Annotated in this window: 54 protein-coding genes and 1 tRNA gene; 32 read left to right on the top strand and 23 right to left on the bottom strand. The window is 42.1% G+C overall.

Going from position 1 to position 51,935, the window contains the following annotated elements; genetic code table 11:
* Window positions 1-150 precede the first annotated feature (150 nt).
* Window positions 151-1,416: a bifunctional diguanylate cyclase/phosphodiesterase gene (locus AN394_RS14810; RefSeq protein WP_055021891.1), complete on the top strand. Its 1,266-nt coding sequence runs from the start codon at window positions 151-153 to the stop codon at window positions 1,414-1,416.
* A 41-nt stretch (window positions 1,417-1,457) separates the two neighbouring features.
* Here AN394_RS14810 and AN394_RS14815 read toward each other — a convergent pair whose 3' ends face one another.
* From AN394_RS14815 to coaBC, 5 genes are all read right to left on the bottom strand, one after another.
* Window positions 1,458-3,155, bottom strand: coding sequence for a diguanylate cyclase (locus tag AN394_RS14815; protein WP_055021892.1), 1,698 nt, complete (start codon window positions 3,153-3,155; stop codon window positions 1,458-1,460).
* 136 nt (window positions 3,156-3,291) lie between these two features.
* Window positions 3,292-5,505: a catalase/peroxidase HPI gene (gene katG / locus AN394_RS14820; RefSeq protein ID WP_054563389.1), complete on the bottom strand. Its 2,214-nt coding sequence runs from the start codon at window positions 5,503-5,505 to the stop codon at window positions 3,292-3,294.
* A 189-nt stretch (window positions 5,506-5,694) separates the two neighbouring features.
* The gene (locus AN394_RS14825) at window positions 5,695-8,448 is read right to left on the bottom strand and encodes a prolyl oligopeptidase family serine peptidase (protein ID WP_055021893.1); all 2,754 of its coding nucleotides are present in this window, start codon (window positions 8,446-8,448) and stop codon (window positions 5,695-5,697) included.
* 264 nt (window positions 8,449-8,712) lie between these two features.
* Entirely contained in the window at window positions 8,713-9,300 is a 588-nt protein-coding gene (gene slmA / locus AN394_RS14830; protein ID WP_054554189.1) for a nucleoid occlusion factor SlmA, read from the bottom strand.
* 112 nt (window positions 9,301-9,412) lie between these two features.
* Window positions 9,413-10,606, bottom strand: coding sequence for a bifunctional phosphopantothenoylcysteine decarboxylase/phosphopantothenate--cysteine ligase CoaBC (coaBC, locus tag AN394_RS14835; protein WP_055021894.1), 1,194 nt, complete (start codon window positions 10,604-10,606; stop codon window positions 9,413-9,415).
* A gap of 144 nt (window positions 10,607-10,750) precedes the next feature.
* On the opposite strand from coaBC, the gene radC reads away from it, so the two are divergent.
* The 17 genes from radC (at window position 10,751) to alr (ending at window position 22,492) form a co-directional block, all read left to right on the top strand.
* Window positions 10,751-11,425, top strand: coding sequence for a DNA repair protein RadC (gene radC, locus AN394_RS14840; protein WP_054563392.1), 675 nt, complete (start codon window positions 10,751-10,753; stop codon window positions 11,423-11,425).
* A 273-nt stretch (window positions 11,426-11,698) separates the two neighbouring features.
* A complete protein-coding gene (gene rpmB / locus AN394_RS14845) occupies window positions 11,699-11,935 on the top strand; it encodes a 50S ribosomal protein L28 (protein ID WP_036973115.1) in 237 nt (78 codons plus the stop codon).
* Window positions 11,936-11,946: 11 nt separating this feature from the next.
* Window positions 11,947-12,102 carry a 50S ribosomal protein L33 gene (rpmG, locus tag AN394_RS14850; RefSeq protein WP_022946036.1) on the top strand — a complete coding sequence of 52 codons (156 nt, stop codon included), beginning with the start codon at window positions 11,947-11,949 and terminating at the stop codon, window positions 12,100-12,102.
* 228 nt (window positions 12,103-12,330) lie between these two features.
* Entirely contained in the window at window positions 12,331-12,672 is a 342-nt protein-coding gene (rpsF, locus tag AN394_RS14855; RefSeq protein WP_036973113.1) for a 30S ribosomal protein S6, read from the top strand.
* Between the two features lie 67 nt (window positions 12,673-12,739).
* Entirely contained in the window at window positions 12,740-13,042 is a 303-nt protein-coding gene (priB, locus tag AN394_RS14860; RefSeq protein ID WP_036973732.1) for a primosomal replication protein N, read from the top strand.
* A 12-nt stretch (window positions 13,043-13,054) separates the two neighbouring features.
* Complete coding sequence (gene rpsR / locus AN394_RS14865) at window positions 13,055-13,282, top strand: 30S ribosomal protein S18 (protein WP_002962753.1); 228 nt, start codon at window positions 13,055-13,057, stop codon at window positions 13,280-13,282.
* Between the two features lie 35 nt (window positions 13,283-13,317).
* Entirely contained in the window at window positions 13,318-13,770 is a 453-nt protein-coding gene (gene rplI, locus AN394_RS14870) for a 50S ribosomal protein L9 (protein ID WP_054554192.1), read from the top strand.
* Between the two features lie 302 nt (window positions 13,771-14,072).
* The gene (locus AN394_RS14875; RefSeq protein ID WP_327077777.1) at window positions 14,073-14,504 is read left to right on the top strand and encodes a type IV pilin protein; all 432 of its coding nucleotides are present in this window, start codon (window positions 14,073-14,075) and stop codon (window positions 14,502-14,504) included.
* A gap of 5 nt (window positions 14,505-14,509) precedes the next feature.
* Entirely contained in the window at window positions 14,510-14,962 is a 453-nt protein-coding gene (locus tag AN394_RS14880; RefSeq protein WP_054563394.1) for a GspH/FimT family pseudopilin, read from the top strand.
* Window positions 14,959-15,360: a prepilin-type N-terminal cleavage/methylation domain-containing protein gene (locus AN394_RS14885; protein ID WP_054563395.1), complete on the top strand. Its 402-nt coding sequence runs from the start codon at window positions 14,959-14,961 to the stop codon at window positions 15,358-15,360. Before AN394_RS14880 ends, AN394_RS14885 begins: the two co-directional genes overlap by 4 nt.
* Entirely contained in the window at window positions 15,357-15,881 is a 525-nt protein-coding gene (locus AN394_RS14890) for a prepilin-type N-terminal cleavage/methylation domain-containing protein (RefSeq protein ID WP_055021895.1), read from the top strand. Before AN394_RS14885 ends, AN394_RS14890 begins: the two co-directional genes overlap by 4 nt.
* Complete coding sequence (locus AN394_RS14895) at window positions 15,874-17,622, top strand: PilX N-terminal domain-containing pilus assembly protein (protein ID WP_235576271.1); 1,749 nt, start codon at window positions 15,874-15,876, stop codon at window positions 17,620-17,622. The genes AN394_RS14890 and AN394_RS14895 overlap by 8 nt, the downstream gene beginning before the upstream one ends.
* Before the next feature lie 142 nt (window positions 17,623-17,764).
* Complete coding sequence (locus tag AN394_RS14900) at window positions 17,765-18,316, top strand: RNA polymerase sigma factor (RefSeq protein ID WP_054554197.1); 552 nt, start codon at window positions 17,765-17,767, stop codon at window positions 18,314-18,316.
* The gene (locus AN394_RS14905; protein WP_082423003.1) at window positions 18,303-18,788 is read left to right on the top strand and encodes a hypothetical protein; all 486 of its coding nucleotides are present in this window, start codon (window positions 18,303-18,305) and stop codon (window positions 18,786-18,788) included. Before AN394_RS14900 ends, AN394_RS14905 begins: the two co-directional genes overlap by 14 nt.
* A gap of 11 nt (window positions 18,789-18,799) precedes the next feature.
* Window positions 18,800-19,741 carry a DUF4097 family beta strand repeat-containing protein gene (locus AN394_RS14910; protein ID WP_054563397.1) on the top strand — a complete coding sequence of 314 codons (942 nt, stop codon included), beginning with the start codon at window positions 18,800-18,802 and terminating at the stop codon, window positions 19,739-19,741.
* Window positions 19,742-20,033: 292 nt separating this feature from the next.
* On the top strand, window positions 20,034-21,413 hold the full coding sequence (gene dnaB, locus AN394_RS14915; RefSeq protein ID WP_054563398.1) for a replicative DNA helicase: 1,380 nt from the start codon (window positions 20,034-20,036) through the stop codon (window positions 21,411-21,413).
* Window positions 21,413-22,492 (top strand): alanine racemase, encoded by a 1,080-nt coding sequence (gene alr, locus AN394_RS14920; protein ID WP_054563399.1) that lies wholly within the window; start codon window positions 21,413-21,415, stop codon window positions 22,490-22,492. The genes dnaB and alr overlap by 1 nt, the downstream gene beginning before the upstream one ends.
* Window positions 22,493-22,497: 5 nt before the next feature.
* Here alr and AN394_RS14925 read toward each other — a convergent pair whose 3' ends face one another.
* Window positions 22,498-22,737: a DUF2960 domain-containing protein gene (locus AN394_RS14925; RefSeq protein WP_054554201.1), complete on the bottom strand. Its 240-nt coding sequence runs from the start codon at window positions 22,735-22,737 to the stop codon at window positions 22,498-22,500.
* A gap of 115 nt (window positions 22,738-22,852) precedes the next feature.
* Here AN394_RS14925 and AN394_RS14930 point away from each other — a divergent pair, with 115 nt between their 5' ends.
* Genes AN394_RS14930 through AN394_RS14940 form a run of 3 tightly spaced genes read left to right on the top strand, consistent with a single transcriptional unit; the run spans window position 22,853 to window position 24,561 of the window.
* Window positions 22,853-23,110, top strand: coding sequence for a YkoF family thiamine/hydroxymethylpyrimidine-binding protein (locus AN394_RS14930; protein WP_055021896.1), 258 nt, complete (start codon window positions 22,853-22,855; stop codon window positions 23,108-23,110).
* A gap of 20 nt (window positions 23,111-23,130) precedes the next feature.
* Window positions 23,131-23,754 carry a nicotinamide riboside transporter PnuC gene (pnuC, locus tag AN394_RS14935; protein WP_054563402.1) on the top strand — a complete coding sequence of 208 codons (624 nt, stop codon included), beginning with the start codon at window positions 23,131-23,133 and terminating at the stop codon, window positions 23,752-23,754.
* Window positions 23,755-24,561: a phosphotransferase family protein gene (locus AN394_RS14940; RefSeq protein ID WP_055021897.1), complete on the top strand. Its 807-nt coding sequence runs from the start codon at window positions 23,755-23,757 to the stop codon at window positions 24,559-24,561.
* Here AN394_RS14940 and AN394_RS14945 read toward each other — a convergent pair.
* On the bottom strand, window positions 24,558-24,740 hold the full coding sequence (locus AN394_RS14945; RefSeq protein ID WP_054563404.1) for a helix-turn-helix domain-containing protein: 183 nt from the start codon (window positions 24,738-24,740) through the stop codon (window positions 24,558-24,560). The two genes, AN394_RS14940 and AN394_RS14945, sit on opposite strands and share 4 nt — an antisense overlap.
* 219 nt (window positions 24,741-24,959) lie before the next feature.
* Here AN394_RS14945 and AN394_RS14950 point away from each other — a divergent pair.
* Together AN394_RS14950 and AN394_RS14955 are read left to right on the top strand one after the other, a co-directional pair.
* A tRNA-Arg gene (locus AN394_RS14950) sits at window positions 24,960-25,034 on the top strand.
* A gap of 62 nt (window positions 25,035-25,096) precedes the next feature.
* Window positions 25,097-25,318: a Rho-binding antiterminator gene (locus AN394_RS14955; protein WP_054563405.1), complete on the top strand. Its 222-nt coding sequence runs from the start codon at window positions 25,097-25,099 to the stop codon at window positions 25,316-25,318.
* Here AN394_RS14955 and zntB read toward each other — a convergent pair.
* Window positions 25,313-26,284, bottom strand: a complete 972-nt coding sequence (gene zntB, locus AN394_RS14960) for a zinc transporter ZntB (protein ID WP_054563406.1) — start codon at window positions 26,282-26,284, stop codon at window positions 25,313-25,315. The genes AN394_RS14955 and zntB overlap by 6 nt on opposite strands.
* 160 nt (window positions 26,285-26,444) lie before the next feature.
* On the opposite strand from zntB, the gene AN394_RS14965 reads away from it, so the two are divergent.
* From AN394_RS14965 to AN394_RS14975, 3 genes are read left to right on the top strand one after another with little or no spacing between them, the layout of a single operon-like run.
* The gene (locus AN394_RS14965) at window positions 26,445-26,867 is read left to right on the top strand and encodes an ATP-dependent zinc protease (protein WP_054554208.1); all 423 of its coding nucleotides are present in this window, start codon (window positions 26,445-26,447) and stop codon (window positions 26,865-26,867) included.
* A gap of 59 nt (window positions 26,868-26,926) precedes the next feature.
* On the top strand, window positions 26,927-27,832 hold the full coding sequence (gene rimK / locus AN394_RS14970; protein ID WP_054563407.1) for a 30S ribosomal protein S6--L-glutamate ligase: 906 nt from the start codon (window positions 26,927-26,929) through the stop codon (window positions 27,830-27,832).
* Window positions 27,833-27,878: 46 nt separating this feature from the next.
* Window positions 27,879-28,937, top strand: a complete 1,059-nt coding sequence (locus AN394_RS14975) for a succinylglutamate desuccinylase/aspartoacylase family protein (RefSeq protein ID WP_054563408.1) — start codon at window positions 27,879-27,881, stop codon at window positions 28,935-28,937.
* A 341-nt stretch (window positions 28,938-29,278) separates the two neighbouring features.
* On the opposite strand, the gene AN394_RS14980 is transcribed toward AN394_RS14975, so the two are convergent.
* From AN394_RS14980 to recQ, 4 genes are all read right to left on the bottom strand, one after another.
* Complete coding sequence (locus AN394_RS14980; protein ID WP_152966982.1) at window positions 29,279-29,839, bottom strand: mechanosensitive ion channel domain-containing protein; 561 nt, start codon at window positions 29,837-29,839, stop codon at window positions 29,279-29,281.
* Window positions 29,840-29,903: 64 nt separating this feature from the next.
* On the bottom strand, window positions 29,904-31,619 hold the full coding sequence (locus AN394_RS14985; protein ID WP_082423004.1) for a BamA/TamA family outer membrane protein: 1,716 nt from the start codon (window positions 31,617-31,619) through the stop codon (window positions 29,904-29,906).
* A gap of 67 nt (window positions 31,620-31,686) precedes the next feature.
* Window positions 31,687-31,983 carry a DUF3630 family protein gene (locus AN394_RS14990; protein ID WP_055021898.1) on the bottom strand — a complete coding sequence of 99 codons (297 nt, stop codon included), beginning with the start codon at window positions 31,981-31,983 and terminating at the stop codon, window positions 31,687-31,689.
* Between the two features lie 7 nt (window positions 31,984-31,990).
* A complete protein-coding gene (gene recQ, locus AN394_RS14995; RefSeq protein ID WP_055021899.1) occupies window positions 31,991-33,814 on the bottom strand; it encodes a DNA helicase RecQ in 1,824 nt (607 codons plus the stop codon).
* 225 nt (window positions 33,815-34,039) lie between these two features.
* Here recQ and rarD point away from each other — a divergent pair, with 225 nt between their 5' ends.
* Window positions 34,040-34,963: an EamA family transporter RarD gene (gene rarD, locus AN394_RS15000; RefSeq protein WP_055021905.1), complete on the top strand. Its 924-nt coding sequence runs from the start codon at window positions 34,040-34,042 to the stop codon at window positions 34,961-34,963.
* 2 nt (window positions 34,964-34,965) lie between these two features.
* On the opposite strand, the gene AN394_RS15005 is transcribed toward rarD, so the two are convergent.
* Both AN394_RS15005 and AN394_RS15010 read right to left on the bottom strand, forming a co-directional pair.
* On the bottom strand, window positions 34,966-36,201 hold the full coding sequence (locus AN394_RS15005) for a diguanylate cyclase (protein WP_055021900.1): 1,236 nt from the start codon (window positions 36,199-36,201) through the stop codon (window positions 34,966-34,968).
* A 78-nt stretch (window positions 36,202-36,279) separates the two neighbouring features.
* Window positions 36,280-36,654: a DUF413 domain-containing protein gene (locus AN394_RS15010; protein ID WP_054563414.1), complete on the bottom strand. Its 375-nt coding sequence runs from the start codon at window positions 36,652-36,654 to the stop codon at window positions 36,280-36,282.
* Window positions 36,655-36,744: 90 nt separating this feature from the next.
* Here AN394_RS15010 and AN394_RS15015 point away from each other — a divergent pair, with 90 nt between their 5' ends.
* Window positions 36,745-37,599 carry a LysR family transcriptional regulator gene (locus tag AN394_RS15015; protein ID WP_054563415.1) on the top strand — a complete coding sequence of 285 codons (855 nt, stop codon included), beginning with the start codon at window positions 36,745-36,747 and terminating at the stop codon, window positions 37,597-37,599.
* A gap of 196 nt (window positions 37,600-37,795) precedes the next feature.
* Window positions 37,796-38,728: a porin gene (locus AN394_RS15020; RefSeq protein WP_054563416.1), complete on the top strand. Its 933-nt coding sequence runs from the start codon at window positions 37,796-37,798 to the stop codon at window positions 38,726-38,728.
* 84 nt (window positions 38,729-38,812) lie between these two features.
* Here the strand turns inward: AN394_RS15020 and recG are convergent, their stop codons facing one another.
* The 3 genes from recG to asnC are packed head-to-tail and all read right to left on the bottom strand — an operon-like array spanning window position 38,813 to window position 42,153.
* Window positions 38,813-40,894 (bottom strand): ATP-dependent DNA helicase RecG, encoded by a 2,082-nt coding sequence (gene recG / locus AN394_RS15025; RefSeq protein ID WP_054563417.1) that lies wholly within the window; start codon window positions 40,892-40,894, stop codon window positions 38,813-38,815.
* A gap of 39 nt (window positions 40,895-40,933) precedes the next feature.
* Window positions 40,934-41,650, bottom strand: coding sequence for a tRNA (guanosine(18)-2'-O)-methyltransferase TrmH (gene trmH, locus AN394_RS15030; protein WP_054563418.1), 717 nt, complete (start codon window positions 41,648-41,650; stop codon window positions 40,934-40,936).
* 44 nt (window positions 41,651-41,694) lie between these two features.
* On the bottom strand, window positions 41,695-42,153 hold the full coding sequence (gene asnC, locus AN394_RS15035; RefSeq protein WP_054554220.1) for a transcriptional regulator AsnC: 459 nt from the start codon (window positions 42,151-42,153) through the stop codon (window positions 41,695-41,697).
* 197 nt (window positions 42,154-42,350) lie between these two features.
* Between asnC and asnA the strand changes: the two genes are divergently transcribed.
* On the top strand, window positions 42,351-43,346 hold the full coding sequence (asnA, locus tag AN394_RS15040) for an aspartate--ammonia ligase (RefSeq protein WP_054563419.1): 996 nt from the start codon (window positions 42,351-42,353) through the stop codon (window positions 43,344-43,346).
* Between the two features lie 45 nt (window positions 43,347-43,391).
* Here the strand turns inward: asnA and AN394_RS15045 are convergent, their stop codons facing one another.
* From AN394_RS15045 to AN394_RS15070, 6 genes are all read right to left on the bottom strand, one after another.
* Window positions 43,392-44,996 (bottom strand): DUF342 domain-containing protein, encoded by a 1,605-nt coding sequence (locus AN394_RS15045; protein WP_054563420.1) that lies wholly within the window; start codon window positions 44,994-44,996, stop codon window positions 43,392-43,394.
* A 153-nt stretch (window positions 44,997-45,149) separates the two neighbouring features.
* Entirely contained in the window at window positions 45,150-45,542 is a 393-nt protein-coding gene (locus tag AN394_RS15050; protein ID WP_054554223.1) for a RidA family protein, read from the bottom strand.
* Window positions 45,543-45,553: 11 nt separating this feature from the next.
* Window positions 45,554-47,659: a bifunctional GTP diphosphokinase/guanosine-3',5'-bis pyrophosphate 3'-pyrophosphohydrolase gene (gene spoT / locus AN394_RS15055; protein ID WP_055021901.1), complete on the bottom strand. Its 2,106-nt coding sequence runs from the start codon at window positions 47,657-47,659 to the stop codon at window positions 45,554-45,556.
* Window positions 47,660-47,789: 130 nt separating this feature from the next.
* Window positions 47,790-48,065: a DNA-directed RNA polymerase subunit omega gene (gene rpoZ, locus AN394_RS15060; RefSeq protein ID WP_054554225.1), complete on the bottom strand. Its 276-nt coding sequence runs from the start codon at window positions 48,063-48,065 to the stop codon at window positions 47,790-47,792.
* A 102-nt stretch (window positions 48,066-48,167) separates the two neighbouring features.
* Window positions 48,168-48,788: a guanylate kinase gene (gene gmk / locus AN394_RS15065; RefSeq protein WP_054563423.1), complete on the bottom strand. Its 621-nt coding sequence runs from the start codon at window positions 48,786-48,788 to the stop codon at window positions 48,168-48,170.
* Between the two features lie 170 nt (window positions 48,789-48,958).
* On the bottom strand, window positions 48,959-49,819 hold the full coding sequence (locus AN394_RS15070) for a YicC/YloC family endoribonuclease (RefSeq protein WP_054563424.1): 861 nt from the start codon (window positions 49,817-49,819) through the stop codon (window positions 48,959-48,961).
* Between the two features lie 181 nt (window positions 49,820-50,000).
* Between AN394_RS15070 and rph the strand changes: the two genes are divergently transcribed.
* Together rph and pyrE are read left to right on the top strand one after the other, a co-directional pair.
* Window positions 50,001-50,714 (top strand): ribonuclease PH, encoded by a 714-nt coding sequence (gene rph, locus AN394_RS15075; protein ID WP_054554228.1) that lies wholly within the window; start codon window positions 50,001-50,003, stop codon window positions 50,712-50,714.
* A 22-nt stretch (window positions 50,715-50,736) separates the two neighbouring features.
* Complete coding sequence (gene pyrE, locus AN394_RS15080) at window positions 50,737-51,381, top strand: orotate phosphoribosyltransferase (RefSeq protein WP_054554229.1); 645 nt, start codon at window positions 50,737-50,739, stop codon at window positions 51,379-51,381.
* The last annotated feature ends 554 nt before the right edge of the window (window positions 51,382-51,935 follow it).

The following is a 51,935-nucleotide window of genomic DNA, read 5'->3' on the forward strand; positions in this document are numbered from 1 at the left end:
TAGCTGATAGCTGATAGCTGATAGCTGATAGCTGATAGCTGATAGCTGATAGCTGATAGCTGATAGCTGATAGCTGATAGCTGATAGCTAATTTATAGTCTATTATTTCATTTTACTGAGTAGTAATAATGTATTGGACTCGAGTTGCCCATGAAACTTAATGACGTACAGATGTTTGTTAATCCTATTTATAGGTTAATAGAAATTACACCTATCCCTGTCATTGTTTCCTCGCCTAGCGGTAAACTCGAATATGCAAACCCGGCACTAAAACAACTATTAGGTTACGAAGGCGATGAAGTGTATGCCGATGATGTTGTTATAACTCATGCTGATGACAGAGAGTTAAATAAAACCATTCGTGCCAAGCTTAATCAGTTTCCTGAGCAGCCATTACAAATTGAAAAGCGTTACATGCATAAGTTGGGTCATGCTATTTATTGTCAGCTGAATATTGTTGCTGAGATGGATAATGACGGTAATGTTGTGCGTTATATTTCGCAAATTATTGACTTAACAACAGTCAATAAAGAGGCGGCCGCGGATATTTTGCTGACCCATTTGGTTGATAAATCGAATGATGCCATCTTTGTTGCAAACCCTCAGTTTGGTCAAATCCTTAACTGTAATCAATTTGCTTATAAGTGCTTAGGTTATGAAAAGGAAGAGTTATTAAAACTAACCATTCCAGACATAAACCCTGACTACGATACCAAGGCTAAATGGCAAGAAAGGGTGGCGCGCGTAAAAGCTCAAGAAACCACTATTTTTGAGTCGAGCTTAAAACAAAAGGATGGTCAGGTTTTTCCTACAGAAGTGAGTGTGTGTCATATCGACCATCAAGGGAAAAGCTATCTCCTTGCGATTGTCCGTGACATTTCAGCTCGGAAAAATAAAGAACAGGCTTTGATTGAGCTTGCGAACCTTGACCCGCTTACTCAATTACCGAACCGTCGTTATCTAGAGCAATTATTAAATGATGTATTTAGTGAAAATGGTGATGTGGCTGAGGGAATGGGCTTTATTTATATCGACTTAGATGATTTTAAACAAATCAACGATCAGAATGGTCACGCACTAGGCGATGAAGTTTTGGTATGGGTTGCAAAGCAACTTAAAGCAGCCGTCAGAAGTACCGATTATGTGATAAGAATGGGGGGAGATGAGTTTTTAGTGACTATTTCAGGCGTAACTAATACGACGATCTTGAATCGCTTAGCACATAAAATTGCGGAGCAATTTTCAGCCCCTTTTAGTTGTAAAGGTAAGTCAATTGAAGTCACTGCGAGTATTGGCGTGACAGCGCATTTTCTCGGCGATGGTGTGTATGCAGCAAACCAATTAATTGAAGAAGCGGATGCGGCTATGTACCAAGCTAAAAAGCAACCCGGAACAACCATCATTCACTTTAGCTAAGGTTTAGTTACTTTGAAACTTGAAACTTGAAACTTTTCCCCTCAAGCAGCCACTTCAACACAATTACGGCCGTTATTTTTTGCTTTATACAATGCTTTGTCGGCAATGGTGAGGGTTTCTTTCACGGTTGTTGAAGCATGGCCAACGCTATGTATACCAATACTCACGGTAAATTGCACGGTTTGTACTTCATCAATGGTGATGTAGGTTTCTTGGGCTTTTTGGCGAATTCGCTCGGCAACTTGCTTGGCATCAAGTAGGTTACAATTGAGTAGTAACACGAACTCTTCGCCGCCGTAACGGCAGGCTATATCAGCAAGGCCTTGCTCTGAGGTGAGTATGTTGGCAAATGCGATAATGACTTTATCGCCAACATCGTGACCATATGTGTCGTTAATGTTTTTGAAGTGGTCGAGATCAGCAATTAGGAGGGTTAACTCTTGCTGATTACTTGCCATAGCAGCAATGAGTTCTTCACTTTTTCTGTCAAAGTAACGGCGGTTGTAAAGGCCTGTCATAGGATCTGTATCGACTAGGCGGTTGAGCTCAGTTTGTTGTGCTTTTATTTTTTCGAGGCTCTTAATTCGATAAGAAAGAATAAACGCCATCATTAACGCTTCGAGCAAAATACCTATGCCTACACCGTGGCTATTAATCACGTTTGCGTCGCTGATCCCTTTGTAATAAAGCACCGCCAGCATATTAAAAATAACGAACATAGAGTGGCCGAGCAAAAAGTATTTTGCCAGCGTATTACCTTTGCGCCACAGCGAAATAGATACTCCAAATGTCACCGTCATCATTAAAGCAGCCAAGCTGCTAGCAGGTTTTAAGGCACCTACAATATCGAACAAGCTATAGATAAAATCAGCAACCAGTAAGAACAAAATAATCGACAGCGCGATATGCTCTTTAGGGTAATGCTTTTTGGTTTCGAAAATGAGCATTACAAAAATCACTAAAAAGCTTGGCATGCTCAGTAAGTTAGAATTGAGTTGTAGTAGCTCGGCACTAAAAATACCAAAGAAGTTAGCAGCAACGCCATAAGATAGCGCCACCCACACCGTGCCAGAGATAAGATACAGCGCGTAAACAATGTTCTCGATTTTACGTGCCGATAAATATAAGAAGAAGTTATAAATCATCAGCGCTAACATCATCCCGACAAGTAGCGCAATGTAATTACCATTCCCGACAAGGGCCCGCTTTGAATGCTCTTCATCAAAAATAGCTAATGCAAACCACTGATGTGAAAAGGTGACGCTTTTTATATAAATTGTTTTTTGCTGGTTAGGAGCAATATAAAACGAAAACACGGCACTGCCACCAAACATGTTGGCTTTAGGCCCTGTTTTATCAAGTTGAATAACCGATTGGTTTATCAGTTGTCCTGATTGTGTTTCGTAAAAGCTGACTTCTTCTAAATGATAGGCATCTGGGTTATGCACAAATAAGCGTAGGGTATCGCTGTAGCTATTTTTTATAACTATTTTTGACCACGTCGTTTTAGCGTTGGTGCCTAAAGTAAGCTCGTTTTGACTGTTGATAAAATTTTGCTGCTGAACTTGTGAAAGAGGCATAGTGCCTGTGCTATCAATAAAATAGCTCATAGCAAATTGAGTGATGTCAACGCTACGTTGATCGATATTAACAATCGGGGAGTTATCGGCACGGCTTTGGCTAGTTATGCTTAGGCATAATGAGTAGAAAACAAGAAGCAGTAAAAAGCGCGCAATCATCCCTAATGCCTGTGTCCAAATAAATATAATGATAAAGTTTTATTTTTAACGTAATCCGCTGCCTTGTCGAGTAAAATATCAACGAAAATAAAAAAAGCCGCTAATTTAGCGGCTTTGTTGGTTGCGAAAATAAGAATTAACGTAGGTCGAAACGATCTAGCGTCATCACTTTAGTCCATGCTGCTACGAAGTCATCAACGAACTTTTGTTTAGCATCGTCAGAGGCATACACTTCAGCAATTGAACGTAGCTCTGAGTTTGAACCGAAGATTAAATCTACTGGTGTTGCTGTCCACTTAAGTTTGCCTGACTTACGGTCACGGCCTTCGTAAACACCTTCCTCAGAAGACTTAGACCACTTCGTTGACATATCTAATAGGTTAACGAAGAAATCGTTGCTTAATGTGCCAGGTTTTTTCGTGAATACACCGTGTTTAGTTTGGTCAGTATTCGCGTTAAGGGCACGCATACCACCTAGTAGTGCTGTCATTTCAGGTACTGATAAGCTTAGTAAATCAGCGCGTTCAACTAACATTTCAGCCGGTGATTTCCATGCTGAGCTGTAGTAGTTACGGAACGCATCTGCCGTAGGCTCAAGTACTTCGAATGATTCAACGTCAGTCATTTCTAATGACGCGTCCATACGGCCAGGCTTGAATGGTACTGCGATAGAGAAACCCGCGTCGCTTGCTGCTTTTTCGATTGCAGCCGCACCACCAAGAACAATCATATCTGCTAGTGAAATTTCTTTACCGCCAGATGCTTTTTTGTTGAACTTAGTTTGGATTTTCTCAAGTTTGCTAAGTACTTTAGCCACTTCTTTAGGGTTGTTTACCGGCCAATCTTTTTGCGGAGCAAAGCGAATACGTGCACCGTTTGCACCACCACGCATATCTGTGTCGCGGTAGCTTGCTGCTGATGCCCAAGCAACACGCACTAGTTCAGATACAGATAAACCTGAATCTAAGATGCTAGCTTTAAGTGACGCGATATCTTTGCTATCAACTAGCTTGTGGTCAACCGCAGGGATGTAGTCTTGCCAAATTAATACTTCTTCTGGCACTAAGTCACCTAAGTAACGAGCACGTGGGCCCATATCACGGTGGTTTAGTTTGAACCATGCTTTAGCAAATGCCAGTTCGAACTCTTTCGGGTCGTTTAAGAAACGCTCTGAAATCTTACGGAACTCAGGATCTGCTTTTAACGCGATATCAGTTGTGAACATGATAGGCGCATGACGCTTACCTTTAATGTGCGCATCTGGCACTAGGTTAGACGCTTGACCATTTTCAGGGATCCACTGAGTCGCACCTGCAGGGCTCTTAGTTTTAACCCACTCAAAGCTGAATAAGTTTTGTAGGTAGTTGATTGACCAACGTGTTGGTGTCACTGTCCATGCACCTTCAAGACCTGACGTGATGGTATCTTCTGAGTGACCTTTACCACATTTGTTTTTCCAACCTAAGCCTTGCTCTTCGATACCTGCTGCTGCTGGCTCTTTGTCTAAACACGTCGCTTTTTTCGCACCGTGTGCTTTACCAAAGCTGTGACCACCGGCGATTAGCGCAACGATTTCTTCATCGTTCATTGCCATGCGGCCGAATGATAAACGAATGTCTTCTGCTGCTAGAAGTGGATCAGGGTTACCGTGAGGGCCTTCTGGGTTTACATAAATTAAGCCCATCTCAACTGCCGCTAATGGGCCTTTAAGTTTGCCTTTTTTGTCACGACGTTCGTCAGTTAACATTTTGCCTTCAGGGCCCCAGTATACGTAATCTGGTTCCCAATCGTCTTCACGACCACCTGCATAACCGAAGGTTTTGAAGCCCATTGATTCAAGTGCAACGTTACCTGTTAACGCCATTAAGTCAGCCCAAGAAATGCTGCGACCGTATTTTTGTTTAATAGGCCAAAGTAAACGACGCGCCTTATCAAGGTTCGCGTTATCAGGCCAGCTGTTTAATGGGTCGAAACGTTGTTGACCACCGCCTGCGCCACCACGACCATCAAAAGTACGGTACGTACCTGATGCGTGCCACGCCATACGGATGAAGAACGGACCATAGTGGCCGTAGTCAGCAGGCCACCAATCTTGAGAATCAGTCAATACTTTCTCAATATCAGCTTTCACTGCGTTTAGGTCTAACTTTAAGAATTCTTTTTTGTAATCAAAGTAAGGACCCATAGGATCAGACTCTGCGCCATGGGCACGAAGTTGGCTAAGATCTAATTGCTCTGGCCACCAGAATTGGTTTGATTTGATGTCGTTTGTAGCTTGTACGCCTGTTGCCACCAACAGTGATACCGCAACAGCTACTTTAGACAAAGCTGACGTTGATTTCTTAAACATTGTGTTGTCTCCAGTTAGAAGTTGGGTGAAATATAGATTTGTTCTGATTAACTTTCCACTTACAAACTGGGGTTTAAATCGATTGATAAAATCGAAAAAATAGATGGTGTGATTGATTTTATAGAACAAAGCCAGCAAAAATGCTGGCTCTGGGGGAGGTGTGCAGTAAGCTTAAATTTAGCTTATTGCTTATTCTTCAATAAAGGGTACACCGTTTTTGATCCACTCAGCGGCTGGTTTGCCTTTTAAGTAGTGATCAAAATATTCCATCATGCGTACTGAGAAATCCACTTGGTTAGGGAATTTCTTCAGGTGATGTGGTTCACCTTCGTATTGTAAGAAGGTGGCATCATTACCCGCACGACGAAGCGCGAGGTAGTATTGAACCCCTTCGTGCCACGGCACAGCATCATCTTTGTCGCCAAACATAATCAGAATTGGGGTATTCACTTTATCGGCGAAGAACACCGGTGAGTTTTCGATGTATAGCTCTGGGGCTTCGAATAACGTTTTACCAATGCGGCTTTGCCCTGTTTCGTATTGGAACTGACGCGCAAGGCCTGATTTTAAGCGAATACCGCTGTATGCACTGGTCATGTTAGATACTGGCGCACCCGATACAACCGCCTTAAACATATCTGTTTGAGTGATCATAAAGGCACTTTGGTAGCCTGCCCATGAGTGACCTTGTAAACCAATTTTATCTGGATCAGCAATGCCTAAATCAATCAACTTTTGAGTGGCGTTGATCATCGTTTGGGTTGATGATTTACCCGGATGGCCAATTTCAAAACGTATATCAGGTAAGAAAATCGCATAACCATTTGAGGTAAACATTGGGAAGTTAGGGCGATGATTTAACTCCATTTTCGGGAAGTCATACATGCGTTGGCTCATATAGCGGTAGAAGTACACAACCACCGGAACCTTATCGCCTTTTTTGTAGCCCGCAGGTTTGATCAATACGCCTTGTAAATCTTCCCCATCAAACCCTTTGTAGCTAATAAGCTCAGGTTTTTCACCCCATGCAAAGTTGCTAATTTGTGGGTTAAGGTTGGTAACACGTTGTGGCTTTTTGAAGCTAAAGTCAGTTTGGTAGTAATCAGGGAATTGCTGATATGTTTGCGCAGTAAATAGGTATTTGTCGGCATTTTTCGCCTTTTTCACCACATCATAGCGCTTTTTACCTGAAAGTACTTTGCTCACTTTATTGCTTGATAAGTCAAGTTTGGCAATTTCAGTTTGCTTATCTTGCAGGTTCTTTGCACTTAGTAATAATGTTTCGTCTTTGGCAAAGCCCACTTGGTCTTTATCAAGTTTAATAACACGATATTGGGTATTGGTTTCTTTACCTTGAGTTAAACGGGTTGCTTTTTTAGTTGCGACATCAAAAGCCCAAATATCAAATTTACTGTAAACCAGTACTTGGCTGCTGTCGTTTAACCAGCCTGCAAAACCATAACCCGGCTGAGGTGATGGGTAGTCATGTTTATCATCAGCAAAAATAGCGTTAATTGCTTTAGATAAGGTCGAAACCTTGTTGTTACCTAAATCTTTAAGCTGTACTTGGCTGTCTTGGAAAAATGCCGCAAATTGACCATTTGGCGCAAGGCTTGGTCTAAACGGGTAGTCGCTGACGATAGCGGTTTGTTTACCGGTTTTAACATCAACACTAAAGTAATCTGCGTAGAAACCGCCATACATAACACGCTCTAGGTATGGAAGATCTGAATAACCTAATAGCGCTTCGCGATGAGTATTAAGCGAAACCTCTGGCATGTTCGGCGTGCTTAACTGCACAACGTGCTGACCGTTTACATGATATACCGCTTGGTAGTGACGAAGCTTATTCGCTTTGTTCCATTGCTGCTCTTCGCGTGGCTTAATTTCAGCGTCTTTGTTATGCCAAACGTTAAGGCCTTTTTGGTCGCGAATGGTATCGAAATCATATAAAGAGGCTTCATCTTTGTATTCTTTTGCGATAACTTTTGCAGCGAGTTTAGGATGGTTTTCAAAGTATAAACGAGCACCATCTTCAGACCATTTTAGTGATGCTGTTTTGCCAATAGTCCAGCTTCTATCTGCAGAGTGAATGGTTGAAAGCGCCCCGTTTTGTAAAAGCTGTAAGCTGTGATCACGACGGCGTGTATCATCATTAACGTAATTACCAATTAATAGCGCTGCTTTATTGTTGTTTGGTTGCCAAGCTATTTTATTTGCAACAACACCTGGCTCATCAATCAATACACTCGTTGCAAAACCATTATTAAGCGCAACTAATACAACTTGGTTGTCGGCACCATCACTGTAGCTTTGGCTTGCTAATAATTGCTCACCGGTGCTGCTAATCGCATAGCTGAATACGTTGTTTAGAGTGTGAGTGGTTTTGTCTTGAAGGTTAACAAGCACTAAATCAAAGCTTTTATCTTTTTTGTCTGGCTTGATTTCGCTGCTGTTTTCGTCTTTTTCTTCGCTGTCTTTTTTATCAGCTTTCTTATCTAGTCGATAAGCAAGCCATACACCATCATCCGATAGTGCATAGTCTTTTACATCGTTAAAGTTTTGTTGCTCACCATTTTTAGTATTCACTAAAACAAGGTTGTTTTTTAGTTCATCTTTTTTCTTGGTGGTTTCTTTTTCAAGTAGGGTCGGTACCTGAGTAAAAGCTACCCAGTTTGCTGCTTTATTAATAGTTGGGCGAGTACCGCGCTCAACGCTAGTTAGCAGGGTGTTGTTGTTTAATGTATAAACCTGACCTTGTGCATTACCGCGATAAGGGTCGGCACTAAAGCTAAGAATTTGGCCATCTTCAGAAAGTTGGGTGCCTTTTGCGTATTTAAAATCAAACACGTCTTTAAATTGCAGAGCTTCTTTCGCACTAACCTGTGCACTACCAAGGCTTGTCACCAAGGCTAAGCTCAAAAGTGATAATTGCGCTTTCATTCATCTTTCTCGTTGTTTTTTAATTGATGCACCCAGTGTAGCGTTTTTAATAAACAATTCGAGTAGATACGATAAGTGGCGTGTTTGGGAAGGTGGAAGGGGAAAGTTACGAGGGGAAAGTTAGAAAGGGAAAGTTAGTAAGCAGCTTGCTAACTTTACTCTTTCCCCTAGAAGCTCGCTAACTGTTCGGAATTCAATCTGATAGCTGACGGCTGAAGGCTGAAGGCTGACAGCTCGAACTTTACTCTTTTCCCTAGCAACTCACTACAACCAAATCTTCTGTAGCTCTGGCCATTGTTTTTCAAATTGTGCACTTGGTTTTGCTTTAAAGTCGCTGCGCACGAATTGATTCATCTTACCTTCTACATAGGCGAGTAGGAAGTTGGCTAGGGTGCTTTCGTCTGACTGGAATGCTTTACCTTCGCGAAGTTTGCGTTCGCGTAGCACTTGCTTGAACTGAGTTTCTAGCTTTTCAAATAAGCCTTGTACACGCTCACGTAAACGCTCTTGCTCACCTTGTAAGGCATCACCGGTCAAAATGCGGGTAATGCCCGGGTTTTTCTCGGCGAAGGCTAACAATAACAGCAAAATATTGTACACACGTGTTTGGCTTTCTTTCTCATTTTCTAAAATGAGGTTAATGCGTGATAACAGGGTATCTTCAATAAACTCGATTAGGCCCTCAAACATCCGTGCTTTACTCGGAAAATGACGATATAACGCAGCTTCAGACACACCTACCTCAGCCGCGAGCTTTGCGGTGGTGATACGTTGACCTGGGCTGGTTTCTAACATTTGTGCGAGTGCTTGCAGAATCTGCTCTTTGCGATTACTTCTTTTTGTCGCAGGCATGACCATTCCTTTCTTATAATTTATTACTTGCGCTGTTGGGAGTCAGACAAGCCATTTTTTGTGCAAATGAGTGGCTTATGTTAATGTTTTATTCAGTTTCTTTCCAGCATTTTTACAAACGCTTGGCAAGCTCAGTCATTACGCTCATGGCTAAATCTTTTTTACTTCCCATTGCTAAATCTAGCTGCTCATTGTGCCAGAAGAGTGTTAAAGCATTATGATCAGAATTAAAGCCAAGGCCTTCTTTTGATACGTCATTTGCGCAGATCATATCGAGATTTTTGTTCTTTAACTTACCTTGCGCATAGCTTGCAACATCTTGAGTTTCTGCCGCAAAGCCAACGGTATAAGGGCGGTTTTCGCTAAGTGCTGCGACATTAGCGATAACATCTGGGTTCTTAACTAAAGTAAGGGTTAGTTCATCGCCTTGCTTTTTCATCTTTTGCTCATGAATTGCTGCTGCACGGTAATCAGCCACTGCTGCACAGCCGATAAAAGCATCCGATTGTGCGGCCAGTTCCATTGAGGCGGTAAGTAATTGCTCAGCACTTTCTATATTAGTAAGCAGGGCATTAGCAGGTGCTTTAATTGTTACGGGGCCTGAAATCAGATTTACCTTTGCACCTAGCGCAAGTGCAGCTTCTGCAAGGGCATAACCCATTTTGCCTGAGCTGTGGTTAGAGATATAACGAACTGGGTCAAGGGCTTCTCGGGTTGGTCCTGCAGTAATCGTGATGGTTTTGCCTGCAAGTAACGGCTCAACTTCAGGTTGTGTACAAAGTGCGACTAACTCATGAGGCTCTAACATACGGCCTGCGCCTACATCACCACAAGCTTGCTCGCCTTTACCTGGGCCCCAAATAGCCACGCCGCGCTCACTTAGTGTGGCAAGATTTGCTTGTGTAGCAGGGTGGGCATACATTTGTTGGTTCATTGCAGGCGCAACCGCTACCTTTGCAGGGGTAGCCAGTAGTAGGGTTGTTAGTAAGTCATCTGCAATACCCATGGCCATTTTGGCTAAAATATTACTGGTTGCAGGGGCGACTAAAATAAGGTCTGCCCATTTGGCAAATTCGATATGACCCATTGCGGCTTCTGCTGCGGGGTCGAGTAATGAATCAGAAACAATCTCACCGCTTACCGCTTGCATAGTTAAAGGAGTAATAAAGTGTTTGGCTGAGTCGGTCATGACGACTTTTACTTCACAGTCTTGATCTTTTAAACGGCGAACAAGTTCTGCACATTTATAGGCTGCAATACCACCACTCATACCTAGCAGGATTTTTTTATTAACTGATTTTGTCATTACGTGAAATTTAACCTTTGTCGATATGGGCTAACGATAGCAAATCTTTACCGATAGCATGAAGTTTTCTTTTTTACTGACAGGCAAAAATTGGATTTTATAGTACAGTTTAATAAGTGGAATAGTTGTTTTAAGGATGAAGCAATGCCATTAACCGATTTACCTTTATCAGCAAGGCCGCGGGAGAAGTTACTTGCCCAAGGCGCCAAAGCACTCTCAGATGCAGAGTTATTAGCAATCTTCTTACGTACCGGTGTACCGGGTATGAATGCCATTGAGCTGGCTGAGCACCTGCTCGATATAAACAGCACTTTGCACGACTTATTTAATGCATCTGAACAAGAGTTCTGTGCCCAAAAGGGTTTAGGAGCTGCTAAGTATGTGCAGCTTCAAGCGGTACTTGAGCTAAGCCGGCGCTATATGCTTGAGCAATGTAAGCGCGAGGCACTATTTAATTCGCCGCAAGCTGTGTATGACTATTTAACTATTCAATTACGTGGCTTACAGCAAGAAGTATTTATGGTGCTGTACTTAGATAGTCAAAACCAGCTAATTAAAGACGAAGTACTTTTTTACGGCACTATTAATGCCGCTTCTGTGTACCCACGCGAAGTTGTTAAAGCTGCACTGCGTAATAATGCGGCGGCTCTAATACTTGCTCATAACCACCCAAGTGGGGTTGCTGAACCTAGTCAGGCCGATAAATTAATCACCACAAAATTACAGCAAGCCTTAGCCTTAATTGACATAAATGTGCTGGATCACATCATAGTGGGTGGTGAAAATTGTGTTTCGTTTGCTGAAAGAGGGCTTATATAGAGCCAACTGTATTAGAGAGTGTGTTAAAAATGAGCAGTTTAGGGCGATTTTAGAAATTAGTTTAATTTAAATGCAGTTTTTACTTTCCCTAAGGGCATTCGATCTTTATAATTAGCCGCTATCAAATTTACACATGAGCTGATTGGATAAGATCTGTTACTTGATCTTTGCCTGTATAAGCTGTATAAAGAGCGCCCTTCGATTTATCCCGGGGCACAAATACTGGCCTAAGGGAAAATTAAGCTCGAGCGAAGTTATTGGAGATATATAGACATGTCTAAAGTATGTCAAGTTACAGGTAAGCGTCCAGCGGTTGGTAACCACCGTTCACACGCGAGAAACGCGACTAAACGTCGTTTCCTACCTAACCTACAAACTCACCGTTTTTGGGTTGAAAGTGAAAAACGTTTTGTAACACTACGCACTACTACTAAAGGTATGCGTATTATCGATAAAAAAGGCATCGACGCGGTTCTTACAGAAATCCGTGCTCGTGGCGAAAAAGTTTAAGGAACTGAATCATGCGCGATAAGATCCGTTTAGTTTCAACTGCTGGTACTGGTTTTTTCTACACTACCGACAAGAACAAGCGTAACATGCCTGAAAAAATGGAAATCAAAAAATACGATCCTAAAGCTCGTAAACACGTGATTTTCAAAGAAGCTAAAATCAAGTAATTTTAGTTTTCAGAATATCAAAAACCCAGCCTCGGCTGGGTTTTTTGTTTTTAGCGTTTAGAAAATCTTAATAGAGCACAATAATCTAGCTTGGCTTGCTGTTTTATCTTGCTTAATTATCAATCTAAGCGTAAAATGCGCGCTCATTTCGGCTTATTAAATTTAATTCCTTGCCTTAAACCGACTGGCCGAAACGGTAGAAGGCTCTATTAACCGTAAGGAATATCCATGCGTCATTACGAAATCGTATTCATGGTTCACCCTGATCAGAGTGAGCAAGTACCTGGTATGATCGAACGTTATACTGGTTCTATCACTGAAGCTGGTGGTACTATCCACCGTCTTGAAGACTGGGGCCGTCGTCAATTGGCTTACCCAATCGACAAGCTTCACAAAGCTCATTATGTTCTTATGAACGTTGAAGCACCTACTGAAGTAATCAGCGAGCTAGAAACTACTTTCCGCTACAACGATGCAGTGCTTCGTAACTTAGTTATGCGTACTAAAGACGCTGTAACTGAAGCATCTCCTCTTGCGAAAGAAGAGAAGAAAGAAGCACCAGCTGCTTAATCGTTTTGAGTTCAAGCATGGCGCTTGCAGTTGAGACAAAAAGATGAGCCAACCGCTTAATCCTTATATGAATCAGCTGACACTATCTGGGGTTGTTTGTAAAACACCTAAATATAGTCAAAGCCCTGCTGGTATACCGCATTGTATTTTTGTTCTTGAACATAAATCGATGCAAGTTGAAGCAGACCTTAACCGTAATAGTTATGTCAGGCTTCAAGTTGTTGCCAGCGGCACGCCAATGCAACAACAAACTCAACAATTGCACGTTGGGCAACAAGTGCAAGTGACGGGGTTTTTAAACCGTCACGAAGGCCGAAACGGCTTAAGCCAATTGGTCTTGCATGCTCAACATATAGAAAGAATTTTTTGAGGAATTTTACTCATGGCACGTTATTTCAGACGTCGTAAGTTCTGCCGCTTCAAAGCGGAAGGCGTACAACAAATCGATTATAAAGATCTAGCTACTCTTAGAAACTATGTTACAGAAAGTGGCAAAATCGTACCTAGCCGTATCACAGGTACTAGCGCTAAATATCAGCGTCAGCTAGCAACTGCTATCAAGCGTGCTCGCTACTTAGCCCTTCTTCCATACACTGACTTACATAAGTAAGCAGCGGATTAACAGTTTTTAAAAGGTGTAGAGACATGCAAGTTATTCTACTAGACAAGATCGCAAACCTAGGTGGCCTAGGTGACCAGGTTGTAGTTAAATCTGGCTTCGCACGTAACTTCCTTTTCCCACAAGGTAAGGCAGTTCCTGCAACTAAAGCTAACATCGAAACTTTCGAAGCACGTCGTGCTGATTTAGAAGCTAAGATCGCTGAAGATCTAGCTGCTGCTCAAGCTCGCGCTGACAAGTTAGAAGCATTAGCTGAAGTTACACTAGTTTCTAAAGCTGGTGACGAAGGCAAGTTATTCGGTTCTATCGGTACTCGCGACATCGCTGAAGCTATTTCAGCTGTTGGCGTTGAAGTTGCTAAATCAGAAGTTCGTTTACCTCTAGGTACTATCCGTGAGACTGGCGAATTTGACGTAGCAATCGCAGTACACTCAGACGTATCGGCTACTATCAAAGTAATCGTTATCGCTGAAGCTTAATAGCAATATTAAGTAAAAAAAGCCGCACTTAGGTGCGGCTTTTTTGTGCCTGAAATTTATAAATTGTAGCATTTTGTACCGCTATTGCTTCTTCGTTGATCATCCAATAGTATTGGTTTCTATATTTTAAACATATAAATGCCATCCTATAATCTTACCTATTTTACAAACATACGTTCTTTTTTCTTAATTTTATTGTTCTTATCAGTATAATCGAATGAGTAAAAGTAAATTGGTTAAAATTGACACTGACAACGCTGTCATTTATATTGTGCTGGTTAAAAAGTATTAAGGGGTTGAGGTTGAAAAGTGCATTAGTACCACATGGAATGGGTAAACAAACAGGCTTTACATTAGTAGAAATTCTTATCGTGATCGCTATTTTAGGGATTTTATATAGCGTAGCATTGCCTGCTTACACTGAGCACATGCAACGTAGTCGCCGTGCTGATATTCAACAAGAGTTACTGCAATACAGCGCCAGTCTCGAACGTATTTATTCACGAAATGGCGGCTATCCTAATGCATTCGTAACCCAAAATACCGACTATTACACCTTTACCTACACAGCGACAGATAAAGTATCAGGTGCTGTAAGCGATTTTAAAAATCGTGGCTACAGTTTAAAAGCAGCTCCTAAATCGGGTTCGGCGCAAGCAAGTGATCGCTGTGGTGAATTAACCGTTAAACATGATGGAAGTTATAGCGCTTCATTTAGTGATTGCTGGGAGTAACACAATTGCGTCGAATTGCAGGGTTTACCTTAATTGAGTTAATGGTTGTGCTGAGTGTTATTGGCATTATGGCAGCCCTTGCTTTTCCGTCTTTTAGCCAACAAATTTTGCAAGATCGCGTGGTAACTACTGCAAATCAATTAAATAGCGCCTATAAATTTGCACGCAGTGAAGCGGTCAAACGCGACAAACCTATTAACCTAGTTGTCAGTAATAATAGCTGGCAAGTGACCCTCAACGAGGGCGGGGTAGACACAGTTTTAAAAGAATTTTCGGTCACAAAAAGCGGAGTTACCGTCAACTTAGTCGCATTGGCCATTAGTGCCAGTGGCGAAGTTGATAAACAAGCTGAAATTATAGTGAAAGATGAGCACACAAATACCACAGATTACGTGATGTGTGTGCTTAAAAGTGGCCAAAACTGGTTAGTAGAAAATTCACAGCGAGGATGTGCATGAATAAGCAGGCAGGCTTTTCATTATTAGAAGTGATGATTTCAGTGGTGATCGCTGGCATCGCATTATTAGGCTTGGCGGCAGCGCAGCTAAAATCGCTGCAATATGCAACCAATAGCTTTAATTACACCGTGTCACTCATTCAAGGGCAAAACACCATTGAGCGTTTGTGGCCGCGTATTTGTGAAATTCAAAAAACCAATACCGCACTTTTTCAAGACGCGACATTTAGAGCTTCCCTCGCGCCACAAGTGAGTGATTATCAACTGACAATCCCAGCTACTTACAGTGATGATATGCAAGTTAATGTGGCTTGGGTTGATAAGCGCATGACAGACAATGCAGAAAATCAAATTAGTCTAAATGCCAGTTTCCCTGATTTAACGGCGGTTTGCTCATGAATAAACGCGTTCAGGGTTTTACCTTAGTAGAACTGATGGTGGCATTGGCAGCAGGTGCTTTTTTATTAGCTGGGGTGAGCTTGTCTTACTCGGCGATTAAAAGCACGATTGAGGTGAGTAAAGAGCTTGAAAACGCTCAAGAAGTAATTCGCTATACCAGTAAAGTATTCAATCGCAGCATAAAGCAAACACAACTAACACCCACCATCAGTGCAGATAAAAGCACGATTACTATTACTCAGCCAAGTGGTGTCATTGCTTGTAATGGCTCTGCGACAACAGCGCAGGTGGTTGAGGTCTATAGCTTAAATGGCAGTAACTTAATGTGTTCGCTCGATGGTGCTGACTCAGAGCGATTACTGACAGGAATCGAAGCTTTGTCATTTGATATCGCCGGGGAGCTTGTAACCGTTACTGTAAAGCCAAATGATTTACCTGCTCAGTTCGGTAATGGTATTAACATTGATATTGCGTTAACTAATGCAATATTAGTCAAAGCATACGGAGCTGGCAGTGTATAACAAGCAAAATGGTTTCACCTTAATTACAGTGTTGATCTTAACCAGTATGGCCAGCATCGTGGTGCTTAGCTCGCTACGTGAAAACGTTGTTCAAGAACGCTTAAGTGGTAACTTTCAAAAGAAATTAAACAGTCGTTTAATGGCTGAAAAAGGTGTGTTTGAACAAGCTAAGTTATTGCAACAAACCTTGAATGATGAAGGTGTATTAGCGGTTGAAGATTTGATCAGTAAAACCAGTAATGCATCGGGCTCTGGTGTTATCGCTGATGATGCCATTTTTAATGCCAGTTTAAGTCAAAATGCTGCCGGTGAGCTTGAAATTGCAAGCTTAGGGCAACGATTTGATGGTGACGCACAAAGTAGCTTAGTCGCCCGTTTTGCAGTACAAGGCGCGAAAGGCAGCTCTATTTTCACTAATGCGATGGTGGGCTGTAAAGGGGTTAACTTGTCGGGTAGTGGTAGTATCGACAGCTATGATTCGAGCAAAGGCACCTACGAAGAAACCAAGTCGAATGATGGTGATGTTTCAACGATTGCTGGTGATTCAGATGTGGTGCTATCGGGTCATTCACCGATAAAGGGCGATGTAAAAGCGACCGGGGTTATCTACTTAAATGGTTCATCACCAATTATTGGTAATATCCATTCAAATACCGGTGTTTATATTTCTCCTGGCAGTGGTTTACGTGTTGACGGTAATGTTTATACCCGAGGTTATTATACCCATCGTGGCGGAACTGTTTCGGGGGTTGTGCGAGCGAATGGTGATGCAAAAATGCAGTGGTCAACATTCATCACTAATAGCCAAGACGAAGCGCTGGATATTATGTATGGCGGCTCAGGCGATTTTAAAGACACCTACAATAATCAACAAGATGGTGTGCAATACAGTGATAGCAAGTTTAATGTAAACCCGCATGTTGAGCCGATAACTGTTGCTGACCCAACAGCCCCTGATTATGACCCAACTAATCCAGACACCAGCTGCGACCCGTTAATTTTGCCAGAGAAAATGACAGACATCACAGACCAAGTGAGCAGTTATAGTTCTGTTTCGATTGGTCCTACGCAACAATTTAAACTTAATACTGAAAAGGGCTTTTTTAGTAGCGGTGGTAGCCAAGTTATTTTGCCAAGCCTTGCCGATGTTTTCTTGTTTAACTCTAAAGCGCAAAACCAAGCTAATGGCAGTAACAGTAAAGAGTATATCTTTGCACTTGATAGGCTCAAAATGACCAGTGACGGCAAAATGGAAGTTTCTGGTGGTGATGTTATTTTACTGATTGATGGCGACTTTTCGATGGAAGGGGATACCAGCTTAACAATCAAAAAAGACAGTAGCTTAACAGTGTTATTAACCGGAAAAGTAAATATTGGTGCAGGCGCAAAAGTCATTACTGAGCAGGAAGGATTAACCACCAGTGGCCATCCGTCGTTATCATTTTATTCATCATTTAATGGTGTAAATGGCGTGCAATTTAGTGGTGCTGCGAATTTATATGCGGCTATTTATGCCCCTTTGACAACAGTGAAGCTATCGGGCAGTGGCGAGCTGTTTGGTAGTGTACGTGGCTCAACAATTACTGCATCAGGGGGCAGTGGCGCTCACTATGATGCAGGTTTATTACAAGTACAAAATGGCGGCACGCCTGCTTCTTCGGCACGCATCGTATTTTTAGGTTGGAGCTACAAAACCGCAGAAACAACTGAAGAAGAAAGGGAAGCACCCCCTGCCGAATAACGCAAAGCCCCAAATAAAATTGTGTAAGCTCAATTATTTGTAGCTTACACAAAAAAAATTAATTTCATTTAAACCTTTTGAATCCCTCCTTACGTCTAATACACTAAATTCACAACAATAATCATAAAGGACAACATCCAGGATGTTGATAGATGCAGAACAAGCGTTCGCCCAGCAAAGTGAGCATGCCTTGATAGAGCGCGTAAAAAGCGGTGATCAAGCTGCCTATGCAACACTTTATGAGTTGCATGTGAAGCGGGTTTATAGCCTTTGTTTGCGATTACTTGCAGACAAAGAGCACGCCGAAGATGCAACACAAGAAGTGTTTGTACAGTTGTGGCACAAAATCGCGAACTTTGATGGACGCTCACAATTTTCGACTTGGTTACATAGTGTTACCAGCAATATTGCGATTAGCTACATTCGCAAACATAAAAGCTGGTTTCAAAAAGTAGTGAGTTTTGAACAAAGCGGTATGGATGAGCAAAGCGCAGCAGATTGCGACGGCTTTAACGGCCTCGATAAATTGGTACTGAGACTACCTGAGCGAGCACGTATGGTGTTTGTACTCCATGCAATTGAAGGTTATCGCCATGAAGAGATAGCAAGCATGCTTGATATGGCGGTCGGTTCAAGTAAATCGCAATTTCACCGTGCAAGGCAGTTATTAAAAGAGTGGTATGAAAATGAGTAAGCCAGAATTTGAACAATTTTTAAATGACTCGCTTAACCATAAGCAAGATATTAGCCCAGACAAAGATCTCTGGCCCGGTGTTGAGCGAGCAATTGCAACAGGGCAATCAGAGCAAGCTGATAAGCCAACCCATGGCTGGAATAAACTCGCTGCAGTTGCTGCTTGTTGTATTGCCGCACTATTGACCGTACAGCTTTTTGTTGGCCAAGGTGAGCCAAATAGCATGATGGCAATGAGTGATTATTTTACCAAGCAAAAGCAAGGTTTGTTGGTGCAGTATCAAAATCAACCTGCATTAACCGATAACTGGCAGCAACAACTAAAAGAGTTAGAAGAAGCCGAAAGTGCCATTAAGCAAGCACTTGAGAATGAACCTGAAAACCCAGCTTTATTACAAATGCTGTCGCAGGTTTATCAGCAACAACTGGACTTAATTAACAAGGTGCATGCACCGAAGTGGCAAACGATTTAGGAGTGACAATTATGAAATTACTAGCCTTAACTTTAGGATTACTGCCACTGATGGCAATGGCAGGACAAACCATTAATGAACAAATTGATGTACCTGCCAATAAACGCATTTTTATTGAAAACCAACGTGGTGATGTACGCATTGAAGGGTGGGATAAACCACAACTTAAAATCGAAGGTGAGCTTGACGATAAAGCCCAAGGTTATCGTTTAGAGGTTGAAGGCAGCCGTGTTGAATTTATCGTAAAAATGCCGCGAAATTTAGGTGGCTGGAATAGCGGTGACGGCTCTCGTTTAACCATTTACATGCCAAAAAGCAGTGAGCTTGAATTTGCTGGGGTGAATGTCACAGTTAGTGCTAAAGAGCTTGAAGCAGGCGCAGAGATTGATACCGTCAATGGTGATATCACAGTGCAAGATATTCGCGGCAACATGAGCTTTGAAACGGTTAATGGTGATGTGAATGCTCATGATTTAAACGGTGATATTCGCTTTGAAACAGTTAATGGTGAAATTAACGATAAAAACTCGCAAGGTGCTTTACGCTTTACTGCAGTGAATGGCGACATTAAGTCAAAAACCAAAGCACAAGATGTGCGTCTTGAAAACGTAAACGGTGATATCGACTTTGCATTTGATGCAATTAAAAAGCTGCGCATCAATACCGTAAATGGTGAAGCAGAAGTTCACATCAACAAGTTACTAGCAGATGCCAATATTCGTTTTGAATCAGTCAGTGGTGATGCAGAGTTTTACTTCCCTGCAGATGTATCGGCAAAGTTTGAAATTGAAGCTCACGCTAACGGTAAAATCGTTAATGAGCTTAGTGATGACAGAGCAACGAAGGCGAAATACGGCCCATCTAGCGACTTAGAATTTAGTATTAACGGTGGGGATGCTGATATAGAAATGGATACGATTAGCGGACGTATTGAACTTCGTAAACAGAAATAACGATTAGAGTTCACTCAATTACAATATTTCACTCAATTACAATAAAGCGGGAGGACTTCCCGCTTATACCAATCGTGTTAAGTTGTTGGTCTTAAATAGCGACAGATAAATGAAGTGATAACAAGGCAGAAATTTTGACATGTAGTTACTCTACTTTAGACATTTCTAACGCATTTAGCGCTTTATTTAGCACGCTAGAATGACCAAATATTTAAGTCGATTGGTATTAACTATTTGCACAGCCTTAGCAAGTAGATAGAATAGAGCCATTCAATTTTAGTTTTGTGATGTTATGGCCAAACCAGATAAGCAAGTCGATACGTTAAAAGTCCCTCCCCATTCAATAGAAGCTGAGCAATCTGTTTTAGGTGGTTTAATGCTTGATAATCAAGCGTTTGACCGAGTTGCTGAGTTAGTGGTTGCGCAGGATTTTTATACCCGAACTCATAAGCTGATTTTTGAGGCTATGGTTAGTCTTGCTGAAGGCGGTGATCCAATCGATTTGATCACTATTTCTGAGAGCTTAGAGAAAAACAATCAGTTAAGTAGTGTTGGTGGTTTCGCCTATCTAGCTGAAATTGCTAAGAACACGCCAAGTGCGGCGAACATTGATGCCTACGCGAATATCGTGCGAGAGCGTGCTGTTATTCGTGAAATGATCGGTGTTGCGAACGAAATTGCAGAAGCTGGTTTTAGCCCAGAAGGGCGTACCAGTCATGACCTGCTCGATTTTGCTGAAAGTAAAGTATTCAAAATTGCTGAGCAGCGTAGTAAAAGCACCGAAGGCCCACAAAACTTACACAGTATCTTAGAAAAAACCGTTGATAAGATTGAAGAGCTTTATCAGTCGCCACAAGATGGTGTGACAGGTGTAAGTACCGGCTATGCTGACCTAGATAAAATGACGGCGGGTATGCAGCCTTCTGACCTTATCATTGTGGCAGCACGTCCATCGATGGGTAAAACAACCTTTGCGATGAACTTAGCCGAACACGCAGCCATGACACAAGATAAGCCTGTACTTATTTACTCACTAGAGATGCCTTCAGAGCAAATCATGATGAGGATGCTGGCATCGCTAGGTCGTATTAACCAAACTAAGGTTCGTACCGGTCAGCTAGATGATGACGATTGGGCGCGTCTGTCGTCAACCATGGGCTTGTTGATGGAAAAAGGTAAGATGTATGTTGATGATGCATCGGGCCTAACACCAACAGATGTGCGTTCGCGTGCACGTCGTATTGCCCGTGACCATGGCGGTATTAGTATGATCATGGTCGACTACTTGCAGTTAATGCGTGTGCCAAGCTTGTCGGACAACCGTACCTTAGAGATCGCTGAAATCTCTCGTTCATTAAAAGCACTAGCAAAAGAGCTGCAATGTCCGGTTATTGCACTATCGCAGCTTAACCGTACCCTAGAGCAACGTGCCGATAAACGCCCGATCAACTCCGACTTACGTGAATCAGGCTCAATCGAGCAGGATGCCGACTTAATCATGTTTATTTACCGTGATGAAGTCTATAACGAAGACAGTACCGAAAAAGGCGTGGCCGAAATCATCATAGGTAAACAACGTAACGGCCCAATCGGTAAAGTACGTTTAACCTTCCAAGGTCAATTCTCGCGTTTTGATAACTACGCGGGTCCAGCCATGGACGACGAATACTAATGCGCTTAGCCATTGCCGAAATCAACCTACAAGCACTTGCTCATAATTTAGCGCAAGTGAAGCGCTTTGCGCCTGGTTGCAAAGTAATGGCGGTGCTTAAAGCCAATGCTTATGGCCATGGCTTAGTTAAAATTGCTCAATACTTAAATGATGCGGATGCATTTGCGGTTGCGCGAATAGACGAAGCGTTAGCGCTACGAGCAGGTGGGCTGACAAAACCGATTGTATTACTTGAAGGTTTTTTTCATAAAGATGATTTACCTATCTTGCTTGCCAATAACTTTCAAACCATTATTCACGATGAAAATCAGCTCGCAACGCTTGAAAATACAAGCCTTGATGCACCAATTGCGTGTTGGTTAAAGGTGAATACGGGTATGCATCGATTGGGTATTGCACCATCACAATTTGAGTCTTTCTACAGTCGGTTAAAAGCAAGCCCGAATGCCCGTGATGACATTAAATTAATGACTCACTTTTCGTGCGCCGACGACATCAATGATGAAAAGACTGCTCAGCAAATTGCCTTATTTGACTCACTGGCAGATGGCAAAAGTGAACAGCATTGCCTTGCAAATTCTGCTGGCATTATTGCTTGGCCAAAAGGCCATGGTGAGTGGGTGCGCCCTGGCTTGATGCTTTATGGCGTATCGCCAATGCTCAATGGCGTAGGGCAACAGCACGGACTTGAGCCTGTTATGCGTTTAACAACGCGAGTTATCGCTATACGCGATGTCGATGCCGATCAGTGTGTTGGCTATGGTGGACGCTGGCACAGCGATAAACCGACTAAGCTTGCGGTGGTTGCGATGGGCTATGGGGATGGTTATCCACGCCATGCCGAGCAGGGCACACCTGTGGTTATCAAATCACAACGCTATGGTATTGTTGGCAGTGTAGCGATGGATATGATCACGGTGGATATTGGTGATAACCGCGACAACATCAAAGTTGGTGATGAGGTGATTATGTGGGGGCCTGAGCTACCCGTTGAAGAGATTGCCCAGTGCGCAACAACCATACCTTACGAGTTACTGTGTAATATCACCCCACGTGTAAGCTACGAGTATCAAGAGTAACTTTGTTACTCTTTAATAAAATACACGTCACTGAATCCCATTCGTGCAAACTCTTGGTCACGAAAGTTACGTACTGCTGCAGAGCCTTTTGAAGTCATTTCGACTTGCTGTTCCATTTTTAAATAATTGGTTAAATCAATGCCTTCAGCCGCAGCAATAGCATGATACATATCGCGGTATTTATCTTTTGCAAAATTGATTTCGCGAGGCTGGTTTTTAAATTTGTAAGTGATGCGGCGTGCCATAATGAATCCTCAATGTTTATCGGGGCTGATTTTACACTAAAAAATAACCATAGCCATGACTTGTTAGTATAAGCGGGTTACAATGCAATACTTTTCAAAGACTCGGTAAATCATAATGAAACTTTCAGTAGAGATCAGTAAGTACCCACTACATCAAGACTACATTCCGTTTATCAAAGGTTTTATTGACCGTGTAAACAGTTATGAAGGGCTTAAAGTGGTCACCAACACCTTATCTACTCAGATTTTTGGTGACTATGATTTAGTGATGTCTGTACTTAATACTGAAATCAAACGTTCTTATGAAGAGTTTGGTAAAGCTATTTTCGTCTGTAAATTCTTACATGGTGACTTGTCGCCTAGCGAAGACTAAACCCTAAAGTAGCGCGTGTTATGGAATTTTTGAGCGAAACCTTCTCAGGCTTTACTGCCATGTCGCATTGGGAATATATTGCCGTTGCCTTATCGATGGCGTATTTACTGTTAGCGATCAAAGAAAGCTTATGGTGTTGGCCAGCCGCGTTTGTGAGCACCTTTATTTATACCGTAATGTACTGGAATGGCGCACTGTTGATGGAGTCGCTACTTAATTTTTACTACATGTATATGGCGGTATATGGTTGGGTGGTTTGGCGCAGGGGCGTGAATAATAAAGATCATCTGCCCATTATTTCATGGTCGTTAAAGCGTCATGCGGTGATTTTGCTTGCCACCTCACTGGCTTCAGTTGCCATTGGTTTTGTGATGACCAATTACACGCACGCTGATTTTGCTTATTTAGACAGCTTTACCACCTGTTTTGCAGTGGTGACAACCTACCTTGTTGCCAAGAAGGTACTGGAAAACTGGTTGTATTGGATTGTGATTGATGCGGCATCTATGTACCTATACTTTGAAAAAGGGTATTACCCAACCTTAGTACTTTTCGTGTTTTACACCATTATGGCAGCGTGGGGCTTTAAAACCTGGTATGAAGAATACGAGCAGCATCAGGCTAAGCCGCTTGCACAGCTATAGATGAAAACTGAGCAACAAATACACGCGCTTTTTACGCGCTTCAACTCACGTTTAGTTATCACCTCAATCAGCCCGCTGGTTGAGGGGCTAAGCAATGATAACTACCTAGTTAAAACAGCAAGCAAAGATTTTTTGGTTAAGCACTATCGCGACCACTGGCCGGCGATTGGCCTTGCGGCGCAAGCGCATTTTGCAAAGCAAAGCTGCTGTCCATCCCCACTTTGGTTAGAACAAGCAACCGATACGGCTATTTTCGAATACGTGGCAGGCAGCATTGCCAGCGGTGAGTTTTGTAGTAGCTTATTGCCCGACTTAGTTAATTTACATCGTTACCCTGTGCTAACCGAGCCGATGGATATTGCCTACGAAATTAACTACTACCAGCAAACAGCGCGTTATCAGCAACATGCTGAGCTAATTAAACAGTCACTGGCTTATATTGCTACAGCACCTAAAGATATGGGCTTTTGTCATAATGATTTAGTGAAAGAAAATATCATTGTGAATGAGACTGGTATGTTTTTAATCGACTTTGAATATGCCAAAAGCAACGATGTTTACTTTGACTTAGCTGCGCTGGTGGTGAGCTTTGCGTTAAATGATGAGCAGCAACTGGCGTTACTTAAAGGATATCAAGCGTTAGTGTGCGAACATCATGAGTTTTACTTATCAGTTGAAAAGCTCGCGGCATTTCATGCGCTTTTTTTGCTTTTATGTATTTGTTGGTACGAACAACGTGGTGCGATGGATAAAGTGGCGCCACTGCTAACACAGCTTAACCACTTCATAGAAAAAGCTAAAAATTAAAGACCGCCAATTCGCTCGGCAAGTTCTTTATATTTTTTTACGTCTTCTGGATCAAACAAAGGTTCACCTTTGTCATCTTGTGATTTCGAGATCAGTAAATGCTCGCGAGCAAGACGTTTTACGCGTTCGACTTTTACACCTAAAAACTCCGCGACTTGCTCTGTAGACATTAAACTCATGATCAAATTCCCCTTACATGGCAATACTGCCACCTTGTTATTAATTTTATTAAGTATACGTTAATACCTTGGTTCTGCACGAAAGTGAAGTGTTTTAATGCAAATTGCTGAATTTATGTGCATATAAAGGCCTCGATGCTAGCATTTAGCACAAGATGCCATTATCATTGCCGGGTTGTCATGCTGATATCGCGAGTCAGTATTGACGACGACAAATGTGCTCTCGTGGTGAAATGGATATCACGTGGCCCTCCGGAGGCTAAGTTGCAGGTTCGATCCCTGCCGAGAGCGCCATTTGCTCTTCACTTTAATATCTTCTAAGCTCGATTTATTCCTTCAGCAATCTCAAAAAGCTAATGACTTATCAACCTATTGCATGTGGCGACTACGATAAATATGAATTATGGTGCATGCATAAATCCTTATTACGCATTACCTTAGTATCTGGTGAGCAGTTAGAAGGAAAAGCAGAGACCCTTAAAATACTCAACTCCGATGGTGAGCACCTGATTTTGGCAACAAAAAAAGGCGAACATGCCGCCCGCCTTGATTTAATTAAAAAGGTTGTTGCGTTATAACCACTTCTTATTTTTAAAGTAAATACCAATCCCAACGGTTAGCACCACTAAGAAAATAATAAATAAGCTAAATGCGTAAGGGCTTTCAGTGCCCGGAATACCGCCTACGTTTACACCTAGTAAGCCAGTTAAAAAGCCAAGTGGTAAAAACAGTGCTGCAACTACCGACATCACATACATGCGTTGGTTTAGTTGCTCAGATACTTGGCTTGTTATTGCTTGTTGAATAATTTGCGCGCGTTCAATTGAGCTATCTAGCTCTTCTAAATAACGGATCAACATATTGGTTGTTTCGTTTAAGCGTGCTTTATCGTCTTCATCTAACCACTTATATTTGTTGTTTAACAAAGTAATAAGCGCTTCTTTTTGTGGCCTTAAATAACGTTTTAACGCGATTGTTTGGCGGCGTATTTGTGCTAATGATTGATGATCAAAGCCTTTGTTTGGTTCATCAATTTCATCTTCAAAGCCATCGAGTGTGTCATCTAAACTGTCGATAACAGCTTGCATACGCGATGTTAAGTTTTGCGCCAATTGGCAAACTAACTCAGAGATTGAGCAAGGACCATTGCTGCCATCGAACGATTCAACAACATCCTGCACCGATAATAAACGGCGCTTACGGGTTGTGATCACAATATTTTCGTTAATAAATAAGCGTAACGAGACCATGTCTTCTGGGCTTTGCGCAGGGTTTAGATTAACGCCACGCAAAAACAGCATATTACCATTAGTGACTTTGCTTAAACGCGGACGTGTTTCATCGGCAATAAGGGACTCAAGCTCGTAATCAGTTAATAAATTACTTTGCTCAAGCCAGTCAACGGCTTCAGCTTGGCTGTAGTCCATGTGCACCCAAAGTTTTCCGTGTTCGGGTTGCCAATTTTGCAGCTCAGTACTATTTTCAATAGCACGTGCACCGCCTTGTTCGTCTAAAATTAAGACATGAAGTAACCCATTGATCATATTGAACTCTCGTTTTACAAATAGTGCTATATGGTTGAGTAAATACATTAATATAGTCAAGACTACATTAATGAAATCGACTTATCGAGTGGATAAATATATTTCGTTGGTGTTTCTAGCTCTGTAGCGTATAAGACACTTTTTTAAAGAGGGCACATTAATGAGCGCAAAAATTATTGTTGGCTGGCGAGAATGGCTTGGCCTGCCTGAACTGGGAATAGAAAAAATCAAAGCAAAAGTTGATACCGGAGCGAGAACTTCATGTATTCATGCTTTTGACATTGAGGAATTTTCAGAAAATGGCGAAGCATGGGTGAAATTTACTACCCATCCTCTACAAGACGATGTAGAAACAACGGTAGAGTGTCGTGCCAAAGTAGTTGAGCGTAAGTATGTGACCAGTTCAAGCGGTCAGCGTGAGCTACGCTACTTTATTGAAACAAAATTAGTCGCAGGAACCCAAAGCTGGCCTGTAAGGGTGACTTTAAGTAACCGTTCAACAATGAAGTTTAGAATGTTGTTAGGGCGTACAGCAATGGAAAATCGCATAGTCGTTGATCCGGCTTTATCTCATTTATTATAGGAAAAGGACTTATCACACGTTGCTACGTGTATGAGTTTATCAGTTAAGGTTTTTAACTTATGAAACTTGGTATTTTATCTCGCAACCAAAATTTGTATTCAACACGTCGCTTAATTGAAGCCGCAGAGCAGCGTGGCCACGAAGTGAAAGTGATTGATGCACTTCGTTGTTATATGAACATCAATTCAGAGCAGCCAGAAATCCATTACCGTGGTGAAAATTTAAAGGATTTTGACGCTATCGTGCCGCGTATTGGTTCGTCAGTAACTTTCTATGGCTGTGCGGTATTACGTCAGTTTGAAATGATGGGTGTATACCCTGTCAATGAATCTGTGGCGATCACTCGCTCGCGCGATAAGTTACGTTCACTACAGCTACTTTCGCGTAAAGGTGTGGGTATGCCAGTGACAGGCTTTGCAAGTAAACCAGATGACGTAAAAGATTTATTAAGTATGGTGGGTGGCACGCCAGTCGTTATTAAGCTACTTGAAGGTACCCAAGGTATCGGTGTGGTATTAGCTGAAACACGCAAAGCTGCAGAAAGTGTAATCGAAGCATTTATGGGCTTAAAAGCCAACATCATGGTGCAAGAGTATATCAAAGAAGCGGGCGGTGCTGATATTCGCTGCTTTGTATTAGGCGATAAAGTAATTGCCGCGATGAAGCGTCAAGCGCAAGAAGGTGAATTCCGTTCTAACTTACACCGTGGTGGTAGTGCGACTTTGGTTCGTATTACTCCAGAAGAAAGAAAAACAGCTGTTGCTGCAGCTAAAGCGATGGGCTTAAACGTTGCGGGTGTTGATTTACTTCGCTCTGCACGTGGTCCATTGGTGATGGAGGTTAACTCATCACCTGGTCTTGAAGGTATTGAAGTTGCAACCGGTAAAGACATTGCAGGCATGATTGTCGAGTTTATTGAAAAAACAGCGGCATCAAAGAAAACTGCAACTCGTGGTAAAGGTTAAACCTTTACCCATAGGAAAATAAGCGCTCTATTAAAAGGAAAAGTGCGTGGCTAAGGTTAAGAAAAATACACCTTTTTCAATTTTAGGCGATACGGTGGGTGTTGGCGAACGTAAAACATTTGCGATTGAAGCTGCCAAGCTTTACACCCACTCGCCGTTAAATATTCCAATTGAAGTCGTCAATGGTGTGCAGCAAGGACCTGTATTAATGGTGTGTGCTGCAATTCACGGTGATGAGCTCAATGGTGTTGAGGTTGTTAGGCAGTTGCTTGCTAAAATCGATCCTGAGCAATTGCGCGGTACTATTATTGCGGTACCGATTGTGAATGTGTTTGGTTTTATTCATAAGTCACGCTACTTACCAGACCGTCGTGACATGAACCGCAGTTTTCCGGGCTCAACGCGTGGCTCGTTAGCTGGGCGAATGGCGAATGCGTTTTTTACTCAAGTGGCGATGCATTGTACGCATATTATTGATTTACACACAGGGGCAATTCACCGAACTAACTTGCCGCAAATTCGCGCTAATTTGAGCGACCCTGCAACAGCAGCCATGGCAAAAGCGTTTGGTACTCCTGCGGTGATTGATGCGTCACTTCGCAATGGCTCATTACGCAGTGAAGCTGCCAATTTAGGAATACCCGTTATTACCTACGAAGCCGGCGAAGCGCTGCGCTTTGACCCAATTGCCATTGCAGCAGGTGTGCAAGGTGTTGACTATGTGATGCGCCATTTAAAAATGGTGCGCGGCAAACGTGCTAAAAAGCTACCAGAGCCGATTATTGCAAGCTCGACGAGTTGGATACGTGCTGAAGTTGACGGTATTGTTCGTGCACAAGTATCACTGGGTGAGCGAGTAATGAAAGGGCAGGTCCTCGCTTATATAAGTAGCCCTCTTGGTGATGCTGAACTTGAACTACTCGCGCCGCGAAGTGGTATTGTCATTGGTCAGCAGACTATGCCGCTGGTAAACGAGGGGGATGCCGTATTTCATCTTGCTTACTTTGCTCATGCAAACAGCCTAGTTGAACAACAGCTCGAAAACTTTATTGATGAAATAAGTGATATTGAAGACGAGTTAAAAACCGCAGATTTAAATAACTAATACCCTATTCTGTAATTCAAAAAGCCAAACTATATGTTTGGCTTTTTTGTATCTGCCTGTCCCCATCTATTACTTGACCTTAGAGCAAGTGCAAGGTTTATAGTTTTTTACTTACTTAATTGTCGTAAGAATGACTAAAGGATCAAAGATGAAAATATTGCTATTTTATACAGGCTTATTCACGCTTGCTATTTCACTTACGCACGGCTTTTTTACAGAGCTAAGTGTTGCTCATATCGTGTTATTTCACCCTTTAGTCATTTTATTTAGTTTTATATTAATCGCCTATGGAAGCAGAAAAAGAACACCTTTTTAGCAAGCATCTCGTTAACTTTAAGCCGTTACTTTTTTGGGCCTAAAATACGTTTTATGGTTGGCGCTTTAGTCGCTGTTGGCGGGTTCTTTAACACCATTACAGGGCGGGTGACAAAGATGTTGTTTGGGTAAATCACTTTGTGACCATCAATATGCTCGAGTACAACATTCATTAAGCCCATTTCGATAATGCGGCCTTCTAAGAAGTTTGCACCGTCAATTACTCTTACCCAAAAGCCAACACGGCAGTCGTTTTGAATAAACATCAACAAGAAAGCTGTTAGGTTACTTAGTAAAGACCAGGCGGCAAAAAGCGCGACACCTAGCATGGCAAAAATTGATGAGCCAAGTACTAATAAGCCCCGTAGCTCTATACCCCAAAAAACTAACACTAAGCACAGCATAACAATGGCAAGAATGATATTGAGCAACAGCTCAGCACGGTATTCGCGATGCGGATCAGCCTTGCCTTTAATTGCTTTTAACAGCAGCTTTTTGGTGGTTTTACGCAGTAGCGGATAGAGCAAAACCGCGATAACAGTCACGATTAAATGATATTGCTCGTTAAAGAATTCGACGAAGTCCAAAAGGGTTCCTAAGTTAATATTTTACGTTTCGATTTTAGCTTTTTAGCTTAACAATAACACCACTTTAAAAGGTATTTTTAACCGTTACTAGCCATTGCACAGAGTCAATATCGTCATCTTGTTTGTTAATAGGTGCGGCAATATCTAGGTGAATAACCGTACCGGCATTGGCACGGCTTGGCGCTAAGCGCAGGCCCACACCCACATTTTGTAGCACGTTACCATTGGCACCATTATCTTTGTCGTTATACCAGGCTCTTCCAATATCATAAAATGCGGCACCACCGACTTTAAACAATTGCAGTAAGTCATATTCCCAGTAGTAGCGTTTTTCTAGAGTCACTAAAAAGCTGCGGTCGCCTACTTGGTAGTCAAGCGGGTAACCACGTAGGCCATTTTCACCACCAATAGTAAGTTGTTTATCAGCAGTGAGGTTTTCAGCATATTGTAAGCGTACTTTGGCGTACCAGCTTTGTCTTAGTGTGGTATTGAGATAATACTGTAGCTGCGTGCTGGCAAACAGGTTTTCAACGTCATCGGTTTCTTCATTCCAGTAGCCATCAAGGTCTGCTTTAAAGCGCCATAACTGGTTGTCCCCAGAGTAATGTGCTTTTGATAAAGATAACGAATAAATAGTACGGCTGGCATCGTCGCTAAAATCATCACTCGAATAACCGAGTAAGGCGTGGATATTCCAACCAAGGTTTAAATCTTCAGTACGGTAGATGCTATCGAAGTTTCTAACCTTAACGTAGTGATCTTCAAACCATTGGCCACTAACATAAGGGTAACTCAGCGTTCTATCTTCAGCGATAGGAAAGCGCGTAAATGGCGTTTCTCTAAAGGTTTCTTCTCGGTTTTCGATGCCAAGCTTAATGCGCTGGGTCCAACTATTACCAAGTTGTGATGAATGACCAAAGTAAGCGCGGTTTAATAAGGTTTTTTGCTCAAATTCGCTAACTACATCGCCGCGATAGTAAAGTGACTCTCGGCGCTGATCTGAGTAACTTGTAACACCGTAGCTGTAGGGCGTATCAATCGAGAAAAAAGGATAGCTTACATCGAGGTAATGACGTTTACCGTCATCGTTATCTGAATATTCTAAGCGGCCTTGATAGCGGCTAGAGAATATATGCGGATCATCATACACAAACAGGTAACCAGTACGGTCAGCATCACGGGTGCGACTAAACGACACTCGCTTACCCCAGCCTAAAAAGTTAGATTCGCGAAAGCCAATGCTCGACTCATTCTTACCACCACTGCGGCTAAAGCTTATTTCAGGTAATAAGGTCCACAGATCGCGCGTAATTACTTTTACATGTACGTTGCCATCACAATCGAGCTTTGCGTTGATACGCGCGTCATACAAGTAGCCTTGTTTACGCAGTAATCGTTCAGACTCAAGTAATTTACGTGGATTGTAAACATCACCTTCTTGAAACAATAAAACGCTGTGTATTACCTCTGGCTCTGTAGTCATGTGAGCGCGATTGGCAAAGCGAAATAAAAAGTTATTTTCTTCTTCAAGCTCAGTGTTAAATACGTTCAGCTGTTCAAGTTCAATAGAGACTATTTTACGGTTATTAGCGACATCGGGTAGGGGGTTATCTGCATCGAGCTGGCGGCGTAAGTTATTATCTTGTGATTTAAGCGTACGTTGGTTTTGACAATAATTATTATCGTCAGTAAATAACTGCTCTGCATGAACATTGGCTGCTATGCAGATTGGTAATAGTGTTATTAACCTAGCAACAAAGTGCGACTGCTTAAATCCCATTTACACCCTTAGTTGAGTATCTCCTGTGCAACTACTACATACTAAGCGTGGGAAAATGTCTAGCTTATTATTGTAATTGCGCTACTAAATACTGATGAAGTTGTGGTAATGCAGCACTGGCTTCTATGCCTTCAGCATTGATCCAAATACTTTCACTGTAATGTTCAAAGTTTAGATTAAAACTATGATCTGTAAAGTGAAAGCGTAATTGGTGACGATCAGCACCGGCATCAAAGTCGGCAGTTGTTATAGCTGGCGCGTGTAAGAAAAGGGTTGCCCAAAGCTCAAAGTCTTCATCGTGTGGAAGCTCACTCGACGTTACAAGAATAATCTCATGCTCGGCATCATAGGTTAGTTCAGTCATAGCAGTCCTAATTGGTGGCAAGATAGTCGCGAATGGTATTTAAAAACGGTGCGCCATACTTATTGAGCTTAGTGAAACCAACACCTGACACCTTCAAAAACTCACTGTCGTTGGTTGGCATTAACTGCGCCATTTCAGCGAGGGTTTTATCATTGAATACCACATAAGGTGGAACATCATCGGCATCTGCCAACTCTTTACGTAAAGCGCGTAATTTCGCAAATAGCTTTTTATCGTAATTAAACTGAGCGAGTTTATCTTGGTAAACGTGCTTAGCTTGTAAGCGAGGTTCAGCAAGTTGCAGTGCATATTCACTTTTAAGAACTGCACGGGCGGCTTCGGTTAAGCGTAATGACGAACCTTGGGTAATATCTTGGCTTAATAACCCTTGATGGATAAGCTGCCTTAAAATACTTAGCCAAAACTCCACACTGTGCTCTTTACCGATGCCATAGGTGCTTAATTGGTGGTGATTGTTATCTCGAATGCGGCTAGTGTTTGCACCGCGAAGTAACTCAACGATATAGCCAATACCAAAACGTTGCTCAGCACGATACACACACGATAAGGCTTGTTGCGCGACAAGTGTGCCATCAAAGCTAGTAGGTGGGTTTAAGCAAATATCACAGTTACCACAGGTTTCGCGTTTATATTCACTAAAATAATTGAGCAAGATTTGTCTGCGGCATGTTTGTGCTTCGGCGAAGCTTGCCATAGCATTAAAACGCTGCTCTTCAACACGACGACGTTGCTCGTCTTCAATATCTTCAAAAAAGCGGCGTACGCGGCCTATGTCTGCCGGGTCAAAATACATAATCGCTTCTGCAGCCAGGCCATCTCGACCTGCACGACCGGTTTCTTGGTAGTAAGCCTCGATGCTTTTTGGAATATCGTAATGCACTACAAAACGTACGTTTGGTTTATTAATCCCCATGCCAAAGGCAACAGTCGCAACCACAATTTGAATATCGTCACGGGCAAAGCCAGATTGCACAAATTGGCGTTGCTCGTTACTCATTCCCGCATGGTAGGCGGCGGCATTAAATCCAGCGTCAGCAAGTTTTTCGGCTACATCATCAACCCGTTTGCGGCTGGTGCAGTAAATAATGCCACTCTGGTTTTGCTGCTCTTTTAAATATCGAAGCAGTTGCACCATAGGTTTGAATTTTTCTTCTATGGTGTAACGAATGTTAGGTCTATCGAAGCTACCAGTGTGCACGTAAGGGTGGTTAAGCTGAAGCTGTTCAATAATATCGTAACGAGTTGCTTTATCTGCCGTTGCTGTAAGCGCCATCATGGGCACATGCATAAAGCGTTGCTTTAACTCGTTGAGCCGACAGTAATGCGGCCTAAAGTCATGACCCCAATGCGACACACAGTGAGCTTCATCAATTGCAAAAAGTGCGAGTTTTAGATGACTCAAACGCTCTAAAAATTCGTGTTGCAGTACTTTTTCTGGTGCAACATATAACAGCTTAATTTGCCCATAGTGCAATTGCTGATAAACAGCTTGCTGCTCTTCAAAAGGCAGGCTGTTGTTGATGTAGGCCGCTTGCACGCCGAGCGCTCTTAGTTGGGCAACTTGGTCTTGCATCAAGGAAATAAGCGGTGAGATAACCACAGTCACACCATCAAGGATTAAAGCGGGTACTTGATAGCATAATGATTTGCCTCCACCCGTTGGTAGGAGTACAAGCGAGTCTTGTCCGTCTAGCGCTGCGGCTATAATCGCTTCTTGGCCATCACGAAAGTCCTTGTAACCAAACACTTGTTTGAGTACGGCTTGTGGTGATCGAACGGGTGTGTTGGACATTGCGGTATTGGTATTCATCGCCGAGCATTTTAGTGGTTTTTTATGGCGATGTCTGTAGAAATATACCCAAACGACCTCAAGATGCAGAATTCAGCGTTTCACTGGTGCTTAATATCAAGGCGTTACTTTGCAACAATGGCAGTCCCTTTTAGGAAGTAAATACATGGGTTTATTTAGCGTGTTTTGGTTGCGTCACTGCTTAGGGGGCGTAAAATAGCGTTTTTAAACTATAAAGCCAAACTTATGCCTACCAACATTGAGCAGCGAAAAGGCGTCATTTTCGCTTGTTTAGCCTTTTTTATGTGGGGTCTTGCGCCCATTTACTTTAAGTTTCTACAGCAGATTTCTGCGTTTGAAATCTTAATGCACCGTGTTATTTGGTCGGTGTTATTTTTACTTCTTATTATTGCAGCTCGTCATCAATGGCAGCGTATTCGTGTGGTGCTCGGACAACCTAAATTACTTTTGATGTTGGTAATAACAGCAAGTTTACTTGGCTTTAACTGGGGGTTATTTATTTGGGCCGTGAACAATAATCATATGCTCGATGCCAGTTTAGGTTATTACATAAATCCATTACTGAATGTGTTATTGGGTATGTTATTTTTAGGTGAGCGACTACGCAAGTGGCAAGGCGTTGCGGTAGGTCTAGCGCTTTGTGGTGTGTTGCTTCAGCTTGTGAGTTTTGGTTCATTCCCTGTGGTTGCTTTCTCATTAGCAGGATCGTTTGCTATTTATGGGTTACTTCGTAAAAAGCTGCCGATTGAATCATTGCCAGGGTTATTGCTTGAAGCACTTATATTATTGCCAGTTGCGCTTATTTACTGGTGGTTGATGGCGCCATCAGCAAGCTCTGATTTAACTGCAAACGATTGGCACATTAACTTGTTACTCATTAGTGCTGGTGTGGTGACAACCTTACCGCTGTTATGTTTTACTGGTGCAGCAAAGCGTCTGCAATACAGTACCCTTGGCTTTTTTCAGTACATTGGCCCAAGCTTAATGTTTATGCTTGCCGTGGCATTTTACGGTGAGGTATTTGATGCTGAGCGTGTGGTGACATTTGCATGTATTTGGAGCGCTTTGGCATTATTTAGCTGGGATTCGTATCGTCAGAGCCGTAAGCAACGCAAAGCGCAATTAGAGGCTGTGACTAAGCCTGTGTAGGCTTAGCTTACTAGCTTGTTGCGGCCAGTGTCTTTAGCTTGATAAAGCTTTAAATCGGCCTGTTTTATTAGTTCATCCAAACTATAAACAGGCCCATTATGAAAACCAATCGACAGCGTAAACTTGATTCGGTCTTTACTGAACTCAGGGCTGTGCTTTTCAACAAACAAGCGGAATTTCTCTAAACGTTGCAACGATTCTTGTGGGTCTTGATCAGCAAAATAGACTGCAAACTCTTCACCACCAAAGCGGCCTACTAAGTTATCTTCAAAATACTTTGCCATACATTGCGATAGGCCCTTTAATACGTCATCGCCGGCATCATGACCGTAGTTATCGTTAATTGACTTAAAGTGGTCAATATCAATCATGGCTAAAGAGACTGAGGTATCTGACACTTTTGCAGCTTTCAGATGGCTGTTTGCTTCACCAAAGAAATAGCGGCGATTAGGGAGTTTTGTGAGGTAATCAGTGTTTGCTTGTAAACGAATCGTTTTAATGTTTTCAAGCATGTCGACGTTTTGGCTAAGTCGACAATAAAACTCTTCATTGTTAAATGGCTTGCGTAGGTAATCGTCTGCGCCAGATTTCAAAAAGCGCGTCGAAAGGTGCAAAGTATCGAGTGCAGATATGCCAATCACGGCTTTTTCATCGTTAGAATATAAACGGCGAATTTCGACACAGAGCTCATCCCCATTCATATTCGGCATTTCATTATCGGTAATGATCACCGATATTTTTGGGTTTTCAGCCAGTACTTTTAAAGCATCAACACCATCAACAGCTTCGAGTGTTTGGTATTTATGACGGGTTAATAAGTTGCAAATATGGTGGCGCGTTGCTGCTGAATCATCGACTACTAGTACTAATATTTGCTCATTACGAGGCAAGCGAGCCAGTTGTTTTTCTAGATATTGATAGGCTTGTTTATTTTCTTTGGTGATGTAATCAATGATGGGGTGTTTTTCAACGATATTACGTGTTGTTTCGTCAAGATTACCTGTCATTACAATGGTAGGAATGTCGGCTTCGATGGTGCAAGGAACTGCTTCACCGGTTGGCGCATCAGGCAGAATAAAATCTACTACGGCACAAAAGTAATTGTGCTTGCTAATAAGCTCTTTTGCCTCAGCTAAGCTACCGGCTATGTCGGCTTCATAGCCCACTTTTTGCGCGATGTGCTTTTGCACCCGCGCAATGGTTGGCGTATCTTCAATTATTAATATTCTTCGAGTCACAGCTTGCCTTGTAATAACTTATTGGCGAAACAAAAGTTATTACAAGTTTTAACCCTAAAAGGGTAAAAAAGCAAATTGTTATAGGCTGTCTGACTCAGAATAATATTCAACACTTTGTGGTGTTGAGGTCGCAATGCGAGAGCGCCCAAATAATGTGTGAAACTTGGTTTTACAGGTTGTTTGCTTAAGGTATTTGATCCAAGCGCGCTCAATCGGATTAGTCGCTTCAAGGTTACCGGTAACAACTTGTACAAATTGAGTTTGAAATTCATTTTGTGGTTCTAGGGTTTTGTTGTATAAACCCTTTAGAACAACACCATGCTGCTCGAGAATGTCGGCTTCTAGCAAAGTGAAGTGACCACTACGACCAAAACCGCGTGGGAAATTTTGATCATCATAGAATTGACGTTGGCTTGCAAATGCCTGACGAAGTGATGAAATGTCATTGCTCATGGCTTTATCCTCATGCCCTAATTTCTTGCTGGAGTATGGATCAAGTTGTCGATTTTATTAAACAAATTATTTTTATCGTAAGGGTAAAAAATGGATATCGATTTATTGAAGACTTTTGTTGAAGTGGTTCGTACGCGCCATTTCGGTAAAGCAGCTGAAAATTTATATATTACACAGTCTGCAGTGAGTTTTCGGATCCGACAATTAGAGCAAGGTTTAGGTGTTAACTTATTTATTCGTCAACGAAACAACATACAGTTAACGGCGCCAGGTGAGCGACTACTGCCACACGCACAAATGATCATTACAGGTATGCAGCGCGCAAAAGTTGATGTGGCACTTGCAGATAATATGCACAAGCAAATTAGCTTAGCGGGAACACCTAATATTTGGGATGCATTTTTACAGTTTGGTATTACTAATATTGTTTCTGCTATGCCGGGTGTGTCGTTAGTTGCTGAAGTTAAAGCACAGCAAGAGAGTACTCGCTTATTATTGGAACGTACATTAGATTTGGCGGTGTTGTTCGATCCCCCTAAAGTAGATGAACTGGTTGTACAGCGAATTTGTGAGCTACCCATTATTCCAGTGAGCGCCTTTGAAACTGCAAATAGTGAAAACTTTTTCGATAACCAATATGTTTATGTCGACTGGGGTACCACCTTTTCTTTATGGCATGCTCGTGAGTTTAACGGTCACGCTCCTCCTTATTTCAGAACCAGTACAGGTCGTATTGCGCTTGATTTAATTTTGAAATGCGGCGGTAGCGCGTTTATTCCTCAGTTATTAGTTGAAGAGCAGCTTGAATCTGGTGAGCTTTATCATGTTGAAGATGTTGCGCATACTTCGCGTGATGTGTTTGTTGCTTATCACAGAGATAATGAGCAAACCCCTTTATTAGAGAAGTTAGTGACCTTATTAACTGAACTACAAATAAAAGCTTAAAATTAATTTAATTTAGCTTTCATAAAAAATTAATGCTGTAACAGCAGGTTACGTTTTTATTTCAAAAATAATTACATTTTATGAAGCTAAATTGACGCTTTTGTTTCAATTGTCATCTTTCTGTCATTTTTCGCTGTCACACTGCGCGCATTGAAACACAACATGTGTTTTTTGTTGCGATTATTGAGGAAACGACATGAAATTTGCAAAGTCTAGCTTATTCCTAGCTTTATTTGGTGGTTTATCTTTTTCTGCATTAGCTGATGTAGATGTATATGGTAAAGCAAACGTGACTGTTCAATCATCAGATGATGGCGAAGGGTCTTTCACTGAAATTAAAAGCAATAACTCACGTTTTGGCTTAAAAGGTTCAGAAAAAATTTCTGAAGGCTTAGAAGCGGTTTATAAATTTGAGTTTGGTGTAGACGTATCAGACGCTGATTCAAAAGGCGACAATGACGATAACATCACTGCACGTAACCAATACGTAGGTGTTAAAGGTAGCTTTGGTCAAGTTGTTATCGGTCGTAACGATACAGCAATGAAGCAGTCTCAAGGTAAAGTTGATTTATTCAATGACCTTGAAGGTGATATCAAGAACGCATTTAAAGGTGAAAACCGTTTAGGCGACACAATTTCTTATGCTTCTAAAGACTTCAGTGGCTTCAAAGTATTAGCAACTTATGTAGCTGAAGATGACGTAGATGCTGATAATGGTTACTCAGTAGCGTTAACTTACGGCGATGCAAAACTTAAAGAAAGCAAACTTTATGCATCAGTAGCAGCTGACAGCGAAGTTAAAGGCTACGACATTGTTCGTGCAACAGTACAGGGTAAACTAGGTGACTTCAAACTAGGTGCTATGTACCAAACACAAGAAAAAGTGGATGGTAGTGCAGAAGCTGATGGTTACTTAGTAAATGCTGCTTACCAAATGAATAGCAACACTTTCAAAGTACAGTACCAAGTAATTGACTTTGACGAAGGCGACAAGAAAACAGCTATTTCTGCAGGTGTTGATCACAAGCTTAGCAAAAACACCAAAGTATTTGGTTTCTACTCAACGTTTGATACAGACAATCAAGTTGACCAAGACTACCTAGGTGTTGGTATTGAATACAAGTTCTAATCCAACCTTTGGATAACTCCCTAACTTGTCAGCCCAGCTAATTAGCTGGGCTTTTTTGTTCTAGCAGAAAAGTTAGACTTGCGATTAAGCTTGTGCGTAGTTTGATTTGCCTGCAAGCCAACGTTGAATCAATTTATCGGTAAGCTCTGGATAGTCGTTCAAAATTTTGAAGGCAATGGGTCTTACATGGTCGAGTGTTTGTTTATCGCGGTTTAAGTCGGCGATTTTAAATTCGGCTAGGCCTGTTTGTTTGGTACCAAGTACTTCACCAGGGCCACGGATTTCGAGATCTCGCTCAGCAATAACAAAGCCATCATTACTTTCACGCAGCACACCTAAGCGTTTTTGCGCTGTAGCTGATAATGGCGCGTGATAGAGTAAAACACAGTGTGATGCCGTAGCCCCACGACCAACACGGCCGCGCAGCTGGTGGAGTTGTGCAAGCCCTAACCGCTCAGGGTTTTCAATAATGATAAGGCTGGCATTTGGCACATCAACACCTACTTCAATCACCGTTGTGGCAACAAGTACATGAATATTGCCCGCTTTAAACTCACTCATAATGGCTTGCTTTTCAGCGGCTTTCATCCGGCCATGCACTAAGCCAACGTTTAATTCTGGCAATGCTGCTTTCAATTGCTCAGCGCTATCTTCCGCGGCTTGGCATTGCAGTACTTCAGATTCATCAATCAGAGTGCAAACCCAATACACTTGACGACCTTGCTCTGTGCACGCTGTTCTCACACGTTGAATGATTTCGTCTCGGCGTGCATCTGGAATCGCCACCGTTGTGATAGGCGTTCTACCGGGTGGTAACTCATCAATCACTGAGGTTTCTAAGTCAGCGTAGGCTGTCATTGCTAGCGTTCGCGGGATAGGTGTTGCTGTCATCACTAATTGATGCGGGTAACAGTCACCAAAGCGGCCTTTTTCACGCAGTGATAAGCGCTGATGAACACCAAAGCGGTGTTGCTCATCAATAATAATTAAAACGAGATTGTTAAACTCAACCTGTTCTTGAAATAACGCATGGGTGCCAACAATCATTTGCGCTTCCCCAGAGGCTATTTTTTCGAGAGTAACAGCGCGCTCTTTACCTTTACTTTTGCCACCTAACCAAGCGACTTCAACACCGAGTTGATTAAACCATTGGCTAAAGTTGATGCCATGTTGCTCTGATAAAATCTCTGTTGGTGCCATTAAAGCGACTTGGTAGCCTTCGCTGATAGCGGTGAGCGCACTGAGTGCTGCGACGAGTGTTTTACCTGAGCCAACATCGCCTTGTACTAGGCGCATCATCGGAAACGGGTGTTGTAAGTCACCTTTGATTTCTGCCACCACACGACTTTGCGCGTTAGTTGGGCTAAAGGCTAAATTAGCTAAAAACTGTTGCTCAAGTTGGTTATGAGGCTTTAAAGCAACCGCTTTTACCGTTTGCCCTTTTTGGCGCAGCTTTAAAAGGCTTAAGTTTTGCGCAAGCAACTCTTCAAAAACTAGCCGTTGCTGGGCAGGGTGCATACCTTGTTCAAGGGCAGTTAAATCAACATCGTTTTGTGGGCGATGTAAGGTCATAAGTGCATCGGCTAAACGCATTCCGGTTGGCTGAAACTGTTCTGGCAGTAACTCTTCGACAGGGTATTTAGTTAGTAGTGCAAGTGCTTGATCGCTTAGTGCACGAATAGATAACTGTTTTAGCCCTTCGGTAACAGGATAAACCGGCGTAAGCGTGGTATTAGTTGGTTGCTCAGAAGGGGTATCCGATAAGCTGTATTCCGGATGTGTCATTTCAAAGCCAACTCTGCCACGGCGGATCTCACCAAAGCAACGAATGATTTTACCTGTACTTAAGGCATTTTTTTGAGCCGCGCTAAAGTTAAAAAACCTCAGCGTCAATCGGCCCGTTCCATCATTTACTTGGCAAACCAGCATGCGTCTTTTTCCAAAGGTAATTTGGCTGGTTTCAATGGTGGCTTCAACACTAACATGGCTATGCGGTTGAAGTTCACAGATTGGGTGAATGCGGGTACGGTCTTCATAGCGGTGAGGCAAATGAAACAGCATGTCTTGCACCGTATGAATATTTAGCTTAGCAAGGCGCTCGGCCATTTTCGGGCCGACGCCTTTTAATTCAGTAATTGGGTATAACGCTAAGCTAGGATGACTCAAAGGTGACTCAAATTATTAATTAGTAGACTGTTTTTCAGTTTACTTGCACTCGTTAGTGGCTTCAAGCGGTTGCGTGTGTTTTAAAATGTTCCAGAACGTTTCATCAGCAACAATTTCACCATTTTCATCAAGCTCAGGGTACGGTAGCTCTTTTTCGCGGCATTGTTCGGCAATGATAGGGTGGCAGCCCTCAAACAAGATGCGGTGTTTAACTTTCGCATCAAGCATATCGCGGTTGTAAAGTCCGGCTTCTTCACGTTGGCGCTGAGCTTCAAATAGAATAAGTGCCGCAGCAACAGATACATTAAGAGATTGCACCATTCCTTGCATTGGGATAATGATATTTTTATCAGCATGAGCGAGGGCGCGTGGTGAAATACCATCACGTTCTTGGCCAACAATAACAGCCGTCGGTTTGGTGTAATCTATTTCACGAAAGTCGACTGCATCGTCGCTGAGGTGAGTTGCTAAAATTTGTACTTCCGGATTTTGTGCACGCATCATAGCAACGGCTTCATCGATATTGCGATGCAAGTGAGTTTCTAGCCAGTTTTTACTACCACCTGAGGTATTGTTAGTTAACCATTTTTGATTCTCTGGCCATACAGCATGAACATGATGGCAGCCTGTCGCGTCAGCTGTGCGAGCAATGGCTGATAAATTATGATGCTTATGCACTTCTTCTAAACAAACCGTTAGGTCCGTTTGGCGGCGGTCTAACACGCGCTTAACACGCTCAAAGCGAGTTGTATCCATAGTTGTGTGCTCGTTGACGGATTCTAATTGGCGCTGATTATACCCTAGGGAACAACAGCACGGCTAATAGGGTTTTGTAATGAGATCAGCGTTTCTGTTGATTGAATAGCTTCGATGGCTTGTATTTTGTTAATTAACACATCTTGTAGATGATCAATTGAGCGTGCCATCACTTTGATAAATATACTGTAATTACCTGTGGTGTAATAGGCTTCTACGACTTCTTCTAGCTCTTTTAAATGCAGTAAAGTTTGTGGGTAATCACGGGCATTGTTGAGGTTAATACCAATAAAACAGCAAACATCGTAACCAAGCTGTTTGGCATCAATACTGACTTGGGTGCCTGTAATAATTCCCGCTTGTTTCATCTTTTCGACCCGTACATGAATAGTCCCGGCACTTACTGCAAAGCGTTTAGCGAGTTCTGCATACGCTGTTCGCGCATTTTCCATTAAAGCATTAAGGATGTTTTTATCGAGATTATCGATTTGATAATTTTCCATGGTATTTATTAGTGTTAATTATTGAATCAATAAATTTTATAGCATTATTTTTATGAAAATTTCAATGTTAAGTTCTTTTTATTGCGGGTTATTGAAAATTACCTTTGTTTAGTTGAGGATTGTTTTAACAGGAGGGGCCAAGCAGCGGGTTTCTCTAATTAAGCAAGTAACAATAACTGGGAATGAGGCCAATTATTATGAGTTCACACTACCTGCAGCAACAGCAGCAAATTAGTAAAGTAAAACAGTTTTTTTCAAGCCAATTAGAACAACAATTAGGGTTAGTTGAAGTACAAGCGCCGATCTTGGCTAAAGTAGGCGATGGTATTCAAGATAACTTAAGCGGTACTGAAAATGCTGTATCGGTAGCAGTGAAAACAATTCCGGGTAGCCAATTTGAAGTAGTCCACTCATTAGCTAAGTGGAAACGCAAAACCTTGGCTGATTACGATTTTTCGGTAGGTGAAGGACTCTATACGCACATGAAGGCGCTTCGTCCTGATGAAGAATCTTTAAGCCCAATTCACTCGGTGTATGTTGACCAATGGGACTGGGAAAAAGTGATTTGCGAGAGCACTGAACGTACCTTAGACAAGCTAAAAGAAACCGTGACATCACTTTATCAGGCGATTAAAGCAACCGAACGCTTTGTCGCAAGCGAGTTTGATTTAACGCCGTTTTTGCCCGAGCAAATCACTTTTGTACACAGTGAACAGCTACGTCAGATGTATCCTGACTTTACAGCGAAACAACGTGAAAAAGCGGTAGCACAAGAATACGGTGCGGTATTTTTAATTGGTATAGGCGGCACACTTGCCGATGGTAAAATTCATGACGTACGAGCACCGGATTATGACGATTGGTCAACACAAACCTGTAGTAAATTTGCAGGTTTAAACGGTGATATTTTAGTTTGGAACCCTGTGCTTGAAGATGCATTTGAAATCTCTTCAATGGGCATTCGTGTAAGCCCTGATGCATTAGCTACACAATTAGCGATTACAGGCGACCAAGCTCGCCTAGAGTTTGATTGGCATAAACAGCTACTGGCGAAAAAGTTTCCGCAAACAATAGGTGGCGGAATTGGTCAATCACGACTCGCTATGTTGCTGTTACAAAAACAGCATATCGGGCAAGTACAAGTTGGTGTTTGGCCTGAACAGCTAAAACAGCAAGTGGAAGGAATTCTTTAAAGAGTAATGACCCTGGTAAAAAGAGGCTTTAAGCCTCTTTTTTTATTAACTGGTTTTAAACTCTACCTCAACCTTGTTTTCTTCAAGCTTTACCTTACACGGTGGGTATTGGCGGTTAGTGAGTAGAACTTTTTCGAAAATGTGAATTTCGACCCCTGAATGCAGTTTTTTATTAACGACCAATTGCGCATCTTCCAGCAAATCATGAAGGTGATGCTCTAAGCTTGATAGCTTTTTCTCTAGTATTTCAGCTTGTTCACAATAGTGCATTTGTGTGGCACCAATCTTTGCGAGTAACTGTTTTTTCTTTTCGGCGTCTTTTACTTGATCTGCTTTTTCGATAGCTGATTGTAATGTATCAAGTTGTGCATCTGTTTGTGCTAAATCTTTTAAACACTGATCTGTTTGCGCGGTGACATCAGCACCCGAAGCCGCTAAGTGAATGACCATTTTAGCGCCAGATTCATTGCCAATTTCGCCGGCAATTAACATTTGTGCGTCTAAGATCTCTCCGCCGAATAGCTTGCCTTGCGGGTTATCTTCTTGGCCTATTTGCAATAGCTTAGTGGCTTTCATCGTACAATGGCTGGCTTGACGTTCAATAAGAATATTATTGGCTTCAAGGTAGCAGTATTGACCATGTGATAAGTGAATGTCACCTTGGCTGATAATATTACAAGACAACTTTTTATCTTCGAGCTGGTGACCAATTACACCTTGTTTTATAGTGATATCGCCAGCCGCTGATAAATGGCCTGATTCCACAGTACCCATAACTGTGATATCGCCTTTGGCATTAATACGCATGCCTGGTTCAACGTTATGAGTCACAATGACGCTACCTTCAAAATCTACGTGACCACTTTTTACGTTTACATCGGCAATAGTAAAAATATCATCGACACGCATACCGTTGGCAATATCCACTGGTACACCAGCGATCACAGAAATTAGCTCAAGCGGGTTGTTTTTTGATATTTCGGTGCCTTCACCTGCGACTAGTTTGGTGTTTTCCCCCGGTTTTGCAGGAAGTACATCACCAGTAACAGTAAAGCCTTCTTTGCCAGGAGTAGCAGGAATTTGTTTTATAAGTAATACACCAGGTTCGACACTGGCGAGCTTGCCAAAGTCACGCATATCGGCTGTGCCGTCTTCACGTAGCTTAGGTGTTTTTAAGCGGTCTTTTAAGGTCTCAACCTGTGGTACAAACTTAGACGGTTGGCCATCAATCGGTAAACGGCCTTTTGCGAGCACTCCTTTAGCAACTTCACCTGCAGGTAGCTCAAACTGTTGTTGTAATAACTTTTCTAAGAAAGCTTGCTTATAACCGCGGGCAACACCTGCTTTGATAAGCTCTTTTTTAGCATCGTCAAGCGTCATGACTTTGCCGCCTTCAGCTAAAGTCAGCTCGCCTGTAGCCAGCATTTTGTCATCACTCAGGGTAACAACTAGGCTCGCATCATGTTTAGAGGCAACAACAAGCATGCGCTCATTTGAATCGCTTTTAAAGAAATTATTGATAGCTTCATGATCCACTCTGCATTCGCAAAATGGTGACTTTTCTAATGCTTCGATAATAAACGCAGCACTAGGAGGTGAGTTTTCATGAACATCTAATAAAACGTTGCCGTTGTGAGCGAGCTTAAACACCTGGAGATCCTTTTTTACTACATTAGCTAAAGGTTTTACTTGTTATAACAACAGAGTGCTAGAGATTTGCTAATGAGTCAAGAATTTCGGGTGAGGGAAGTAAGAACTTTTTCTAAAAAAGTGCCAGCAACTTTGCGTTGCTGGCAGGGCTGATTAGTTTGTTGAAGGTAGCTCCATGATACCGTCAATTTCAACTTGCACGCCTTTTGGTAGCGCACGTACGCCAATTGCGGCACGTGCAGGGTATGGTTGCTTAAAGTACTGGCTCATCACTTCGTTAACAATCGCAAAGTTAGATAGGTCAGTTAAAAAGATATTCACTTTTACCATGTCTTGAATTTGACCACCCGCAGCTTGGCAAACAGCTGTTAGGTTTTTGAATACTTGGTGAGTTTGCTCAGTAAAGTCTTCAGAGATCACTTCCATCGTCTCTGGTACAAGTGGGATTTGACCTGATAAATAAACAGCCGTGCCTACTTTAACTGCTTGGCTGTAAGTACCGATTGCTGCAGGCGCATTATCAGTAGAAATAAAAGATTTGTTCATGATTATCCTTGTTACTTTTTACGATAGACTCTTTGCACATCAGGCATAACGCGAATGCGGCGCATAATGTTAGCAACATGAACGCGGTTTTTAACCGTGATGCCTAAATCTATCATGTATAAATTACTTTCTTTTTCGTCAGTCGCTATTTCAACAATGTTGGCTTGGGTTGAGGCAACAACATTGGTTAATTTAGCCAGTGCACCTTGGTGATTGATAATCTCAATACGAAGGGCTGCAATATATTCTTTCTCTGGGTTATCGTCCCATTTTACAACTAAGTATTTTGAGCGCTCTTTTTCCCAACCTCGAATGTTTTTACATTCTTGGCGGTGAACAGTAAGGCCTTTACCTTGGCTAATATAAGCAGTAATAGCATCGCCAGGGACTGGTCGGCAGCATTTAGAGTAATTAACTAACATGCCTTCAGTACCGATGATGGTCGCTTTTGCTTTTTGTGCAAGGTCGTCTAGGTCGTCTGCATCAACTTGCATCAAGCGTTTTGCAATAAGCACACTCATAAGATTACCTGAGCCTATTTCGACTAATAGCTCAAGTACGGTATTAAGTTCATGCTCTTGAAGTACACGGCGAATGTTTTCATCTGGAATATCATCCAGTTTGGTTTCACCAAGTGCTGAGTCTAGTAAACGTCGACCGAGCAGCATGGCTTCTTCATGCTGTTGGCTCTTCAGGTAATTGCGAATACCTAAACGTGCTTTACCTGTTACAACAAAGTTTAACCAAGTTGCATTAGGGTGCGCCCCTGAGCTGGTAATGATTTCGACTGTTTGCCCTGTATCAAGTGCCTTGCTTAGTGGGTGAGGTTTACGGTTAACGCGTGCACCTACACAGGTATTACCTACATCAGTGTGAACTGCATAAGCAAAGTCGACTGCTGTTGCACCCATAGGTAGTTCAACGATACGGCCATCTGGCGTGAAAACATAGATCTCTTCAGGGAATAGCTCTGTTTTAACGTTTTCAACAAACTCAAATGATGAGCCCGCACTTTGCTGAAGCTCCAGTAAGCTTTGCATCCATTGGCGAGCACGCTGCTGTGCTGTGTGGCCTGCGCTATCACCTGCTTTTTTATACATCCAGTGAGCAGCCACCCCTTTATCTGCCATATGATCCATGTCGTGGGTACGAATTTGAATCTCAACAGGAATACCATGAGGGCCAACTAATGAGGTATGAAGCGACTGATAACCATTGGTTTTTGGTACGGCAATATAATCTTTAAAACGGGTTTCTATTGGTTTGTAAAGGTTATGAGCAACACCTAATACACGATAACAGGTATCCATATTATCAACATTGATACGGAATGCGTAGATATCCATCACTTCGTTAAACGACAGCTCTTTATTAAGCATTTTTTTGTAAATGCTATAAAGGTGTTTTTCGCGGCCAGATATAGTTGCTTCGATGCCAGACTCTTCTAAACGCGCTTCAATTTCAGTCTTAATATTGCTGATAACTTCTTTACGGTTACCACGTGCTTTGACTACTTCTGATCTTAATGCGCGATGACGCATCGGGTATAACGCTTGAAAGCCTAAATCTTCTAATTCATTTTTAATATCATGAATACCAAGGCGGTTCGCAATTGGTGCATAAATCTCTAATGTTTCACGGGCAATACGACGGCGTTTGTCAGGACGCAGTGCGCCCAAGGTACGCATGTTGTGAGTACGGTCAGCCAGTTTAATTAAGATCACGCGAATATCTTGAGTCATCGCCATGATCATTTTGCGGTAGTTTTCGGCTTGGAATTCTTTTTTATCTTTAAAGCTGAGCTTATCTAGCTTACTCACCCCTTCAACAAGTTCGGCAACGGTGTCGCCAAAAATTTCAGCTAAGTCTTGTTGGCTAAAGTCGGTGTCTTCAATCACGTCATGCATCAGGGCAGCCATCAGCGTTTCGTGATCTAAGTGCATGCCGGCAAGTATTTGTGTCACTTCGACAGGGTGGGTGATATAAGGCTCGCCACTTGAGCGTGTTTGGCCTTCGTGGGCTTCGCGAGCGACCACGTATGCTTTTTGTACCAGCTCAATATCAGCAGGTGGTAAGTATTCGGATATTTTCTTTTTGAGGCCTTCGAATAGATACAAAGTCACACTCCAATGCGCAAATGAAGTAAATCGGTAACGGTATGAATAGAATATACGATGAAAAGAAGGGCTTGCCAACGGCTAGTGTAGAAATACTAGCCGTATAGCTAAATCAAAGCGGGGAGCTTGATTACTGGTTGCCACCTACGATAGCAGCCACAGCAGCCATTTCTGCTGCTTCTTGATGTTGTTGTTCTTCACGATCAATTAAGTCCATAGAAGAGCTATCTACTAACCCTTTCTCAATTTCACGTAAAGCAATAACCGTTGGTTTGTCATTTTCAGCATCAACGAGTGGATCTTTACCACCAACCGCGATTTGGCGGGCACGACGAGCCGCAACTAAAATTAAGTCAAAACGATTACCAATTGCATCTACTGCATCTTCAACAGTTACGCGAGCCATCTTAGCACTCCAAATAAATTCTTAAGCAAAGGCGTAGTTTACTGTACCAAGTTAAATTCGCCAATAGCTTGTGGTTAATTTTTATCTTATTCTTAAAAAGTATTACTTAAGTAAGTTCTCTAATAACGCCTGATGGCGCACAGTTTGGCTTTTTAACGATAAACGTTTGGCCATAACAATAGTTTCGATTTCTGTAAGTGCAGTATCAAAGTCATCGTTAACCACAACATAATCATACTCATTATAGTGTGATGTTTCTGATTGTGCTTTTGCCATTCTTCCTGCGATTACCTCAGCAGAGTCTTGACCACGGTTATTTAAGCGTGATTCAAGTTCTTCTTTTGATGGTGGAAGAATAAAGATAGTCTCAACATCATCAACTAATTTGCGGATTTGCTGAGCACCTTGCCAATCGATATCTAAAAATACGTCAATACCTGCTGCAAGTTGGCTTTCGATTGCTTGCTTAGACGTACCATAGTAGTTATCGAACACTTGCGCCCATTCAAAAAAGTCATTTTTCTCAATTAGCGCTTTGAACTCATCCACAGAAACAAAGTGATAGTGCACACCGTTTTCTTCACCCGGACGAGGTGAGCGAGTGGTATGCGAAACCGATACTTTCATATCGCTGTGTTTCTTTAGTAAAGCACCAATTAAGCTTGATTTACCAGCCCCTGATGGAGCTGACAAGATAAATAAATTTCCGCGAGTTTGCGCCATGATCTGTCTCTAATAAAAAATAAACAGGCTCGGACTATCGCTAATCCAAGCCTTTAATTGAACTATTGTACTTTATTTCGCTAAAAGTGCTCAAGTTTGCCTGCTTTTAGACTTTTCAAAACAAAAGACCCAGCAGATGCTGGGTCTTATAAAAATGCTATAAATCTCGTTTACTCGATGTTTTGAATTTGTTCGCGCATTTGCTCGATTAACACTTTTAGTTCTACAGCAGCGTTTGTGATATCACTGTTGATAGACTTTGACGCTAACGTGTTTGCTTCACGGTTAAACTCTTGCATCATAAAGTCTAGGCGTCGGCCACATGCGCCGCCTTTAGTTAAGATTTTTTTGGTTTCTTTAACATGCGACTTTAAGCGGTCAAGTTCTTCAGCAACATCTTGTTTTTGCGCAAGATAAATAAGTTCTTGCTCAAGGCGAGACTCATCGATGTCTGTTTTTAGTTCTTCTAGCTTTTGGTTTAGTTTTTCGCGCTGCCATTTAGCAATTTCTGGCAAGTGGCCTTCAACAATGGTTACTTGCTCTAAAATAGCATCAAGGCGAGTTGCAATCATTTCTTGTAAGTTTGCGCCTTCATCGCCGCGAGCTTGTTTAAAATCTTCAATTACTTGGTCAAACCCTGCAATTAGCGCAGTGTTTACACTATCCATATCGAGCTCTTCGGCTTCCATAACGCCAGGCCAACGTAAAATATCAACAGGGTTAATGTCACCATTGCTTTGGTTTTGCACCCATTGTGCGCTTTTAATTAATTGCTCAGCGAGTGATTCATTAATCGTTAACTCACCAACATGCGCTGGATTTGCAGCAAACTTTAAGAAAACTTCAACCTTACCGCGTTGTAAATGTTTACGTAAACGCTCACGAATAACTGGTTCCATGCCACGAAATTGCTCAGGTGCGCGGATAAAAGTTTCAAGGTAACGTTGGTTTACTGAACGAATTTCCCAAGTGCCAGTGCCCCATTCGCCTTTAATTTCGCGGCGCGCATAAGCTGTCATGCTGTGGATCATGGATGATTTCCTAGTGTTATTAAATTTACAAAGTTGACTGATTATACCGAATCAGCTTTTAACCTCTAGCGTAAATTTTCTGAAATGTGCTTTTCTGATGCAGTTAATTATGTAAATGAACATGGCATCTGGCACCACATCGACTTATAATGTGGCAAATTCAGAATTAAGGGGATCGTTAATGCGTCCAAGCGAAAGAACACCTAACCAAATTAGACCGGTTACATTCACACGTAATTACACTATGCATGCTGAAGGTTCAGTATTAGTAGAGTTTGGAAATACTAAAGTTTTGTGTACAGCAACTGTTGAAGCTGGTGTACCACGCTTTATGAAAGGCCAAGGTAAAGGTTGGGTTACGGCTGAATACGGTATGTTACCTCGTTCAACACATACTCGTAATGGCCGTGAAGCATCGCGCGGTAAGCAGGGCGGTCGTACTATGGAAATTCAACGCTTAATCGCACGTGCACTTCGTGCTGCGGTTGATTTAAAGGCGTTAGGTGAAAACACCATTACTATCGATTGTGATGTTATTCAAGCTGATGGCGGTACACGTACAGCATCAATCAGTGGCGCGTGCGTTGCATTAGTTGATGCGCTTACTTACATGCGTAGTAAAGGTATGATTAATTCAAACCCACTTAAGCATATGATTGCGGCAATTTCAGTTGGTGTATATAAAGGTCAACCAATTAGTGACCTTGAGTACCTAGAAGATTCTGAAGCCGAAACAGATATGAACGTGATCTTGACCGAAACCGGCAAAATCATCGAAATTCAAGGTACAGCTGAAGGCGAACCTTTCTCATTCGACGAACTTGATGAGCTACTTACATTAGCTAAGCACTCAATTCGTGAAATTATCGACGTTCAAAAGCAAGCATTAGCTTAATAAAGAAGTAGGTTTATTAGTTATGAAAGATTATCAAAAAGAGTTTATTGAATTCGCACTTGAAAAGCAGGTGCTTAAATTTGGTGAGTTTACTTTAAAGTCTGGCCGCACTAGCCCTTATTTCTTCAACGCTGGTTTATTCAATACCGGTCGTGACCTTGCACGCTTGGGTCGCTTTTACGCTGCAGCACTTGAAGATGCGGGCATTGATTACGATGTATTATTCGGCCCTGCTTATAAAGGTATTCCAATCGCAACGACTACAGCGGTTGCTTTAGCTGATCATCACGACAAAGATGTACCTTATTGTTTTAACCGTAAAGAGAAAAAAGCACACGGTGAAGGTGGCACATTAGTAGGCTCTGAACTTAAAGGTAAGATCATGTTAGTTGATGACGTGATCACTGCAGGCACAGCTATTCGTGAGTCTATGGAAATCATTGCAGATAATGGTGCAGACTTAAGTGGTGTTTTAATTGCACTTGACCGCCAAGAGAAAGGTAAAGCTGAGTTATCTGCTATTCAAGAAGTCGAGCGTGACTTTGGCACTAAAGTTATCTCTATTGTAAAACTAGCTGACTTAATTAGTTACTTAGAAGCTAAAGGCACAATGGATGAGCATTTAGCTGCAGTAAAAGCATACCGTGATCAATACGGCATTGCTTAACACCTAAAAACGCGAACTATTTAAAGGCTCAGCTATATTGCTGGGCTTTTTTGTTTTTAGAGTATTGTACTTTTATGGCCTTAAATACGGTCAAAAAGTTACTGAAGCGTTAATAAAGTTTCTCTTTTGTGGTGTTTAGACTAAAAAGGATACAAAAGGCAGTTTTTTTAAAGTTTTCTCAAAAAAGTACTTGCGTTAATTCGCCGCATCCCTATAATGCGACCCCACTGAGACGGCAGACAGCAACGCTTAGCGAGGCAAGAGCAACTCAGGGTGTCAAGTAAAACTGAGTTTTGAAAAAATAAACTTTTCTCAAAATTAAGTGTTGACAAAAATAATGGCTTGCGTAGAATGCACAGCCCTTGAGGCGCGAAAGTATCTCAAACGTTCTTTAACAATATAAAGCAATCATCTGTGTGGGCACTCGTACAGATTGAGTTCTAACAGCGAAACTTAGTTTACTAGGTAACGCAAACAAATTTAGAGTCTCAATTTCTTATGAGTGACTATATAGTCAATTTATACAGAATTCATTGAGCACGAAACTTCGGTTT

Origin of the sequence: Pseudoalteromonas sp. P1-26, from assembly GCF_001401795.1 — a bacterium.
Classification (GTDB): Bacteria; Pseudomonadota; Gammaproteobacteria; order Enterobacterales; family Alteromonadaceae; genus Pseudoalteromonas.

What these genes read in the sequence shown, in the direction of transcription:
- radC (WP_054563392.1), top strand. Translation starts at nt 10,751, where the DNA reads ATGCCATTAACCGATTTACCTTTATCAGCAAGGCCGCGGGAGAAGTTA.
- AN394_RS14810 (WP_055021891.1), top strand. Translation starts at nt 151, where the DNA reads ATGAAACTTAATGACGTACAGATGTTTGTTAATCCTATTTATAGGTTA.
- slmA (WP_054554189.1), bottom strand. Translation starts at nt 9,300, where the DNA reads ATGCCTGCGACAAAAAGAAGTAATCGCAAAGAGCAGATTCTGCAAGCA.
- AN394_RS15010 (WP_054563414.1), bottom strand. Translation starts at nt 36,654, where the DNA reads ATGAGCAATGACATTTCATCACTTCGTCAGGCATTTGCAAGCCAACGT.
- AN394_RS14885 (WP_054563395.1), top strand. Translation starts at nt 14,959, where the DNA reads ATGAATAAGCAGGCAGGCTTTTCATTATTAGAAGTGATGATTTCAGTG.
- AN394_RS14910 (WP_054563397.1), top strand. Translation starts at nt 18,800, where the DNA reads ATGAAATTACTAGCCTTAACTTTAGGATTACTGCCACTGATGGCAATG.
- AN394_RS14965 (WP_054554208.1), top strand. Translation starts at nt 26,445, where the DNA reads ATGAGCGCAAAAATTATTGTTGGCTGGCGAGAATGGCTTGGCCTGCCT.
- AN394_RS14825 (WP_055021893.1), bottom strand. Translation starts at nt 8,448, where the DNA reads ATGAAAGCGCAATTATCACTTTTGAGCTTAGCCTTGGTGACAAGCCTT.
- rplI (WP_054554192.1), top strand. Translation starts at nt 13,318, where the DNA reads ATGCAAGTTATTCTACTAGACAAGATCGCAAACCTAGGTGGCCTAGGT.
- AN394_RS14940 (WP_055021897.1), top strand. Translation starts at nt 23,755, where the DNA reads ATGAAAACTGAGCAACAAATACACGCGCTTTTTACGCGCTTCAACTCA.
- rimK (WP_054563407.1), top strand. Translation starts at nt 26,927, where the DNA reads ATGAAACTTGGTATTTTATCTCGCAACCAAAATTTGTATTCAACACGT.
- rpsF (WP_036973113.1), top strand. Translation starts at nt 12,331, where the DNA reads ATGCGTCATTACGAAATCGTATTCATGGTTCACCCTGATCAGAGTGAG.
- AN394_RS14815 (WP_055021892.1), bottom strand. Translation starts at nt 3,155, where the DNA reads ATGATTGCGCGCTTTTTACTGCTTCTTGTTTTCTACTCATTATGCCTA.
- dnaB (WP_054563398.1), top strand. Translation starts at nt 20,034, where the DNA reads ATGGCCAAACCAGATAAGCAAGTCGATACGTTAAAAGTCCCTCCCCAT.
- zntB (WP_054563406.1), bottom strand. Translation starts at nt 26,284, where the DNA reads ATGATCAATGGGTTACTTCATGTCTTAATTTTAGACGAACAAGGCGGT.
- AN394_RS14985 (WP_082423004.1), bottom strand. Translation starts at nt 31,619, where the DNA reads ATGGGATTTAAGCAGTCGCACTTTGTTGCTAGGTTAATAACACTATTA.
- AN394_RS14955 (WP_054563405.1), top strand. Translation starts at nt 25,097, where the DNA reads ATGACTTATCAACCTATTGCATGTGGCGACTACGATAAATATGAATTA.
- katG (WP_054563389.1), bottom strand. Translation starts at nt 5,505, where the DNA reads ATGTTTAAGAAATCAACGTCAGCTTTGTCTAAAGTAGCTGTTGCGGTA.
- AN394_RS15070 (WP_054563424.1), bottom strand. Translation starts at nt 49,819, where the DNA reads ATGATCCACAGCATGACAGCTTATGCGCGCCGCGAAATTAAAGGCGAA.
- AN394_RS14905 (WP_082423003.1), top strand. Translation starts at nt 18,303, where the DNA reads ATGAAAATGAGTAAGCCAGAATTTGAACAATTTTTAAATGACTCGCTT.
- AN394_RS15050 (WP_054554223.1), bottom strand. Translation starts at nt 45,542, where the DNA reads ATGAACAAATCTTTTATTTCTACTGATAATGCGCCTGCAGCAATCGGT.
- AN394_RS14930 (WP_055021896.1), top strand. Translation starts at nt 22,853, where the DNA reads ATGAAACTTTCAGTAGAGATCAGTAAGTACCCACTACATCAAGACTAC.
- priB (WP_036973732.1), top strand. Translation starts at nt 12,740, where the DNA reads ATGAATCAGCTGACACTATCTGGGGTTGTTTGTAAAACACCTAAATAT.
- pyrE (WP_054554229.1), top strand. Translation starts at nt 50,737, where the DNA reads ATGAAAGATTATCAAAAAGAGTTTATTGAATTCGCACTTGAAAAGCAG.
- trmH (WP_054563418.1), bottom strand. Translation starts at nt 41,650, where the DNA reads ATGGATACAACTCGCTTTGAGCGTGTTAAGCGCGTGTTAGACCGCCGC.
- rph (WP_054554228.1), top strand. Translation starts at nt 50,001, where the DNA reads ATGCGTCCAAGCGAAAGAACACCTAACCAAATTAGACCGGTTACATTC.
- asnA (WP_054563419.1), top strand. Translation starts at nt 42,351, where the DNA reads ATGAGTTCACACTACCTGCAGCAACAGCAGCAAATTAGTAAAGTAAAA.
- rpoZ (WP_054554225.1), bottom strand. Translation starts at nt 48,065, where the DNA reads ATGGCTCGCGTAACTGTTGAAGATGCAGTAGATGCAATTGGTAATCGT.
- asnC (WP_054554220.1), bottom strand. Translation starts at nt 42,153, where the DNA reads ATGGAAAATTATCAAATCGATAATCTCGATAAAAACATCCTTAATGCT.
- coaBC (WP_055021894.1), bottom strand. Translation starts at nt 10,606, where the DNA reads ATGACAAAATCAGTTAATAAAAAAATCCTGCTAGGTATGAGTGGTGGT.
- rpmG (WP_022946036.1), top strand. Translation starts at nt 11,947, where the DNA reads ATGCGCGATAAGATCCGTTTAGTTTCAACTGCTGGTACTGGTTTTTTC.
- rarD (WP_055021905.1), top strand. Translation starts at nt 34,040, where the DNA reads ATGCCTACCAACATTGAGCAGCGAAAAGGCGTCATTTTCGCTTGTTTA.
- rpmB (WP_036973115.1), top strand. Translation starts at nt 11,699, where the DNA reads ATGTCTAAAGTATGTCAAGTTACAGGTAAGCGTCCAGCGGTTGGTAAC.
- pnuC (WP_054563402.1), top strand. Translation starts at nt 23,131, where the DNA reads ATGGAATTTTTGAGCGAAACCTTCTCAGGCTTTACTGCCATGTCGCAT.
- AN394_RS14890 (WP_055021895.1), top strand. Translation starts at nt 15,357, where the DNA reads ATGAATAAACGCGTTCAGGGTTTTACCTTAGTAGAACTGATGGTGGCA.
- AN394_RS14990 (WP_055021898.1), bottom strand. Translation starts at nt 31,983, where the DNA reads ATGACTGAACTAACCTATGATGCCGAGCATGAGATTATTCTTGTAACG.
- AN394_RS15020 (WP_054563416.1), top strand. Translation starts at nt 37,796, where the DNA reads ATGAAATTTGCAAAGTCTAGCTTATTCCTAGCTTTATTTGGTGGTTTA.
- recQ (WP_055021899.1), bottom strand. Translation starts at nt 33,814, where the DNA reads ATGAATACCAATACCGCAATGTCCAACACACCCGTTCGATCACCACAA.
- alr (WP_054563399.1), top strand. Translation starts at nt 21,413, where the DNA reads ATGCGCTTAGCCATTGCCGAAATCAACCTACAAGCACTTGCTCATAAT.
- AN394_RS14925 (WP_054554201.1), bottom strand. Translation starts at nt 22,737, where the DNA reads ATGGCACGCCGCATCACTTACAAATTTAAAAACCAGCCTCGCGAAATC.
- AN394_RS15015 (WP_054563415.1), top strand. Translation starts at nt 36,745, where the DNA reads ATGGATATCGATTTATTGAAGACTTTTGTTGAAGTGGTTCGTACGCGC.
- AN394_RS14945 (WP_054563404.1), bottom strand. Translation starts at nt 24,740, where the DNA reads ATGAGTTTAATGTCTACAGAGCAAGTCGCGGAGTTTTTAGGTGTAAAA.
- gmk (WP_054563423.1), bottom strand. Translation starts at nt 48,788, where the DNA reads ATGGCGCAAACTCGCGGAAATTTATTTATCTTGTCAGCTCCATCAGGG.
- AN394_RS14900 (WP_054554197.1), top strand. Translation starts at nt 17,765, where the DNA reads ATGTTGATAGATGCAGAACAAGCGTTCGCCCAGCAAAGTGAGCATGCC.
- rpsR (WP_002962753.1), top strand. Translation starts at nt 13,055, where the DNA reads ATGGCACGTTATTTCAGACGTCGTAAGTTCTGCCGCTTCAAAGCGGAA.